Source organism: Erythrobacter sp. W36, from assembly GCF_057364935.1.
The window spans coordinates 1326721-1384391 of the sequence record NZ_CP200281.1 but is presented as its reverse complement, the minus strand read 5'-3'; the positions used below and the strand labels follow the sequence as shown (position 1 = coordinate 1384391).

The window sequence follows — 57671 nt, the reverse complement described above, 5'->3', positions numbered from 1 at the left end:
TTGTATCGGCGGTGAAAGCAGTGTTGCCGCAGCCTGAGTTGATAGACGTCGCTCAGGCATAAGTGCGTTCTGTGCTGGCAAGTCAGGGTATTGAGCGGCCGAAGGCTCAATTTGCACTGGACGGCGGTGCTTTGCGATTGACATAGTCACTACGGGCGGGCAAATTTGTCCGGACAACTTTTGAGGTTAGAAGCATGGCATCCGATCTTCCCCCACCGTACACGGCCCTAACGCGTCATCCGATGATGCCGCGCACCAATCACGACGAGGCGGCTCGCTTCAACTTTCTTACCCACTTCAACCGGTTCCTGTCGGGCGGCGTTGGGGCTGGCAATAAGCTTGCTTATGAGAACGAGGTCCTGCCTGCGTTTCGCGCGGAGCATGGCCGCGATCCTGAACACCGCTATGAAATCCGCGATGCGATGAACCAGAATGATTGGCACCGCATGTGGTCCGCGATGAAGCGCAACTCGATGGAAATGCGCCAGCACAATGGTCAGCAAGCGGTCCTTCGCCAGCTTGATGAGCTTGATGCGATGGCTGAGCAATATATCGACAGCTCCGGCCTGCTCGAACTCGATCCGGCGGTGGAGCAACCGCATTACCAGACAGCGGTCGACATTCACTGCCAGCCTGGCGGCTATCACAGCGAAGAGCGCTCGGGCGATGTCACCGTCGGCGCGAATTACGACGTCGGCCTGTTTGCGACCACTGGCGGTGCGCTGGGCGGCTTGAACGATGGCGGCGGACAGGCCGTGGTCGAATGGGCCAAGAAAGAACGCCCCGATTGGCAGCCGAAGCGGATCCTCGATATCGGCTGCACGGTCGGCCATAACGCTGTGCCGATTGCGCAGGCGTTTCCAGATGCTGAAGTGATTGCGATCGACACCGCCGCAGCTTCCCTTCGCTATGGCGCGGCGCGCGCGGCGGCGATGGGCGTTACCAATATCAAATTCGTACAGGCCTCTGGCGAGGATCTTTCGCGCTGGGCCGATGGCACTTTTGATTGGGTTCAGACCACCATGTTTCTGCATGAGCTGTCTTCTAAAGCGATGCCGAAATTGCTGGCAGAGGCAAACCGCGTGCTGACACCGGGCGGGCTGATCCTGCATATTGAGCAGCCGCAATATTCCGATGACATGCCCTTGTTTGAGCAGTTCATGCGCGACTGGGATGCGTTCAACAATAACGAGCCATTCTGGTCCGCTATGCATGGCCGGGACCTGAAAGACGTGATGGCTGGCGCAGGTTTCCCGCGCGAAAGCCAATTCGTTGCTGGTGTGCGGGCGGTCGCTGACCCCGAGATTTTCCCGCCGTCGCCCGATGATGGCGAAGAGGACTTCGGCAGGGCGGCCATATGGAACGCCTATGGCGCTTGGAAACCAGCTGAACAGGCGGCCGCAGCATGAGCGATCCGATCGACTGGGTCGCGCTGTCTGGACGCCGGGCCAAGGGCAAGCGCCCTGAGTATTTCGAAGACCCTGCGCTCGACCGCCTTTACTCGACCGTCTTTGCGCTCGCCGCTGAGGTTTCGGCCTTGCGTGAGAGGCAGGACACGGTGGAGCGGCTGCTCGATGAAAACGGCACGATAAGCCGCGGCGACATCGAAACCTATCAGCCTGATCGGGCGGCAGGTGAAGAGCGAGGCCTTGCCACACGCGCCTATGTCTCGCGGATCATGCGCGGATTTCAGCAACATGTCGAAGCGATGGAAGCGGACGATCCTCCGATCATGGATATCGTTGAGAAGCTGGCCCGCGACTAGCACGCTTTTGACAAGACGGGCGCGGGGCAGGGTGGCCCAGCGTGCGTGACAGGGAGAGGGCCAGAAATGCCTGAGACGACCGACATCGACAGGATCAAGCGCACGACCGTAATTGTGCGAGACGCCGAAAAGGCGGCTCAGTGGTACGAGAGCGTTTTAGGCATGACACGCTGGATGGACACGCCGTTCACTTTGTCTGGCGATCAACTGGCATCAGGCAAGAAGGGCGACCAGACGCGCCTCATCATCATGAAGGCAGATCATGATGAAATCGGCATGATCGGTCTGCTGCAATGGGTTGATCCGGTGAGGGATGACATTCCCGCTGAGCTGCCGACGGAAATTCCCTTCGGCACACCGATTTTTGTGGTCGCATCGAAGGACACTAAGGGCGCAGTCGAGCGCGCTCGCGCTGCTGGTTCACGGATACACGCAGAACCAGTCGAATGGACAGTGACCGGAGCCAACGGACTTAAGAAGGATATGATCGGGGCGAGTTTTTGGGACCTCGATGGCAATTTCTTCGAAGTGAACGAAGTGGTCCGCATCCACGAGGCTTGAGCTCGAGGTGCAAGTTGGCGCAAGGGATGATTGCAAGTTACGCTTCGTCCCGCGTTTGGCGATTGATACCGATCTGACCATGGAGAAACTAAACAATGGCTGTCTCTGAACAGGCTCCTGTGCGTTTCCAGCGCGGAAATTTCGTGGTGGCCGATCTAAACCGCGCGCTGACCTTTTATGAAGGTGTTCTGGGCTTTGAGGTCGAGTACCGGCTTGGGGACAATCCGGACAGCTACTCCCGCTCGGTCTTCGACGTGCCCGATAGTGCTCAGCTTGGATTTGTTACGCTCAACCTGCCAGACCAGCGCCGCGTGATGGCATTGACTGAGGTGAAGGGCATGACCCTTGAGCCCGCACCGCATCCACGGCGCAGCGCTATCGTGCTCGAAACGTACGATCCCGATGCGGTGATGGCTAAGCGCGCGCAATTTGGGGCTGACTGTCTATGACGAAGAAGTTCTCAAAACGCCCGATGGTAGGGTAGGGCGCGAGATTGGGATCGTCGATTTTGACGACAATCTGATCGTGATTTACAGTTTTCCAGGCACCTAAAATGAGCGCGGGTTTCCGGGCCAATTCCTGTGCGCCATTGCTCCGCCTGCCGCGACACAGAACTTAGAACAACCAGAGGATGACAATGCCATTTTATGCTTTCTACTGCCGCGATGGTGAGAACGGCCCAGCCTTACGCGAGAAATTCCTCGCCGAGCATTTGGCCCATGTCGAGGCGCATATCGATGACTATGCCGTGGCTGGACCGCTCAAACAGGATGAGGAAACAACCGGCTCACTGCTGGTCATCAAGGCAGATGGCGAAGAGGAGGCCCGCACCAAATTTGAAGCCGACCCCTACTTCAGCGCTGGTGTATGGCAATCGATCCGCACATCAGAATTCCGCGCAGTGGCTGGCGATTGGGTCGGCGGAGTGACTTGGAAGGGGTGAGTTAGGCCACCCCTCCGAGATTTTCGCTCTGCGGCGAAACGCAGCAAAGCCGAGCGGCGACAACTTTGAAACCTCTCAATTGTTTCACTTTTCCATTACGCACCGACGTTTAGTCGCAAACACTTCTGGCGCAATCCGACGCTACTTTTGCGACAGCCCGTTGCAGTTCACGATACTCTTTACTTTGCATCTACACTTTTGGCGCATAAAGGTGCCTTAGGGGTAGTCGCAATAATCCATGTCAGATTCGAGCAGCAATACTTCGGCGGATTCCGTCGATCCAGTACTGGCGAGCTTTGTTTTGCTCGCGCAGTTTCTGGGCATGCCTGCTGAACCGGCGCAGATCCACCATGATCGCGGGCAGGGCGATAACCCTTACAATTTCAACGACCTTATTCGGATCGCAAAGAAACTTGACCTGATTGCGCGGCGTAAAAGCTGCGATGTGGCCGAGTTGGCGAAGCAGCCATTGCCGGCTCTTGTTTCTTTAAATGATGGCAAAGCTGCCATTCTGCTCAAGATTGATGAGAACGCCGACACCGGCGATCGCTATATGATCTTGTTGCCCGATGGCGAGCGCCCAGAGATATGGGACGCTGACAAGATCGCCAGCGAATTCGACCTTTCTAGCGGCAAAGCTGACCTGCTTTTGATGACAAGTCGTGAGCGGATTGCGGGTGAGAAGCGCGCCTTTGACATCAGCTGGTTTATCCCGGCGCTGGTCAAGTATCGCAAGGCATTGCGCGATGTATTGATTGGCAGCTTCTTCTTGCAATTGGTGGGGCTTGCATCGCCGATCTTCTTCCAGCTCGTAATCGACAAAGTCCTGGTCAACCAGGCGATGACAACGCTGGAGGTGCTCGCGATTGGTCTTGCGACGGTGCTGGTGTTCGAGACCATGCTGTCGGCGCTAAGGAACTGGTTGTTTGCGCACACTTCTAACAGGGTCGATGCAGAGCTTTCTGCTTCGCTCTTCAGGCATTTGGTCGCCCTGCCGCTGAGCTATTTTGAAGCCCGCCGGGTTGGCGACAGCGTGGCGCGCGTTCGCGAGTTGGAGAACATTCGCAACTTCCTCACCAGCAATGCAGTGACGGTGGTGATCGATCTATTCTTCACCCTAGTTTTCTTTGCGGTGATGTATTTCTACTCACCAATGCTGACGCTGATCGTCGCGCTGACGATTCCGCTTTATGTGCTGATCTCAGTCTTTATCACGCCGCCATTGCGCGCCCGGCTTGATGAGAAGTTTAAGCGCGGCGCTGAAAATCAGGCGTTTTTGGTCGAGACTGTGACGGGCATTGGAACCCTGAAATCGATGGCGGTTGAGCCGCGCATGCGGGACCGCTGGGAGAAGCAATTCGCGGGCTATATCCAGACCGGTTGGGACGTTACGGTTCTATCCAATTGGGGCAGCCATCTCATCCAGCTGGTCAGCAAACTGACCACTGTGGCAATCCTGTTCTTTGGCGCTCAAGCGGTGATCGCGGGCGAGCTAACGGTCGGTTCGCTGGTGGCATTTAATATGCTGGCAGGCCGCGTTGCGCAGCCGATCCTGCGGCTCTCGCAATTGTGGCAGGACTTTCAGCAGGTGCGGATCTCGGTCGACCGTTTGGGCGATATCCTCAATGCGCCCGCTGAGCCAGAGCACAACCCCAACCGCGCGAGCCTGCCGCCGATTACCGGCCAAGTTGAATTCGACAAAGTGCGCTTCCGCTATCGTCCCGATGCTCCAGAAGCATTACGCGGAGTGAGCTTGGAAGTGAGCGCTGGCGAGATGCTGGGCATTGTTGGTCCGTCTGGTTCAGGCAAGTCCACGCTCACGAAGCTTGTGCAGCGGCTTTATGTGCCTGAACAGGGCCGCGTGTTGGTCGATGGGACCGATCTCGCATTGGTCGACCCTTCTTGGCTGAGGCGCCAGGTGGGCGTGGTTCTGCAAGAGAACATTCTGTTCAATCGCACGGTGCGCGAGAATATCGCGCTCGCCAATCCCACCATCGCCATGGAGAAAGTGATTGCGGCGGCTGAGCTGGCTGGGGCGCATGAGTTCATCCTCACTCTCCCGCACGGCTATGACACGATTATCGAAGAGCGCGGCAGCAATTTGTCCGGCGGTCAGAGGCAGAGGCTCGCCATCGCCCGCGCGCTGATCACTGATCCGCGCATCCTGATCTTGGACGAGGCAACCAGTGCGCTCGACGCGGAAAGCGAAGAGATCATTCAGAACAACCTCGCGCGCATTGCGGAAGGGCGCACTGTGATGATCATCGCTCACCGTCTCTCGGCTGTGCGCCCATGCGACCGGATTATCACCGTGGAAGCGGGCGAGATTACGGAAGCCGGCAGCCATGAAGAACTGATCGCTGCTGGAGGCCGCTATGCGCAATTGTATGCCAAGCAAACCGGCCTGAATACGGGTACGGGCGGCGCGGCATTGGCAGACCCGGCATGAGCTGGTTTAGCGATAAATTCCCGACTTTGGCCAAGCACGCGGGCGTTCTGCGTGAAAGCTGGGGTGCGCAAACAGAAGCGGACAAGGCCTTTAAGCCGAAGGAAGAACACGAGTTTCTTCCCGCAGCACTTGAGATCATGGAGAAGCCAGCAAGCCCCGGCCTCAGATGGCTGATGCTGCTCACCTGCACGCTGTTCGTGATCGCGCTTATCTGGGCGATCTTTGGCCGGATCGATGTGGTTGCGACCGCCGCTGGAAAGACGGTGCCGGGCGGCAATGTGAAGATCGTCCAGCCTATCGAGATCGGCGCGGTGCGGGCGATCCACGTTCGCAATGGCCAGTTTGTGAAGGCTGGCGATCTCCTCATTGAGCTCGACCCGACGCTCGCGAGTGCGGATGAGGCACAAAGTGAGCAATCGCTAATGTCTGCGCAGATAATCCAGGCGCGCAATGATGCCTTGCTGGCCCACCTAGCCGGGCGTCCGGCGCGTTTTGTAGCGCCAGAGGGAACGTCGCCAGACACGATCCGCACCGAGCAGGCCTTCGTTCGCAACGCCGTGGCGCAGTTTGAGGCTCAGCGCAGCGCTCTGTCTCAGCAGCGCGCAGAAAGCGAGGCTGAGCTGGCAGGTGCCAATGCTGAGATCGCGAAGCTCGAAGAGGCGCTGCCCTACATCACACAGCAGCTTGAAGCGCGCGCAGAGCTTGCAGAGAAAGGCTTCTTCTCAAAGCTGCGGCTGCTCGAATACGAGCAGCTTCGCGCCGAGCATTTGCGCAATATCGAAGTGCAACAGGCAAGCAAAATGCGCGCTGAGGCATCCATCGGCAGGCTGGAGGCGGAGATGCGCAATTTGCGCGCCAGCTTTGGTAAGACGGCCGTTACGGATCTGGCCGAGGCCAATGACCGCGCGACCATGGCGGGCGAAGAGCTGCGCAAGGCAGAGCGCCGCCGCCGCTATCAGGAGCTGCGCGCTCCCGTTGATGGGGTGATCCAACAGCTCGCGGTCAGCACAGTGGGCGGCGTTGTCCAACCCGCTCAGCCGCTGATGGTGGTGGTGCCGTGCACCTCAGGCGATGCGAGCAATGCGAACAATTGCAACAGCGGGATTACGGTCGAGGCCTTTGTCCAGAACAAGGACATTGGCTTCATCCATGAGGGGCAGCGCGTTGCAGTAAAACTCGAAGCGTTCAACTTCACCGACTTTGGCCTGCTCGAAGGCACCGTCACCAATATCAGCCGCGACGCGATCGACCAGAGCCAGCAACCTGCGGGCAGCACGCGCGATGCCAATGGCCGCCCGGTCCAGCCCGGCCTGGTCTATGCCGCGCGCATTGAGCTTGCCTGTGAACTCGACAATCCAAAGCGCCATGCACTGTGCGACCGGGTTCAGCCCGGCATGTCTGTCCAGGCGGAAATAAAGACCGGCAAACGCCGCATCATCCAGTATTTGCTCTCACCAATTAGCAAGGCTTTAGATGAAGCTGGGCGGGAGAGATAAGGCTGGTGGTGCCTCTCTCGTCTTGAACAAAGAAAAGGGCGCGCTGACAAAACAACGCGCCCCAATATCTTTTCAAACTCAAGTTTGGACTAGTTGACCGTTTCGCCTTCTGGCACTTTCGCAGGAGCTGGTTCGCCATTGCTGGCGGCTTTGCTTGCGCCCATGCCTTTCAGCGTCTCTTCATCCACCAACCGCGTGATCAGAGGATGCAGCTTCAGGCTGCCCTCTTTCACCACCTGCCGGAAATTCGCGATCACGCTGGTGGTCGCTTTCTTGTCGGCGGCGATCACATCGATCAGCCAGTTGTTCTGGCCTGAATTCCAATCCTCCGCCTTCAGCCGCAGCGGCCACACACCGCCCGCAATCTGATCGCGCAGGCGGCCCTCGGCCTCGTCTGACAGGCTGGCCCAGATCGCCACGCCCGCCACATCGTGAGATGCCGCATCTTCACCAGCGCGTTGGGCAATCGCCACACGGTCGCGGATAAGCGGCTCCAGCACGAGGTGCTGCAAATCGCTCAGCGTCTGATGGCGATAGCGCGGCAGCATCATCATGCTCATCACGACCTTGCCAAAGCTTTCGCGCACATGGCTGCGCAGGTTGGAGATCTTTTCCGCGACCTCCGGATCAAGCTGCGCTGGCGTGCTTGTGGTTTGCTCAGCGGAGCCCTGCGCTTCGCTGCTAGTTTCGGCGTTGCGACCCTTACTTTTTGCCACTGTGTCGAGATCCCCTATGTCCTGAGTGGTTCAGTGAAAGTGTGAAGGGATAGGCAAAGGAACGTGGCTGTCAACTGAGCTGCGGGTGAGATGAGTTCTATCGGCGCCGCGTGATTACTTTTATGCCATGAAGCAGCTCATCTTTGTGGGCGACCTGTTGCTGCAATGCAGCGAAATTGTAAAACCTTGATATTATCTGCACAGGTGCGACGCAGGGTCGCACAGTACGAAATCGCAGAAATACTGGTCCCTGAATGGTTTACGGAATCCAAATCCAGTTTTTGCCCTGTATTTCCCCGAAAATTTTACTTGGCCGCAGGTTGATTTCTGAATTTCCCATGGCATTGTGATATGGGGATTGATGTAGGGGGAATCGAGTGGGGTCGCAGCCGCATCTCGTAAATTGTTGGATTTTGGTATCAGTGCTTCCGCAAGGTAGCGCTGTATGAGCGCGTCCAAGCTGGGCATGGTGCTCGCGCCAGTTGGGGTTGGTTTCATATTGGCGGCGATGTCGCTGCTTGGCCCGATCGAGAATGCGAGCGGACGCAGGACAGAAACGGCGGCAGCAATCCTGAACCCGATGGTGGAACAATTTGGAACAGTCGGATCGGCGAGTATTTTTGCAGGTCTTGGCCTCGCTTTGGGGCTGGCAATTTTATTTATCGGATGGCGGCGGTGAGCCGACCAAGGAGAGGCAAATTATGAGCGATGGCGTGTGGATGTGTTATTCGCTGAAGAGGCTGGAATACAGCGCTCCGGTTACCAATGATTGGAGGGAGGAGGACCTGGCTAGTCAGCGGATGATCGATGCAGAGGATCGAAACAATTCGGGCGAAGTGCTTGGCAGAGAGGTGTTCCCGCCCGAAATTTATGGTCAAGAGCGAGCCAAGGAGTCCGATTACAGCTTCCGTGACTTCATCACTGCGAACGCTTTGCCGGTCGTTTCTGGGCGGCTCGCCGATGTTTTTCGTCGGTTCGATTTGGGAGGTGCATCGCTGTATCCTGTTCCTGTTTTCAAGAAGGATAAGGAAACGCCGGTCGAGGGTGACTGGCACTTCTTGAACTTCGGCAATGTCAAGCGCGCCTTCATTCCCGAGCAGTCTGTTGGAGTTGAGCAGATCGAGGATTTCGACTGTTGGCTTATGGGCGGGTTCGGCAAGCCTGACGATATCGTCGTTTCATCCGATGCACTCGATGGCCCTGATATTTGGGTCGAGCTGAGGTGCGTGAGCGTTTTTTTCTGAGTGATCAATTGGTGTCGGCGATCAAGGCCGAAGGCCTGACTGGCCTTGATCTCGTGAAATGTAAGGTCGTTTAGAGCGGCTTCCGGGGGGCAAAACAAAGATGGCAACGCAACCGCCAAACTTCATTCTGCTGGCTGATTTTCAGGCTGAGCATATCTTCGCGCAAGATTTATGGAACAACGCGCGCTTCGTCGCTTTGTTTGGGCTGGCTGGCATCGACAAAAACATGTTGGGCAACCTTCTGTTGCTCTACGCCAACTCCCAGCTTGTTGCGGAGATTCAAGGATTGGACGATTCCAATCCGCTCAAGCAGGTCTTGCTCGACGAGCTTTCGCGGTCGGGAGTTAATCGTCACCAGGGTGATCAGTCGGGCAAGAACCTCTTTTTGGACGAGCAGCTCCGTGCAATCGATATGGCGAAAAAAGCGGGCGCGTCCGACGCGGCTGTCCGCTCCGCGGTTTTGAATCTTTTCGATTTCACGACCAAATGGGCCAAAGGTCAGATTGTAAATCTGGATGGCAATCCGATTCCAGTGATCGGCGGCGACGCCGTCTTCCAGCAGATCAGGCAAGCTTATACGCAAGGCTTCACTGATCCTGATTCAGGTGAGCTGGTTAGAAAACCATACCGCGTAACTGTGGGTCAATTCGATAGTTCTGATGCCGCCGTCCAAAACTCAGAAGCGGTACTCGAAGCTCGGGCGCGCATTGATGCACATCAAGCGCAACTGGACGCTGACAGTGGGAAGCTCCGCACCGTCTACGACAAAGATGTCGCTTGGCGAGCTGAACTTGCGCGACAATTTGCAAATGACCTGAATGCCAAAACGCTGCCTGATGGCAGTAAACTCATCACTGATAGTGAAAAGGCCCGACTGCTCAGTCGATTGGATGCTGCCGCTGGGCTTGGCACCGTGGCGGCAAGGGAGAAAAAACTACGAGCTGAGACGAAGCATATCGTGGTGGCGGCTACTACGCTTGCATATCGCCGGTCGGCCGAGGCCACTAACACGGTCATCGACGCCGACCTTGATCAGCGGCTTGCGGTTGAGTTGTTGGCGGCTAGCGCGGTCGCTGAGGAAATCACAAACGATTCTGATACAAGTTCGGACACCGACCAGACGACCGCTGATCGCATTGATCAACTCAATCGCTGGATTGAGCTTGGTAAAACCAATCTCGATATTATTCCGAATGATTTTGCAGCGAACGATCCGACTTCCCTCGTTGGGAAAGGTGCGGCCGAACTGCTTGGTGATGCGATTACTCAGGCGCATGACGCCGCGTCGAACCTCACCGAAGGTGGTGCAACAACCCTCGGTCAAAGGCTCGCGAATGCAGGTAAAATTGGCAAGATTGGTGATCCAATCGAAATCGTCAACGCCCTTCACGACCCATTTCGCAAGGGATTGGAGACAGGCGAATGGGGTGAATTTCAAGAGACCGCAGTTATTGTTGGCGGTAGTGTCCTTGCCTTCAGTATTGCAACCGCAAAAGCAATCGCATTCGTCGCATCGAGACATCCTGTTGGCGCGGTTATTCTTGGTGCCGCTCTAGGCGCTTGGACAATATACGATTCATTCAATAACGGCGATGAATTGCTTGAAAAGCTGTCGGATGATGGCTCCGATCTGTCTAAAGCAATCACGGACGCTATTTTGGGGGAAGGCTTCTTCCCCAATGGCGATAACTCCCTGGGAGTTTATGACCTAGAGCTCGTTCAGAGATTGATCGAGAATGCAAACGCGGGCACTCTTGGTAATCCCGTTCTTTCATCTTTCCTTGGACAGTATTATGTCACCGATCAGGACCCGCTGAAACCTGCTGCAGTGGCGGGTGAAGACTTAGATGAACTCTTCAACGCCCGCGACGGAGGGATCATTGTTGGCGGTGGTGGTGACGATGAACTTTATCATTTCGGCTATGGCGTCGCAGCGGGCGGTGATGGCAACGATCTCGTTGTTGGTGTAACCGGTAAGGTGTTGACTGCGGGTAGTGAAACCCGACCCGGCCAGCCTGATTCTGAAATACTGGAAGTAGACCAGAGGCTGATACTTGATGGCGGGGCCGGAAATGACGCAGTTCTTGCTCTGCTGAAGGGTGACGGTGTTACCACGATCGGCGGCATTGGCCGTGACTGGATTTTCAATACATCTGCAGGCGGGATCCTCTACGGCGACACCTTCGATGGTCTAACCGAAGGGCCTTTGTTTGACGAGGCTGGCTTTCCGATCTCCAATGACGATGGGACGCAAAAGACCGGCCCGGTGCCCGTCGAAGACTCTCCTGAAAACTCGGATAATTTCTGGTATTGGCCGGACACGACTGTGATGGATGCACAGCACAATGATGTGCTGTCATTCTATGGATTGCCCCTAACCGGCGGCAATGCGTCGGGTGGAGCGCTTCTGGCTGGGCTGACCGGAGGAATGAGCGTTGCTGCGTTCGGTTTGGCGGCGCTAAATAACTCTGAAGATCCGAATTCGGGTCGTTACGATCCAGCTCGCGGGATGTGGTACGATAATCTTCTGCCGGGGATGGTCTACGTGACCATCAAGAATCAGGATGGCGGATACGACCTCTACGTCACAGACTTGTTTGCAAACGCATTCCTCGACTTGTTCAACGGACCTGACGCAAACGCGACCTATGAACCCATCACCGGCGGGGCTGATGTCCCCGGTTGGATGCGGATAAAGAATGTCGACATTGTTGGTGGCTTCAATGGTGCTCAGCAATTCGGTCTCGATAACAAAGGCACATTCGGAATGGTCTTTAAGCAGGCCAATCCGATCCACACTTTGCTCGCGATGCTTCCCCCGACGTTCATTACGTTGGCTGCTTCGGGCGGCGGACCGCTGGTTGACGAAGCGTTCACGCTTGTTGCCGCCACGGCCAGATTCGCAAAGCGAATTCGTTGGGCGACAGATGCGGACCCCCTGATCATCGACCTGGATGGGGATGGCATCGAAACTCTCCCCATGCAGGAGAACCAAGTCTACTTCGATGTCGACGGCGATCTCTTTGCCGAACGTACTGGGTGGCTCAAGGGTGATGATGGCTTCCTCGTTCTCGACGCCAATGGCAATGGCCGGATCGACGATGTCTCCGAAATGTTCGGCGGGGTGGGGCAATCAGGCTTTGCCGAGCTTGCGACGCTCGACAGCGACGGCGATGGCAAGATTACAATCGCCGATGCCGTCTGGAGCGAGCTTCAGGTGTGGCAAGATTATGACCGCGACGGCATAACCGATGCTGGCGAGCTCAAAACGCTGGATGAGCTTGGAATAGTGAGCATCGATGCCGTCGGACAGGCGCTCGATGCGACCACTCCGCAGGGCACGCGCCTAACCGGGTTTGGCGATGTCGTGTTTGAAGACGGTGCGCGTCGGCGTGTCTTCGACGCCATCCTTGCGTCCAACGATGTCGATACGAAATATGCAGGCGAAAGCGGCGCGGCGGACTGGCAGGCTGGGCAATCGCTCGATGCCAAGGGCTTTGGCCGGATCACCGACCTCTCGGTCGCCATGGCGAACGACATTGCGCTCGAAGAACTGGCGACAACCACCGCTGCGGCGATGACTGCGCCGAACTTGCGCGAACTCGTGGCGCAGGCGGGCGACGTGCTGGGCAAATGGGGCGCAGGCCAAGAGCTAACGCGCGAGCTGACTCCAGTGCTGGTTGGCACGGATACAGATGGCAACGCAGTGTTGGTCGATCGCGGAGTCTACGTAGAAGATGCGAGCGGCGGATATTGGACCCTTGCAAGCGGCGCGGCGGTACTTGACGCCCAAGGTGGGTCCATCGACCGTCCAACACTCGAAGATGTGATGGCGCAAACCGGCGGCTGGCGGCTTGAGCAGCAATGGTCTCCGTCTGATCGTGCATCGGAACTGGAGCACCGCGAAGCCGCGCCATATCTGACCCAGATCGTCGATGGCCGCGCGGTTATCCTGGATTATGGTATCGAGCAGGCTGATGGCAGCTGGTCGCTCGCTTCAGATCCGGCGACCACCTATACGACGCGTGCGGATATTCTCAATCTGGCTCACGCCGACGGCACTGAATGGCGCACCGAAGAACTCGGGTTTAACTCGCTCGCGGCATTGCCGGTCGAGCGCATCGGTGTTCGCTTCACGGACGGTCAGGTTGTCGACTACACAGTTGAAGTCACCGATCGCGACGGCAGCTTCTATGTGTGGGCGCGCAACCTTGATCGGGCGATCGAGCTCGAATGGAAGACTGGCGATTACCGCGAGTTCAATCTGCGCAATTACGCGATCGATTTCGACAATCTCGACGAGGTCAACTCGACCGATGATTCCACTTATCGAGTGGAGATGCTCACGCCGTCGCAATTCCACTTCGCGACGTCTCTTGGTGGGGTCGACTTCCGCCCGGAAATGCTCAGTGCGACGCTGAACAACGACACTGGCACTATCGATTATACAGTCGGTCCAGGCGGCGACGCGAACCTCTCTGATGATCCGGCGCGCTATGTCTCTGGCATTGGCGTCATGATTGAGTTGCTGGGGCCAGTCATGTCCCAGTACATCACTACAAGCCGCAGGTTCGCCGTTCGGTTGGCATTGCAGGGCGGTTTGTCGGACTACGCAACAGGGTTCGAGTATAACGTAGCGCAAGACGCATACGTGCCGACAACCGAGCGCCAACTTGCACCGCTGTTTGAGGCGATTTTCGCGGATGCACCTGCCTCGAACGATAACGATGCAGTCCTCGATTACTTGACGGACTGGAACGAAATCCTTTGGCAGATTTATCCAGATTATCGGCCAAGTGGCGAAGGCAATCTGCTGGGTGGTTCTGTTTCAATCGACCAAGCATTCATTATGCAGATGCTGCTGCCAGCATTTGAGAATGTTGGCATAGATCTCGATATTCGCGGCGTCGCGCACGCTCTGTCGATCAATGAAGAGCGGATTATCGATCATGAGGCGACCGCTACTCAAGTCGATGGCACCTCAGGTACGGATTTCTTCTATCTGTCGTCCGGCGACCAGCAGATTACCGGCGGAGAAGGTGCGGATTTCTATTTCGTCGGCAAGGATGCTGGCAACGATGTAATCTATGATCGCGACGATGGCGACGCGGACGAGTTGCGTTTTTCGGACGTCCTCTCGACGCAAGTCAATGCGATCCGCGATGGACAAGACTTGATCCTTGAGATCGAAGGTCGCCCCAATGTCATTCGACTGACCGATCAGTTCCTGGGTGAGCTCAATCCGTATTTAAGCAACGGCAAACAACTTCAGACCGGCGTGACCTCGATTGTCTTTGCCGACGGTGTAGTCTGGGACCGCTTCCGCATGTCGATGGAAGTCGTCGACCGCGAGCGAGCCGCAGGCGACTTTAACGACAGCCTGCTGGGCTCGGGCGATATTGACGTACTTTGGGGCGGCCGCGGCAACGACTACATGTCTGGCGGCGCTGGCGGTGACTTTTACATCTTTGAGGCTGGAGACGGCCAGGATGTGATTGATGATCAGGGCGGATTTTCATTCGGTCCCGTCAAGGCGGGGATCGACTTTCTACGATTCCGTGGTGACATTTCAGCAGACGATGTCAAGCTGGTTCGTGATGGCGACAGCAATAACCTCAAGATATTCGTGCTCGACCAAGCTGGTGCAGAAACAGGCGATTCCATTGAGATCGTTGGCCAGTTTGATGGCATACGCACCAATCTCGGCCTGTTCTCGGACGTAATCGGAAGCAGTGACGGGCTGGAATACGTCGCGCCAAACTTGATCGAACGCTTCATTTTTGAAGACGGAACGAGCCTTGAGTTCACGCAAATTGTTGAGCGGGTTCTTGAGAACGCCAAGACCGAATACGATGATGCGATCTACGGATTTATCAATAACAATCGGCTCGATGGCGGCGCAGGGGATGACTTCCTGACAGGTCTTGAAGGTGATGACACCTACGTTTTCGGTCGAGGGTATGGCAGTGATGTGGTTGAAGATGCCGACTTTAGCTTCAACCTGTTTGGGCCTCCCGGCGCCGATAAGCTCGAATTTATCGACGACATTCGCTGGACCGACATCGACTTCTTGCGCGAGGGTGCATCAGACACGCTAACCTTGCGAGTAGCTGGGAACGATGATCAGGTCACTCTGACGGATTTCCTCGAGCACGTTCAGTTTATCGGCTTCGTCAACATGCTCGAAACCATCGAATTTGCTGATGGTACCGAGTGGTCGGCGTACAAGTTGCTCCAACACTACGTTGATATCGCTGGTACCGATGGTGACGATACCATTTACGGCTTTGACCGCATCTCCGATACGCTTGATGGTGGGCTCGGGGATGACCGTCTGGTCGGCTTTGGCGGCAACGATCAATACCGACTTGGGCGGGGTAAAGGCAGCGACACTGTCGTCGACTCTGGCGGGTCCGATCGCGTCGTGCTCGACGGAATTTCCAGTCTCGACATCGATATTGAACGCACTGCTCTCGACTTGGTATTTGTTGTGCGAGCCACCGGTGAACGGATTACTTTCGAAAACCAGTATGTGCGCGAAGGGACCCAGGCACAGGCGGTTGAGCTTTTCGAGTTCACCGACCGCACGGTTGATTTCCGCCAGATCAATCCCGACCAAGTCGACATTGTCGGGACAAGCGCAAATGAAGCGCTGACCGGATCGAATTTCGGTGAAATCCTAGATGGCCGGGCAGGAGACGACCTTCTCGAAGGCGGTGACGGCGGTGACATCTACAAGTTTGATGTCGGCTATGGCCAAGACGTCATAGTTGACCGAAGAGTTCGCTCGAGGTGGACTGATCGCAAGGGCGTGAGCGTCGCGGTTAACGACACGATCGAATTTGGCGGCGACATTACGCGTGACAACATTGTTTTCACCAAAGACGGCGATGACCTTCTCATTTCGATCACAGGGCGCACCGACACATTGCGCGTGCGAAACCAGTTCCGTTCGCCTGAAGACGAGATCGAATTGTTCAAATTCTTCGACGGCTCGATCATCAAGATTTCAGACGTGGAAGAACTGCTACAGATCGCTGGCGGAAATCGCGGCGACAATGTCATCGAAGGCACGCAAGATGCTCCAAATACACTCGATGGCCGTCAAGGTGACGATAGGCTAATTGGCGGCAATCAGGCCGACACCTATGCTTTTACTTCTGGCTACGGTTTCGATCGGATCGAAGAGAAGGCAGACTCGGCGAACGTTGTTGATCGGGTGATCTTTGGCGCATCAGTCCGCCAAGAAGACCTTGTGATCTTGCGGCAGGACAATGACCTGCTGATTAGTCTTGGCAATGGCCTTGATGCTCTGACGATTGTTGGTGGGCTTGCGTCGACCAGTGTTGAGAGTTTCGAATTTGCCGACGGCACGATCCTATCTCTCGATGACGTAATCGATCGGATGCTCACCGGCGGAGAGGAAGACGAACAACTCACCGGTTTTGATCATCGTGACGACACCATTTACGGTGGTGCTGGGTCAGACGCGCTGGCCGGTGGTCGAGGAAACGATACCTATCGCTTTGGTTTAGGCGATGGCAGCGATTCCGTGGCCGACACGGGCGGTATTGATCGCATTGTCTTCGGTGATCAGATTACTCAGGAAGCGGTGAAATTTGAGGAAATCGACGGCGATTTGCTCATTACACTGGGGGCTGGAGAGGATCGCCTGATCATCTTCGGTGGCTATAAGGCTGCCCCTGTTGAAACATTCGAGTTCTTCGATGGAACCTCACTTTCGCTTGCAGAAGTCCGCGCCATCATCTTTGAAGAGCGCAGCGCTGACGCTCAAGAACTGGTCGATCTGCGCGATCTTCCGCTTGATCGTGAGTATCGACCGGCTGGAGGCAATGACCGGATTCTCCTAGCTCAGGGGTCGCGACTGGTCATTGGCGCAGGAGACGGCATAGACCGTGTGGAGATGCCCGGAGGCGTCACAGATGCCACCGTTGTTCTCGAGCAGCAATCGGCAAGCAGCGTTGAAGTTCGTGCCGCAGGTGTAAGCTCCAACGATCTGATTATCGCATCGCTATCTACCGGCGACCAGTTGATTGTGAAAGGGGCGCTTGGAACGGGTGCAGTACCGATAATCGAGTTCGGAGATGGAACAACCTGGAATGGCACTGAACTTGTCCAAGCCTATGTCGATGCCCAGGCGGATGTGGGCGACAACCGAATTCAAGGCAGTAATCGCGACGACTTGCTCATTGGAGGCGGCGGCGATGACCGGATCGAAGGCAGTGCCGGCAATGATCGATTCACCTTCACACGTGGTGATGGTCGCGACGTACTCAGCGACAGTTCCGGCACCGATGTATTGCAAATCTTCGGCTATCGTCCCGACGAGTTGGAAGTGGCGCGGGCTGACGCTAGCCGCAACGAACTGATCCTTACTTTTGCTGACAGTGATGATGAAATTGTCCTGTCCTATGGTTCGTCCTGGCAAGGTATCGACAGTGTAGAGTTCTCAGACGGAACAGTCGTTACGCGCCAGCAGTTGCTGGACCGTGTCGCACTTACCGCGACCGATCGCGACGATCGCCTTGTCGGAACATCCTCTGCTGATGTGATCACCGGACTTGGCGGTGATGATGTACTTATCGGCAATGGCGGTGCGGATATTTTCCGCTTTGGTCGCGGCGATGGACAAGACCGAATTGAGACCACCAGCGCCGCCGATGGCCTTGCTGAGCTGCATTTCGCAGAAACCATTGCCTTGGAAGACGTGTTGGCTAGTCTCGATCGCGACGGCAATCTGGTGCTTTCGCTCGCAGGCAGTGCCGACAGCGTTACTTTGGTGACGCCGCCATCTGGCAGCAATCCGATTGTCAATCTTGTCAGATTTTCGGACGGACGCAGTGTTTCGTTCGGCGAGTTGATCGCTACAATTCCGCTTGGCGACGGCGACGATATCATCGATGCTCGTGGTTCAACGCCAGCCGCACTTTCAGGCTTTGCCGGCAATGATCAACTCTCGGGTAGTGACTTTGGTGATACGCTTGCGGGCAATACCGGCGATGATGTGCTCCGCGGCCGTAGCGGCGGTGACGTCTATGTCATTGAACTTGGCGATGGCCAGGATACGATCGACGATGTTGAGACGATTGATCCTTCAGTAGTGGACATTTTGCGCTTTGGCTTGGGAATTGCCGCTACTGACCTAGTATTTCTGGAAGTTGGGCCGAGCGATATTGTTATCGGCATCCAAGGAACAGATGACCGCATTCGCTTGAAAGATATGCTGCGCGGCGGCAACGCGACGACCGATTACGGCATCGAGCGGGTCGAATTCGCTGACGGTAGCTTCTGGGATCTCGGCGAGCTTTTGAGCCGCGCCTTTGCTGGTTCAGCCGGCGATGACACGATCAATCTCGGTTCCACTCTCGATGTGACGGCTGCGATTGCTAACGGAACCGGCGATGATGTGCAGGCGGGCGGCATTGGCGATACGACCTACGATTTCGCACGCGGAGATGGGCGCGACACAATCATCGAAGGCAATTGGAGCGGATCGTACGACGAGATTCGATTGGCACCTGATATCTCCGTTGATGACCTGGTTGTGCAGATCGACGGCAACGACCTCATCCTTCGGGTTAGGGGCGACGAAGCGCGACTAAGGCTTGTCGATCAGCGCGCGTCTGGTGCCGCGCGTATTGACGCGGTCGTATTTGGCGATGGAACCGAATGGGACGCCGCTCAGCTGACGGCCGCCGCTCTATCAGCCTCGGATGCCGAAGCGCTTCTGAGTCCGTCCACGCCGATCAATCCTGCCTACTCAGGCGTTGCCGAGTTTAGCGCGATTTTCAACATCGCGGATGATCCGCTTGCTGAACCTGATCCAACTGGAGAAGGCCGCGTCGCTGAGCTCGCTCCCGACGGATCGGGAATTTTCCTAGTCGGCGATGTGGCTGATATCGGCAGTGGCCTGCATGCACGCCGTATCTCTGGCGTTGACGCCACAAATACATTTCGCGTTTTTGTTCCGCTTACTGATCTTGGATCAGGTGTTGATACGATCGTAGATTTCGCTGCAGGCCAAGGCGGAGACCGTCTTGACATCTTGCCAGCTGAAGGACTTACGGGTGATGTCTTCGCCCAGGCGGACGGCGCCGATACGGTTGTTTATTGGGTGCCTGAGGGGGCAACCAGTCTGGATCAAGGACGCGCACTTGTTAGGATTGAGGGCGTCGCGCCGACTGCACTCACTGGCAGTAATTTCTCCGGCAATCCGTTTGAGGTTGTCACAAATCTCGATATCCGTGGCAACGGTGCAAGTCAGACGTTCCAGGGTGGTCTTGGCAACGATTCCATCAATGCGGGTGTCAGTATTGACCGCCATATAGGCAGCGATGTTCTGATCGGCGGCGGCGGCGATGACTGGCTGCGCGGCGGCGGCGGCAACGACATCTATAGATTCAGCGCTGGGTTTGGGCGCGACACGATCAATGAAGGTCTGAATTGGCGACGGATGGGCTTTGATGCCATCGAGTTCGACGACACAATTCAGGCTAGTGAAATCGAGCTATCTCGATCTGCCAACGGCAATGATCTGATTCTGTCTGTTACAGGAACTGACGACCGCATTCTCATTTCAAACGGGATCGGAAATGGGGGGCGCAACAGCAACACCGGGCGCGTGGAGGAAGTGCGTTTTGCCGACGGCACCAAATGGACTTGGGCGCAGATGGTTGATTGGACCACGCCTGGAACAGCTGGTGACGATACAATCTATGGGATTTATGCATACACTGTCCCGCTCCAGGGCTTGGACGGCAATGACAGCATCTACTTTGGTCGTAATGTCGAATATGACACCACAAGCGATGTCATTACTGGCGGCGGCGGTAACGATTTTATGCGCGGTGGGCGCGGCAACGATGTCTACAAATTCAGCGCTGGTTTCGGTCAAGATCGAATAAACGAAGGCACGGTCTGGCGAGGTATGGGCGTTGACCGAATTGAATTCGACTCAACTATTTTGGCCGAAGATGTCGAGATTAGTCGCGATCTGAAAGACAACAACACCCTGATACTGGACGTGAAAGGCTCCGGCGATCGCATTCGGATCGAAGGCGGCGTTGGCATTCATCGCGACCACGATGACTACAGGATTGAGTCGGTCGTTTTTGCTGATGGGACAGTTTGGACCTACGCGGAAATGGTCTCGATTGCACTCGCTCCAACGCTCGGAGATGATGTTATCTATGGCGCCTTCGCGCGCAACAATTATCTGCAAGGTGGCGCTGGCAACGATACCCTCTATTTCGGCACCAGCCTCCAATATCATGTCAATAACGATATTCTCGAAGGCGGTGCGGGCAATGACTGGATGCGAGGTGGGCGTGGTAATGACACCTATCGTTTCAGTGCAGGATTTGGTCGCGATACGATCAGCGAGGGCTCGAACTTTCGAGGAATGGGCACAGACGCCCTCGAATTCGACGCGACCATTACCCGTGACCAGCTGGAATTCTACACCAGCGGCGCTCACCTGATTATCCGCGTCGCCGGAACTGAAGACCAGATTACGATTACTAATGGCGTCAGCAACGCCGACTATAGAATCGAAAGCGCTCGGTTCGCTGACGGCACGACAATGACCCATGCCGAGATGATCGCTGCGGCGGTTCCCGATCCCGGCAACCCGGCTGACGACTCTTTCGCCGGTACAATTGCTGACGAGACTTTCGACGGTGGGACGGGCCGTGACACCATCGTTGCAGGTGAGGGCAATGACACGCTACTCGGTGGAACGGGCGATGACACGCTTGAAGGCGGGCTCGGCGATGACATTTTCGAAGGTGGCGAGGATATTGATAAGCTCACCGATGAAGGTGGCAATGATACTTACCGCTTTTCGCTTGGCGATGGCCAAGACACAATAGACGATGCGTCCGGTATTGACCGGATCGAGTTGGGTGCTGGGATCACCACCGATGATGTGGCCATGCGCTTGGGTTCCGACGGGACCACTCTCGAAATCTGGATTGGCGGAGAGGGCGACCGGATCGAAGTGCGTAATGGGCACTTTGAAGGCGCAGGCCTGATCGAGACGATATCATTCGCAGATGGAACCGAGTGGACCGCAGTTGACCAACTCGCACGTTACAATGCGGCTAGCGATCGTTGGGGCAACTTGCTGGGAACCCAAGCGGTTGAGACGCTTGATGGTGGACGCGGCGACGACACAATTCGGGCAGTTGGCGATGGCGACACTCTCATAGGTGGTGAGGGCAATGACCACCTCATTGGGACTGATGGAGCGGAAACGCTTGATGGCGGTCTTGGTGATGACCGTCTTGAGGGCGGTCTCGGTGATGATACCTATCTTTGGACGCCCGGTGACGGTCAAGATTTGCTGGTCGATATAGGTGGTCTGGATGCGATTGAGATTGGAGAAGGCGTTACTCCTGACATGCTGCGTGTCGTGCGCAGCGGCAACAGCCTTCGTCTCCAATCGCTTGATTCAAACCATCGTTTGACAATCGAAAATGCGCTTTCCGATAGCGCCAGAATGGTTGAGACCGTTCGTTTCGCAGACGGTTCAACATGGGATGCAGAAGAGCTCATTCGTCGCAGCTGGTTGTTCGGCGATCTCGCGAATACGGTGACCGGAACAGACCAAGCGGAAACCATAGATGCGGCAGGCGGTAATGACGCGATCAATGCGGGCGCCGGCGACGATGTAATTAGTGGTGGAACCGGACAAGACATCCTGAGCGGCGGAACGGGTGGTGACACCTATCTCTATGAGGCCAGTGACGGCTACGATACGATCAATGAGCAAGGCGATGATGCGCCTGATGCTATCCGTGTCAGTGGGTATACTCCTTCCGATCTCATGGTCTTCGTGACCGGTGAAGCTCTTGATGATCTTTTGCTGCGGTTTGGTGCCGATGGCGACAAGATTCTGATCCAAGGCGGTTTCTCAAGCGATCCGGCACGCTCGATTGAGCAAGTGGTCTTCGCAGACGCTGGAATCACATTGAGTTTGAATGACCTACGCGATCTGGCTGTTCCGGATGGCAGCGGTGACGGGCTTCGGATAAATGGCACCGCTGGTGATGAGACGCTTGTCGGGAGCGATGGCGACGATGTTCTGAGTGGCGGCGACGGTGTCGATTCCGTTTCCGGCGGCGCTGGTCGCGATATCTTCCTCGATCTCGGAGCAGATGGGTCTGTAGACACTTTCACTGGCGGCGAAGGTAGCGATGTTTACATCGGTATTCCGACCGGCCAACTACCCTCCAACTACGTCGCTGACACGATAACCGATTTCACTGCCGGTGAAGGCGGCGATGTGATCCGCGTTGGTTTTACCACGACGAATCCGTTTCTCGCTGGTGAATTGCGGATTGATCAAGATGGGATGGATTCCATAGTTGTTCGCGTTGCGGACGATGGTTCGACAACGGTCGTGCTGCGTCTTGCGAACGTTGATGCCACTACGCTGAACAGCGCAAACTTCGACGGCCTTCCATTGTCCGAAGAGCCGGATACCGCGATTGTCGACAATGATCTTGGCAATGAGATCGTTGGCACGCCAAATGCAAATGTTATCTTCGGCAACGGCGGTGACGACAGCATTGACGGGTACGCAGGAAACGATCGACTCGCCGGAGGCGGCGGCAATGACACTATCCGCGGAGGGTTTGGCCAAGATCGTCTTGCTTAGGCCAGGAAGGCAATGATCTGCTGATCGGCGGAGAAGGGTCTGACCTTCTCGACGGCGGCGCTGGCGACGACGAGCTTGTCGGTTTTGACAACGATAGCGCGCCCGGTGACCGTGATCTGTTTGTTGGCGGTCTGGGCGATGACACTCTGCGTGGCGGAAGCGGTGACGATATCTACCGCTTCGAGCTAGGTCATGGCCGTGATCGGATTGTCGATCTGGGCGGTTCGGACAGGCTGGAATTCGGAGTTGGCATTGCACAAGGCGACGTCAGTGTCGTTCAGGTGGATGGTCGACACCTAGAGCTGCGCATCGGCGATGCCGCCGGGACCGACGGACGCATCTTGCTTGAAGATGTGCTAAGTCGTCCTCTACAACGCATTGAGTTTGTTGTTTTTGCAGACGGGACAGAGCTCCAGTGGTTAGAAATTCTAGAGTTGTCACTCGCGGCTACCGATGCAGACCAGATGCTGAGCGCGCCAGCTGAAAACTTGCTCTTCAATGGCAGTTTCGAGGAACCGTTTACGCGAATTGACTCATTTCATTCCGCCTCAATTCCAGGTTGGAGAGACCTTAACGGCGGAAGAATTCAGATCATTGGTGGGCTGGCTGAAGGGATATCGGCGAGTGATGGTTCTAACTGGATCGACCTTGAATCGGCAGGCAATACCTGGATGGGGCAGACGATTTCTGGTCTCCATGCCGGGGAAGGGCTGCGTTTAGAATTCGATCATGCCAATCGTACGTCCATCGCCTCTGGATCTTTCGAGGTGTATTGGAACGGTAGTCTTGTTCTCACGGTCGCAGAGACCGGACTTGACTATCGAACGAAGTCACTCGACTTGGTCGCGATTGACGGTAAGAATGAACTGTCTTTCAGAGGTCTCGGGTCACTAAATAGTGACGGGGCCGCGCTTGATAACGTCCGCTTGTTCCGAACGGCCTCGATCCGATCAGGCACCCTCGATGGCGGCGCTGGGAATGATCAGCTGACCGGCAGCGAGTTTGCCGATACTCTTATTGGCGGAACAGGGAACGACCTCCTTGCTGGCGGCGACGGGGATGACTCCTATCGCTTTGATATTGGCGATGGCCAGGATGTCATAGCTGATGCGTCTGGTGCCAATCGCCTTGTGTTTGGCGTAGGTATTGATCCTTCAATGATCGAGGCTGTGCCGGGTGAGAGCAATCTCGTTCTGCGGATTTCGGGAACCGATGATCGCATCGATCTGGGTGCGCCTGCTGAGGTCGGTATGGGAATCGGTATTGTCGAGTTTGCCGATGGAACGGTTTGGAGTGAAGCGACACTCATTGCGCTCGCCGCAGTCGCTGAAGAATCCACTGGACGCATTGTTGGCGATGTGACTGCAAACGTTTTGACGGGCGGATCGGACGACGAGCTTATCCAAGGCTTGGCTGGTGCCGACATTCTCGATGGCGGGGCGGGCAATGATCGCCTTGAAGGTGGTGCGGATGGTGATCTCTATCGCTTCGCCCGCGATGGCGGGCACGACCGGATCGCTGACGCATCGGGCAATGATGTGCTCGAGTTTGCTGCCGACGTTACGCCAGATGATGTTACGGTTGAGCAGAGCAGCGATGGGAGCGTGTTCGTGCTTCGTATCAAAGGTACAGAAGCTCGAATCGCGATTGAAGAAGCATTGGGCTCTGGCACTATTGAGGAAGTGCGCTTTGACGATGGCACTGTGTGGGGGACACAAGATCTGATCGCCCGCGCGGGAACCTTCTCTGGCGATGTGATTACAGGCAATGCCGAGGCCAACATAATTGAAGGTGGTCTGGGTAATGACACCTTGGCTGGGAAGGGTGGCAACGACACGTACCTCTTCACCTTGGGTGACGGCAGCGATACGATCAATGACGGCGCTTCTTCAACTGGCGACCGGCTTGAAATCGACGGCTACACGCTTGAGGACCTGCGGTTTACGCGGCGTGGTGAAAATGACCTCGTCATTCGCTTCAACGGAACGACTGATCAAATCGCTATCGTTGGCGGGCTGCTGTCGAACGCTGGTGTTGAGACAATTGGATTGTCCGACGGCACAGAATTGGTGCTGGCGGATATTCAGGCCGCGCTGGTCGCTGGTGAAGCGACCGATGGTAATGATGTGCTTATCGGTACGGATGGTGATGACACCATTGATGGCGGCCTGGGCAACGATCTCGGAGATGGCGGGCTCGGTGCCGATAGCTACAATTATTCGGCTGGTGATGGAGATGATCGGTTCGAGCCGCTTGCTGGAGGCAGCGATGTTCTGGTCCTCACCGACTATGATGTTTCCGACTTGCAGTCGGTTGCGCGCGGCGGGCCCGACAATCTCGATCTGATTCTAACATTTTCTAATCCCGGAGATCGCGTTTCGCTGGTTGGTGCATTGTCATCTGCGAACAGCGGTAGCCGCACTGTCACGGTGCAGTTCGCTGACGGCACGACTTGGAACCGCGATGAGATGCGAACTGCCACGCTCGATGCGAGCGATGGCTTAGGCGATGACAATGTGTTTGGCTTCGATGGAGCCGACAGTTTTGCGGCTCGTGCTGGCGATGATTTGCTTGTCGGTCTTGGCGGCGCAGATGCTTATGCATTTGAAACCGGGGCTGGGCACGATCGGATTGACGAGCGTTCCAATAGTGGCGGTGACAGTGTCACTTTCCTTGATATCAAATCGACAGATGTTTCCGTCGAGCGTCTCGCACGCGGTAGCGATACGGTCGTCTTCCGCGTTGCAGGAAACGCGGACGATAGCCTGACTGTCACGCGCGCTCTATCGGATGGTGGCACAGGGATCGAGCTGTACACCTTCGCTGACGGCATTAGCTGGACAGCGGATACGATCCGCGACCGACTGGCCAACCGCGCGCCGAACGCGTCCGCTGACGGGACCTTCTCTGTCATCACCGGTAATGAGCTGATCATCAGCGCTGCTACACTGCTTGCTAACGACTTCGATGCGGACGGAGATACGCTGCGTATCGTGGCAGTCGATGGCGGCGAGAATGGTGTCGCGATGATCGACACAAACGGTGATGTACGTTTCACTGCTATTGGCGGCTACTACGGCCCAGTTACCCTGTCCTACACGCTCGCTGATGGGCGCAATGGGTTTGACGAAAGCACAATCGAAGTGCGCGTGCGTCCAATCGCAACCGCTTTCGACGACGATGGCTTTACCGTGGAAGAAGACAGCAGCATTGTTGTCCGAGTTGAGCGTCTATTGTCCAACGACCTCGATGGCGACCGCATGGTCGTCGGTGATGTATTTGATGCAGTCAATGGCAGCGTCGCGCTGTCGAGCGATGGCAATATCAGCTTTACTCCGGATGCTAACTTCAATGGCCGTGCTGAATTCAGCTATGTCGCGAATACGCCGGAAGGTGGCCGCGCCGAGGCCAAGGTCTTCATCGACGTCACGCCAGTCAACGACGCGCCAGTCGCGCGCAACGACGGCGTGCCAGCGGTGGCCGAGGGAACGGCCTTCTCGATTGATCCACGTATTCTGACTTCGAATGATAGCGATATCGATGGCGATACGCTGACCATCGAGTCAGTCAGCTCCAATGCTAACGTCCAAGTCGAGATAGGCGAGGACGGACTGATTGCCGTCACTCCGACCGACTATTACTGGGGCGCTGCTTACTTTGATTACACGGTCAGCGACGGTGCTGGTGGTACGTCAAGCGGGCGGGTCAGCTTTACCATAACGCCAGTCAATGACGCACCTGACCTTACAGACGACCGCTTTGAGACGAACCAGGACGGCAGCCCTATCCTAGAAGACAACCCGATTGTCATCTCAGCCGATCAGCTGCTGGCAAATGATATCGAGCGTGATGGCGACCCGATGACGGTTACCGCCGTTGGGCAGGACTTCGGCGGCCGTGCACGCTTGCTTGATAATGGAACGGTACTTTTCGAGCCATCGACAAATTTCAATGGCGAAGCGTGGTTCGACTATCAGGTCTCCGACGGGCAAGGCGGTGTCTCTTGGGCACGCGCAACGGTCGTCTATCAACCGGTGAATGACAGGCCGGTTGCCCGGGACGACAGCTACAAGAGCGATCAGTTGCCGATTTTGCGCGGTACAGAAGATACGGTGATGGTCATTCCGATCGTCGAATTGCTAAAGAACGATTTTGATATCGAAGGCTTCGCAGTCACCTTTGAAGAAGCAACCGATGCTGTGAACGGCGACCTCGTCGTCGAGAACGGCAATATTATCTTCACACCCGACGCGGACTTCTGGGGCGAGGCCACCTTCGGCTACAGCGTCACCGATCCAGAGGGGCTGGTAGATGGCGGCCGTGTTACCTTGTGGTTCGAGAATGTCGGTGATGCACCTCCGGTCGTCGCGCCTGATACGATCTATGTCTCAGAAGACGTGCCGACGGTCATTGAGATCGACTCCCTCCTCGCAAACGACACCGATATCGATCGCGACCCTCTGACTTTCCTTGGTTGGCACCTTAACAATTTTGACGCTCCGTTAAACGGGACGCTTGAGTACGACGCGGATGGCAATCTGCTGTTCACGCCCAACAATGATGCAACTGCCTCTGGCGGTTTCCGCTATCGCATTACCGACGGAACGGATGGAGAAGCTGAGGGCAAGGTCAATATCGTCATCGTGCCGTCGAACGATGACCCGACCGTGTCCGATGACTTCGGGTTTGTGACCCCGCAAGATGCGCCACTAGTCATTCGCGTTAGCGACCTGCTCGCCAATGACTTTGATATCGAACAGATTGATACGGATGGCGATGGCGTGCCTGACGTTGACCTCGATAACCCGTCTCGTGCTCGACCGAGCTTTGTCGGCGTGGACGCGGTGCTTGCCTATGATCCATTGCAGCTGGGCGAACGCGTCCAGGTCGGCGAAGTCGAGATTGTAGAATGGGCAGGCGAGCAGTTTGTTGTAGTCCGCTTCGACGAGGGCTTCAGCGGGCAGATCGCAATCGAATACCGTATTGCTGATGCAGATGGCGCCGAAGACACTGGCTTTGCGTTCGCCAATGTCGCTGATTTCTATGCAGGTGTACTGAATGGCACTCCAGACCCGGACTACATCGAAGGCACTCCGGGAGCCGACCTGATCAAGGGTCTGTCGCAAAACGATAGAATTCTTGGTGCGGGCGGCAATGATACGATATCGGCCGAATCTGGCGATGATTGGGTCGAAGCCGGCGAAGGCGATGATACTATTGACGGCGGCGATGGGGCCGACCGGCTCGACGGCGGTGCTGGTTATGACACTGTAACCTTCGAAGGTTCTGACATTGGCATTCGCGCAGACCTTGAATCGCGCGTTGGTCAAGGTGGGTTTGCTCAGGGCGATGTCTATATCGGCATCGAAGCCCTGATCGGCACGATCTGGAACGACCAACTCGGTGGTGATGCAGCAGACAATCGTCTCGAAGGTCGCGAGGGTCGTGATATCCTAGAAGGCCGTGGCGGTGCAGACACCCTGAGTGGTGGTGAAGGTGACGATACCATTTCAGGCGGCCAAGGTGCTGACGCAATCGACGGCGGCGAAGGCAATGATACCGCAGTCTACGAATTCTCCACTGCAGGTGTAGCGATCTCGCTGATGGCGGGAACTGCACTTGGCGGAGAGGCAGAGGGTGATGTGCTGGTCAGCATTGAGAACCTGATCGGTTCGGATTTCGCTGACGCGCTTGAGGGCGACATTGGTAACAACCTGCTATCCGGCAAGCGCGGCGACGACACTTTGATCGGTGGCGCTGGCGACGATGTTTTGATCGGAGGTCGCGGCGCGGATGCGCTTCTGGGCGGCGAAGGTATTGATATTGCAGACTATACGCTTTCGGTTGAAGGCGTAACCATCGATATGGCTGATGGCAGTGCAGGCGGTGGCGATGCGCTGGGCGACACATTCAGTGGCATCGAAATCGTCCAAGGTTCCTATCACGATGACACGATCCGCGGCGATGATGGGGACAACCGCATTCGCGGTAGTCGAGGCGCTGATGTGATCGATGGCCGCGGAGGCTTCGACATCGCGGACTACAGCGTTGCTGATGAAGCGGTCGAAATCGACCTTGCTCAGGGCATCGGACTAGCTGGCGAAGCGCTTGGTGACACTTTGCTCAACATCAGAAATGCTGGTCGGTTCGGTGTACGATGATACGTTCACTGGCAGCGCGGCAGACGAGACGTTCGAAGGCGGCTTCGGCAAGGATGTGATTGCCGGAGGCTTCGGTTCGGATAGCTATGTGTTTGGCATCGAAGGCGATGAAGACACTATCAACGAGCTCGGCGATGCAGCCGATATCGACAGGATTGTATTGAATTCGACTGTCGCTCCGAAGGATGTCTCCATCCTGCGCGATGGCGATGACCTCTTCATCGAGTTTGAGCGTGATGATGGCTTCCTGATCGACACAATCCGAGTGACCGATCACTTCCTCGGACGCGAAACTGGTATTGAAGAAATTGTCTTCGACAATGGCACTATCTGGGATCGTGATACGATCGACACGCTCCAGCGTGTGGGACGCTTCAACGCAGCGGACGATACGATTCGTTTCGCGCAAGAAGACGAGCCTATCCTCATCGATCCGGCGCAACTTATCGCGAACGACGCAGATGATGTGTCGACACTTTCCTTCGTCGGGATCGACCGTGCCATCGATGGCACAGCCAGAGTGACCGATGATGGCATGATCGAGTTCCTAGGTGCGCCAAACCACAATGGCGATGCCTTCTTCTACTATGTGGTTCGTGACGAGTTCGGGCGCGAAAGTGATGCACGGGTCGAAGTGAACCTCGCACCGGTCAATGATGCTCCGACTGCCGTGGATGACGATCTGCAATATGCGACCGAAGATCAAATCTTCCGTGTTCGCATCGACACTCTCCTCGCCAATGATTTCGATATCGACGGACCAGCAGATGTCGAGAATCTGCGTATTGTCGGCATCCGGCCGCTAGAGAATTTCCAAGGCAGCGATATCGATCGCTTCAAGCATATTGACTATCGATTTGCTGCCTCGAACATGAGTGGTTCGATTAAGGGCGATTATCTCGAGTTCAAGCTGCGGGGTGACTATTTCGGCACCGCCGGATTCCAATATGTATTGGCTGATGGTGATGGCGCCACGTCGGTGGCAACGGTTGAAGTCTATGTCTCGCCGGTCAATGATGGACCGCGCGCGGATGACACCGTTCACAAGGTTCGCTTGAGCTCCGTTCAGCGTATCTCTCAAGCCGATTTGCTCGCCAATAGCTACGATATCGAAGGTGACGCGATCAGCTTTGTCGGGCTGTTCCCAGGTGCGGACGACAATCCTGCGTCAAATGGGACAGTCACTATAGACGATGCGACGGGTGACTTCCTGTTCACGGCAGATGCCTTGGGCTCGGCATACCTTGAATATCAGGTAATTGATGAGCGCGGCGCGGCTTCAACACTACTATATAAGCTATTCGTGAAGCCGGATAATGACGCGCCCGTGGCTCGCAACGATTATGGTTTCCGGACGTTGGAAGATCAGATCCTGATTATCGATCCGGCCCAGTTGTTAGCCAACGACAGCGATGAGAACGGCGATATCTTGACGCTTGAAAGTCTGTCTCGCTTCGCAACCAATGGCAAAGTTCGCATCAATGAGGATGGGCTGATAGAGTTTGCGCCGAAGGCCGACTTTAACGGTTCGGCTGGTTTCGAATACACCATTAGCGATGGTCGCGGCGGCTTCGACACTGCTTGGGTCGGTCTGACCATCCTTCCGCGCAATGAGTCTGCAATCCTGCGGAACGATCTCGTGTCAGGTCTCGAAGACGGACCGCAATTCGTCATTCCAGCAGAAGCATTCGGCAACGATATCGAGCCAGATGGCGACGTCCTGTTCTTCGAACGGGCTAGTGTGGTCGGAGTGGTCGAACACAAATGGCTCTCGGCCGACTTCGAAGTCAGTGCACGGATGGCCGACGGCACTGTTCTGGCCGACACACTCGTGTTCGACGCAGCGACCATGACGTTCTCTGGCACCCTTCCTTCCGACGCGGATGGCTCCGTCATTGTCGATGTCTGGGTCGAAGATTCGGCGAACGGACGTATCTTCAATAAGCGCTTTGCTCTTGAACAGGCTGACCTTGATGGGGGCGTTGAAGTCAGCAACAACGTGCTGTCTGGCTTCCGTGTCCGTGAAGATCACTCAACAAACCTTGAGTTCGACGCGCTGCGTGTGGATGACGATACAGTTGTCACAGCGACGCTCACCGATGGATCCGTTCTGCCAGATTGGCTTGTTTTCGATGCGGGGACGCTCAGCTTCAGCGGCACGGTTCCACAAGATGTGACGGCGCCATTCGATGTTGCTGTCAGCTTCGTTCGTACCGATGCGGACAGTGGAGAAGAAATCACATTCGGTGACACGCTCTCTATCGATCCCACTGCGCTGGCGAGTGGCTCGATAGCATATGACAGCGATATCGCGCTTTTCGATCTTGCAGGAGCGAGCATCGCTGCTCAGCTGAATGGTGGTCGCCCGCTGCCAGATTGGCTTGAATTTGATGCCGATACGCGTTCGCTCGCTTTGACTGGTTTCGAACCCGATGTGGATGCAGAGCCTGTCCGCCTGCAGGTGGTCTTCACTCCACCAAAACGTACTTTGGCCAGTGGCACTGTGGCATCGAGCGATAGAGGCTTCACACTGGAGTTCGTTATCGACCCTGCCACTGGCATCGATCCTGCAATCAATGCCATTCTTGCAGGCGATCCATTCTTCGCTTCCCAAGGTTTGTTTGCACTCGATTTGGGTGAAGCGGCAGAGCTCGCAGTATCTCGTGAGAGCGGCGCTCCGCTCAATGATTGGCTCAGTTTCGACGCTGACACCCTCTCCTTTGCAGGCACACCGCCGCCAGAATTCGTCGGTGCGCTACCTGTGCGGATTGATGTCACTGGCAACGGAATTGACCTGCCGACCATGTCGGTAATTACCGAGGTTGTTGTCGATGATACGGTTTCCGTTAGCGGTCTCAATGGGCTTGGGCTGAGCGTTCAAGATGAACGTATCGACCTCGTCACGCCAATCGATTTCAACGGTACCGTTGTTTTCTCTTACGACGCAGGCGACGAGAAAGGTGCGGTTTCGGACGAGCCTGCGCTTATCTTCTTCAATGTCCGCCCGACGCGAGAGCGGCCTGATGCGGGCAGTGATGCCCTTGCGGTAGATGAAGGTGCTTCGATCCGTTTCGAAGTCGCCTCGCTCCTTGCGAACGATTTCGACCGCGATGGCGATGAAATCCGGGTGACAGCGCTTGGCGCGGCGCCATCAGGCGTTGTTGTTCTTGAACTAGCAACGGTTTCGATTGATCCGCCGGCAGGTCTTGAGGCCGTCAGTGGTGCGGTCTTCTCAGCGACGCTTGCGGATGGCTCGGAACTTCCGACATGGCTTGCGATCAATGCTACAACCGGTGTGGTTTCCGGTGCAGTGCCGCTCGATGTCCTTGCGACACTCAACATCACTGTTTCGCGCGATGTCGCTGGCGTAGTCGATAAAGCCGGTATCACGCACGACTTCGACGGCAATGCAGGTGCGTTCGCAACCTATACTCCGGAAGCAGCCTTTAGCGGCCAAGATGGCTTCACATACACAATCACTGATGATCGTGAAGGCGAGCGTGATGGCCGCGTTGTTGTAACGGTGAATCCACTTGAAGATCCGCCAGTTGCAGTTGCAGATAGCGTCGCGGCAGTAGAAGATACGCCTTTGCTGATCGATCCAGCGAGTTTGCTGGCCAATGATTTCGACGTTGATGACGATCCGATACGCTTCCTTGGTGTCAGCAATGCGTCGCGCGGTACAGTTGAGTTCGACGGCACGAACATTGTCTTTACTCCGGAAGATAACTTTTCGGGTAACGCAAGTTTCGAATACACCATAACCGATGACCGGCATGGTGTCTCAACTGGCAAGGTGACAGTCAATGTCGCATCGACCAATCAGGCACCAACACTGGGCGCAGACATCTTTGCTACTGAAGAAGATGTTCCATTTACCTTCACCATTGATGACCTGCTGGCCAACGACAGCGACCCGGATGGTGATACACTTCGCTTCCAATCGCTCCAGCGCTCTGTCGAGGGTGGTCGCATCCAAGAGCTTCCAGGCGGCCGTTTCGAGTTCGTGCCGGATGAAAACGTCAATGGACCGATCACCTTCCGCTACTCGGTAACCGATGGGCGTAAGACCTCAGTTCAGACGGCAACGTTCGATATCGCTGCGGTCAACGATGCGCCGATAGCCAATGATGACTTTGGATTTGTGGGTGATGTTGATCAGCCAGTCGTCATCGACTTCGCGACACTCCTTGCCAATGATCGCGATGTCGAAGGCGACAGCTTTGAGATTGTCGAGGTGTTCGATGGCGATCAGGGCTTTGTAGTTCAGGACGGACAGACGGCCGTATTCAACCCCGATGGCGGCTATTTTGGCGATGCTGGATTCCACTACCGCGTGACTGATGAGCATGGCCAATCAAGCATTGGTTATGTCAATTTGACCATCTTCCCAGACTTCCCATTGCCGGTTGCGTCGTCGGATAGCGGCCTCGAAATGCTCGAAGATGGCTATATCGACATCGATCCCGCTGTGCTTATGGCGAATGATACGGCACCGGATGGGAGCACGCTCGAATTTGTCACGCTGGAAGGAGCGGAGCTCCTCGAAAACGGACAGTATCGCTACACAGCCGATCCGAACTTCTTTGGCGAAGTAACGCTGCGCTATGCGATTCAGAACGAACGGGGCTTCCCAGTTTGGACCACTGTCTCGATTAACGTTTTACCGGTTGAAGACGCGCCTATCGCGCAGGATGACACATTTGAGACAATTGAAGATCTTCCGCTTGTCATCTTCGCTGACGCGCTGCTCGCAAATGACAGTGACGCCGATCCGCAAGCCTTGTTTATCTCTGGCTATGGCGAAACCAATGGTCTGACCATCGAAGAACTTGGCAATGGACAGATCACGATCACTCCTGATGAGAACTTTAATGGCACGGCCTGGTTCGATTATGAGCTAAGCGATAGCTCTGGGTTTACAGACACTGCGCGCGTGCATGTCTGGGTTGAGCCAGAGAACGACCCGCCGGTTATTGATTTGGTGCCGATCATGCGCGGCCTCGAAGACGAGGCGTTTAATGCGGCATTGCCTGCTGGCTTCGCAACCGATCCCGATGGAGATATTCTGACCATCGAAGTGCGAGGTAAAGATGGTTCGGCTCTTCCGACATGGCTCACATATGATGCCGCCAACCGCACTCTTAGCGGGCAACCGCCGCAAGATTACAACGGCGCGGTTGCTCTGGAAGTTGCTGCCTTTGATGGTCAGGTTGAAACCGTACGCGAATTGCTGGTTTCGATTGAGGCCGTAAACGACGCACCTGAGGTTGGTAGCGGTATCGATGACCTCGCAAGTGCCGAGGACAGCGCGTTTAGCATGGCACTGCGCAGTGACGCGTTTAATGATGTGGACGGCGATACACTTGAGCTGACGCTGACGATGTCCGATGGCACTTCGGCGCCTGATTGGGTGCGCTTCGAGAATGGTTTGTTGGAAGGCACTCCACCGCAGGACTTCAATGGCGTTCTAGAGCTACTTGTCACTGCTAGCGACGGGGCCTTGTCGGTAAGCGAAGGCTTCACGCTCAACATCACCCCAGTGAACGACGCACCCGTCGTGAATGTCGAACTGAGTGATGCGATTTACGACGAAGATACTGCCATTGCTGTCGAACTGCCTCAGGATGCGTTCGCCGATATTGACGGCGATGCGTTGAGCTTATCGGCGACGCTTGTTGGCGGTGCTGCATTGCCAGCCTGGCTGGAGTTTGACGGCTCACGCTTTACCGGAACACCCCCGCAGGACTTCAACGGCGACCTTGAGCTGCTAGTAACCGCCAGCGATGGAGAGCTGGAAGCGAGCGCGGGATTCACTCTGACAATTGCGTCCGTAAACGATGCGCCTGCAATTCTAGTGCCGCTAAGCGATCTTACGAGCGCAGAAGATGAAGCATTCAGTCTTGCTTTGCCGACTGATGGGATTGGTGATGTAGATGGAGATTTGCTCACTTTTGCCGTGAAGCTCGCTGATGGCAGCGACCTTCCGGCTTGGATCAGCTTTAACGGCACTCATCTTGAGGGGACGCCTCCGGCTGACTTCAATGGTACGCTCGAACTTCAGCTCATAGCGGATGACGGCGAGCTTAGCGTTGCTGATACATTTGCGCTGACTATCTTGCCTGTAAATGATGCACCTATCTTGCTCTCAGCGCTAGATCCGCTGACTAGTGCGGAGGATCAGGCATTCGCTTTCACCTTGCCGCTTGATCGCATCACCGACGTTGATGGCGATGCGCTTGGCTACTCATTGAGCTTGGCTGACGGGTCAGCCCTGCCAGCTTGGGTGGAATTCGATGCTGCGACTGGTGAAGTCAACGGAACACCGCCGCAAGACTTTAACGGCGCACTCGATTTGATGTTGACTGCTAGTGATGGCGAGTTTGCCGTCGATGCTCCACTTCGTCTCACTATCGATGCCGTCAATGACGCGCCGCTCCTCTTGGCCTCTCTGCCTGACGTGGCGGGCATCGAAGACGAACCGCTCACCTTTTCGATTGATCCGAACACGTTCGGCGATGTCGATGGCGACGCACTTTCGGTCACTGCTACACAGGTAAACGGAACCGCCTTGCCAGATTGGTTGCAGTTCGAGAACGGCAGCTTCACGGCCAATCCGCCTCAGGATTACAACGGTGTTCTATCGGTGACTGTTTCCGCCAGCGATGGCGAATTCTCAGTCAGCGACACGTTCTCGATTACTTTTGGCGCAGTCAATGACGGGCCAGTCCTGCTATCCGATTTTGATGATATAGCGATTGACGAAGACGCCGCCTTCGATGTCACCTTGGACATTGCGAAATTTGTCGATGTCGACGGGGATCCGCTTGCCATAACACTGTTGCAGGCTGACGGTTCTGCTTTGCCTGACTGGTTGCAATTCGATGGGGCCCGCATTTACGGAGCACCGCCCAGCGATTTCAATGGCAGTTTTGCGCTGACCATCTCTGCGAGCGATGGCGAATTCATTGCAGGCGACACGTTCAGCTTTACCATTTTGCCAGTCAACGATGCTCCAGCGTTAGTCGACTGGTTTGCCAGCGACGTTCACTCGGCCGAGGACGCAGCGATTGACGTGCCGCTGCCCGACGGCGCATTTGTTGATGTTGATGTTGATGTTGATGGTGATGTTCTTACGCTGTCAGCTGCACTGGAGTCGGGTGATCCATTGCCAAGCTGGCTCGGCTTTGATGGAACTCGCTTCACCGGCACTCCGCCGCAAGACTTCAACGGCCAATTCGATATCATTGTTGAGGCGACTGACGGGTTGGAGACTGCAACAGCTGGGTTCTCTCTGATCATCGACCCGGTCAACGATGCACCTGTTGTCCTTACGCCTTTGGCGGATGTGGAAAGTGCCGAAGATACCGCCATCAGCGTCGACGTGCCACTTGCCAACTTTGCCGACATCGATGGCGATGCTCTCACGCTAACTGCGAGCCTGATCGGTGGTGCGGCACTGCCGACATGGCTTGCCTTTGACGGCACCACGCTAAGCGGCACACCACCGCAGGATTTCAATGGTGAACTGGATATCGAGATCATGGCCGATGATGGCCTGCTTGGGGTTAGTGACACGTTCCGTCTTACCGTTACTCCGGTGAATGACGCGCCGATTGTGCTAACACCATTGTCCGATCTGCTTACCGCAGAAGATCGCGCGATCGACTTGCCATTGCCTACCGACGGCTTTGGCGATGTTGATGGCGATGCATTGACCTTCACGCTAACGATGGCCGATGGCAGTGCGCTGCCTGCTTGGCTCAGCTTCGATGGCGAGCGATTGAACGGCACGCCGCCGCAAGACTTCAATGGCATTCTCTCACTCCAAATGACCGCAAGCGACGGCGAACAGTCGGTCTCCGACCCGTTTGCTTTGACGATCCTGGCCGTCAATGACGCACCAGTAGTTGTTACTCCGCTTGCCGATGTCGGAGGCGTTGAGGACGAAGGCTTTGCCTTTGCGATTGACCCGACAAGTTTTGCCGATGTCGATGGTGACACGCTCACTCTGTCAGCTCGACTGGCGGATGGAACGGGGCTGCCTGTATGGATGCAATTCGACGGCACCACACTGTCGGGCACGCCGCCGCAGGATTTCAACGGCACCCTAGAACTGGAGGTGTTCGCGAATGACGGATTGCTCGCTGCGAGCAGCACATTCACTTTCACAATCGATCCGGTCAATGACCGTCCAGTGCTTCTCGTACCGATGTCTGATCAGACGATCACCGAAGATGCTGAATTCTCATTCGTCCTCCCGAGCGGCACCTTCGGCGATGTGGACGGTGATGCGCTCACTTACACTGCCGCACTGAATGGCGGAGCCCCGCTTCCCGCGTGGCTCAATTTCGATGGCTCGACCTTCACTGGAACACCACCAGCGGATTTTAATGGCACGTTGCAGGTCACAGTTACCGCTGGTGATGGCGAATATGCTGCTGAAGGCGGATTTGCGCTGACGATCACTCCAGTGAACGATGCGCCAGTGCTGATCGCGCCGCTGTCTGCGCAGAGATTTGATGAAGATACGCCATTTTCTTTCTCGCTCGAGACCGCAAACTTCGCCGATGTTGACGGCGATACACTGACCTTCACTGCTGAGCTTGAAAGCGGCGGCACTTTGCCAAATTGGCTGGCCTTTGACGGCAGCAACTTCACTGGCACTCCGCCGCAAGACTTTAACGGTGATCTGCGAGTATCTGTAACCGCAACTGACGGCGAGTTTAGTGTTTCGGACACATTCAATCTGACAATCACGCCAGTCAATGACGCTCCGCTAACGGTTGGCGAACTCGTGGACATCACGATCTTTGGCCGCGAGGCGTTCGACTGGGTTGTACCTGCTGATATCTTTACCGACATTGATGGTGATACGCTGGTTCTGAGTGCAACAACAGCTGATGGCGGCGATCTGCCATCTTGGGTCTCGTTTGATGGCGATCGCTTTACTGGGATCGCACCCGACGACTTTGATGGAATTGAGAGCTTTACAGTCACAGCAAGTGATGGTGAGTTTTCCTCGAGCGCCAGCTTTGATGTGACAATCATTGATCCGAATGATCCACCTGTGGCTGGTGATGACGGAATTTTTGTTGGTATTCAGGCGCAAGACTTGGTCATCCTGCGGAGTGATTTGCTCGCAAATGACTTCGATCCAGATGGTGATCCATTGAGTATCGTTTCGTTTGAGACAAACGGTGCAGGTTCGGTGAGTTTCGACGCAGATGGTAACATCGTCTATTCGGTCGATAGCACCTTTGTTGGGACAGACAGCTTTAGCTATACAATCAGCGATGGCAGCGAGACAGCCACAGGGACCGTCAATGTCCGTATCGACAGCCAGTTTACCGGTTGGTCTCAGGGCAGCGCTGGCAATGACAGGCTGTTTGGCAATAATAAGGCCATCAATCAGCTGTTTGGCGGCGATGGGGATGATCATGTCAAAGGCGGCAAGCTGAACGATCGCCTGGCTGGGGGTAATGGCAATGATAGGCTTCAAGGCCTTAATGGCGACGACGAGCTCTGGGGCGGCGCTGGAGATGACGACATCAAAGGCAATGGCGGCTTTGATACGGCGTTCTACTTCGGCCTTCGGGATAGCTATGTGATCCAGACGGTCGATGGGACGGTACAAGTGGTAGATGCCGCACCAACGATCGACGGTGATGATGGCACCGATACGATCTCCAGTATTGAGCTGCTCTCGTTCAAGAACGGCGAGACCGCTTCGGTTGTGTCTCCGATCATTCTCGATTTGACTGGGGATGGCATCGAAACCTTAAGTGCCGGGGACAGCGATGCTCTGTTTGATTTGGACGGTGATGGTCTGGCCGATGACACCAGTTGGATCGGATCGGGAGATGCCTTCCTTTATTTGGATCGCGACGGTAACGGCACAATGTCTGGTGTCGAGGAAATCAGTTTCGTCGATGATGTACCAGATGCGGCTACCGACCTTGCTGGATTGGTTGCGTTCGACAGCAATGGCGATGGCGTGCTCAATGCCCAAGATGAGCGCTTCGCAGAATTCGGCGTTTGGCAGGATGCCGATGGTGATGGTGCGGTAGACGACGGTGAGACTGCCAGCCTAGCGCAAGTTGGCATTGCGTCGGTCGACCTCACCGGCACTGCGGTGAACGGCACCGTTGAGTTTGGCGAGGTGGCGATTGCCAATACGGGAAGCTTTACGTTGGTGAACGGCGTGCGCCGGGAATTTGCCGATGCGGCACTGACCTACTTCTCAGCCGCCACCAACGTGACTGAGATGAGCGTCACGAACTATGACTTCGACCGCAAAGCCAAGAAGTATCGGATCCATATCGGAGACGGCATTGTGTCGGTCGACCGCAAACGCCGCCGCTCGGATAGCGCGGCCGGGGCAGGGCAGCTGGGCGCGAACACGCTGCTGACCTTCAGCAACAAGACCTACGGCCGATTTGCACCTGTTGTGCTTGATTTGGACGGTGACGGCGTCGAACTGGTCAAACGCAGCAAATCGAACGCAGCCTTCGACTATGATGGCAACGGCGGTGCGGATGACACAGGTTGGATTTCGGGCGACGATGCCTTCTTGGTCATCGACCGTAACAATGACGGGTTGATCACAGAGGCGTCCGAACTTTCGCTTGCAGCAGAGAACGATGACGCGCGCACCGGGCTTCAGGGCCTCGCGGCCATGGATAGCAACCGTGACGGTGTCATCGACGTTGACGATTCAAGGTTTGGCGAACTGCGCGTTTGGCAAGATCGCAACGCTAATGGCCGCACTGATGCTGGCGAGTTGATGACACTGGAAGAGGCCGGAATAGTCTCGGTATCGCTTGCCGTCACCGGTCTTCAGGACCGCGTCAAAGTGACCAAGAATGCAGTGACCGCGACCTCGAGCTTTACCCGCTCAAATGGCACGACCAGCACGGTTGCCGACGTGTCGCTGGCCTATCAGCCCGGTGCTGGCGTCCGCGCCGCAGCAACAACGGATCTGAGCGCGCAGACTACGTTTGCGAGCATCCAAAGCCAGTTCTACGCGGACCTGTTCGGAGCTCAAGCGCAGCTGCCGACCAACGACGAGATCTTCGATCTGCTCCGTTCTGGTGGCGATGACGCTCTTTCGCGCTTGTTCGGTGCACCTGAGCGTTCTCAAGCTCCGGTGGGAAGTGTCTCAGTGGCTGCCAATCAGGCGGCGCCTACTGGCTTGCAATTCACCAGCGAGGTGTCCGCAGGCCAGTCGTTGCAGGTCGCGCCATATGAACGTGCCCTGTTGCAGGAGCTGAATGAGGCAGAGCACAGCACTGAGCTTGAAGAGGCGCGGGCTGACTTTGCTCGCCGCTTAATGATGATCAATCAGGATATGGCTGTGTTTGGCGCTCCATCAGCGATGGACGGCGTGCGGCTTGATCAACGATCGATGTACATCCCTGATCTGTTCGTGGCTTAGCCGATACTTCAGCGAGAAGAGCCATAAGCCAGCTCTTCTCGCGCGAAGATTTGTGTGTCCGAGTTTGTTTGACGTATGGGGCAGCCAACTCGCGGTAGTGTTCTAGTTGCGCGGTTCAGAGAAGACTGTTTGCTGGCCAGAGCCGAGGTCATAAGCCATCTGGGAAAATGGTGGACGCACTAGGGTTCGAACCTAGGACCCGCTGATTAAGAGTCAGCTGCTCTACCAACTGAGCTATGCGTCCATCGGGCGGCTTCGGTTATTATCGATGCTGCCAATTTGCCGAGGTTCGAGGCCCGCAAGTGGGCGCGGTCGAATCGGCGAAGGCGCTGCGTATAGCGCGGTTATCCGCGATTGGAAGGTATTTTGGGCCCCTCGGCCAATTGCGATAGCTTGCGCTTTGCTTTTTCCGTGAGCTCAATTCGCGATTCAAACTCATCGTGGAGCGCTGAGATGATCGTGATCATGCCATCGTCCTGAAGCCGAGAAATTAGGTTAAGGGCGGCGCTTTGGGTGAGTCCTGCGACGCGGTGGACTTGGCGCAGACTGGTGGATTGTCCGGCGCATTCGCGGCTGTAGACGCCGCCCAATAGGGCCGCGACGGCAGCGACCTCTAACGCGCTATCCGCGTTAGCGAGACTAATATCTGATGCGGCTTCGCCTGGGCGGCGCCGAAACGGGAGCGCGCGGGCGAAGCGATCGCGCATGCGCATCCGCATAGCGAACTCCTTATGTCAAAAAGTCACGATGCCCCCGATTTGCCAGCGTCGCACGCAGGCCAATCAGGGGGCTTTGGGTGCAAGCAAGCGCGGAGGGAGAGTTCGGCATGGTGCGACCCGAGGGCCGAAGCGCGGTTACTTACAGTTTTGCTATAGGGTTAATGATCACAAGGCATAAGTCGCCTGATTGGGGGACATGTGATATGGCTACGTAAGAGATGCAAAAGTATTTTGGCCAGATTGAGCGGCTGGACGACCTATGGGATGTCTATCGCTACATTTCCGGGGTGTGTGATGAGCAGGGGGCTATCCGGACCAGCTATCACTTTTCGCCGATCTTTTCTGCGCCCAATTCAATCCGCACCGATGTCTACGCGAACGGATACAGCGACGAGTGGCTGAAGCTCTATGACAAAGAGGATTTCCGCCAATCTGACCCTATTCCAGCGCGCACGATGAAGCACGGTGCATTGCTAAAGTGGAGCGATGCGATGACGATAGAGCCAAATACGCTTAGCCAACGAAGCGTATTTTGCGGCAATGCGCGCGCATGACCTTATCCATGGTTTTGGCTTGCCTCTCTATGGGCCGCGCGGGCGCAATTCCTACGCATCGTTCGACTTTGGCAAACCGGTGGAGGAAGTCGATAGCGTTGCTCTGGGAATAGTGCGCGGTGCCTCGCAAGCGGCGCATCAGCGGATATGTGTGCTGCTCGATGCCACGCGGACTACGCCGGAACTTTCCGGGCGAGAGCGCGAGGTTCTGGAATGGATAGCGCGTGGAAAATCTACGAGCTCAATCGCCACGATCCTGGCGTTGTCGCCGGAAACGGTGAAGACGTATGCAAAGCGGATTTATGAAAAGCTGGGCACGTCCGACCGCGTCGGGGCGACGGTTAAGGCGCTTAAACTTGGCCTGATCAAAATCTAGCGAAGGCTCAGTTTTCAAGTCCGCCGCGCGGAGCGTTTCTGTTCCAACGATTGACCATCATCAAAGCGCCGATGCAAATCATGTTTGTCATCATGGATGATCCGCCATGGCTCATGAAGGGCAGGGGGATGCCCACCACTGGCGCCATGCCCATCACCATCATCAGATTGATGGCGATGTAGAAGAAGATGGTCGCAACCATTCCGGCGGCCACCAGGCTAGAGAACCGGTCTCGCGAAGTTAGCGCAACGCGTGTGCCCCAGCGCAGGATGATCGCAAAGACACCAATCACAAAGATGCCTCCGATAAGGCCCCATTCCTCTGCCATTGTCGCAAAGACAAAGTCAGTGTGCGGCTCTGGCAGATATTGCAGATGGCTTTGTGACCCGTTGTTGAAGCCTTTGCCAACAATGCCGCCAGAACCGATGGCGATCTTGGATTGAGCGATGTGATAGCCCGCGCCCAGAGGGTCGCTTTCGGGATCGAACAGGGTCATGACCCGGCGCTGCTGATAGTCTTGCAAGCCGAAGAAGAACGCGAGCGGGGCTGCGATTGCGGCGAGGACGCCACCGCCAATGAACCACCGCATGGGCAGGCCGGCAAGCAGCATGACGACTGCACCGCCAAAGGCAATGGCAAGCGACGTTCCAAGGTCTGGTTGGAGCAGAACAAAAGCCATCGGCACGGCGATCAAAGCGCCGGGGATCAGGATCGCTCGCCAATCCGTAATCAGGCCCACAGGCAAGGATGCATAGAAGCGAGCGAGCACTAGGACGATGACAGGCTTCATCAGCTCCGAAGGCTGAAGCACCATAAAGCCGAAGTCGATCCAGCGCTGGCTGCCGCCCCCGACTTGGCCAATCACTTCAACCGCGATCAGCAGCAGCAGGACCCCGATATAAGCGGGATAAGTCATGAACTTCACGAATTCGCGCGGCAAAGAGGCAATGATTGACGCCATCACGAGGAAGACCGAGAAGCGGATCAGGTGCGAGCTTGCAAAGGGCTGCATCGAACCGCCGGCTGCGGAATACAGCACGGCCGCGCCGAACAAGACGAGCATCAGCAAAGGAATGAGCATGGCCCATGGTTGGCGCGCGATGGGCTCTGGAACGATGCTCCCGGCGCGGCTCATGGTGTGCCTGCTGGCGTTGAGGGCGGGGCATTGGGAGCAGTCGGACTGAGGGTCTGGTTTGGAGTGGGCGTTGGCGCGCCGCGCGGCGTGGCTTCCTCGCGCGGTGCCACGAAATCTTCAGCAATCTCTTCGGATTGTTGAGCAGCGACGCGGGCCTCCGCCTCGACTTGGTCAAAGATGTCTTCATCCCGGCGCGGGGCCGCCACCACGGCTTCGCCGCGTTCTGCGGCATAGCGGGCGTATTTGTTATCGAGCCGCTGTTGCGCGGTCCCGCCCCATTGCTTTTCCAGAGCGTTGAGCTTTTCTAAGCCCTTCGCCGGATCGAACATGAAGGTCATGACATCGCGCGCGATCGGGTATGCTGCACCCGAGCCGCCGCCGTGCTCAATCACAACCGCTCCGGCATAGCGCGGATTGTCGAACGGCGCGAAGAAGGTGAACAGGCCGTGGTCGCGGTATTTCCACGGCCCGGACCGGCCATCAGATACGCTCAGCGACACGACCTGAGCCGTGCCCGTTTTGCCCGCCATTTTGATGTCTTCAAACGGCAAGCGACCGCGACCCGCTGTGCCTGGCCCGTTCACAACATCGCTCATCGCCTGGCGCACATAGCGGACATGCTCATCGGGGAAGTCGACTTGGTCAAAGCCTTTCGGTGCTGCGTCCATCGTAAGGCGGGGCATGACGTGGCGGCCAGTTGCGAGCCGGGCTGAGCTGACCGCGAGTTGCAGCGGGCTGGCGAGGTAATAGCCCTGACCGATGGAGGCGTTGACGGTGTCGAACGGCTCCCAATCGCGGTCAAATTTGTTCCGTTTCCAATCGGCATTCGGGACGGTGCCATAGAATTGGCTGGTGACGGGGAGGGGGAATTCCTCGCCCATGCCGGTGAGTTTGGCCATCTCGGCCACTTTGTCGAAGCCGATGAGCTGGGCGAAATGATAGAAATAGCTGTCGCAGCTTTGATAAATCGCCTTGGCCATATCGACCCGGCCATGGTTGCTCCAGCAATTGAAGAAGCGATTGCCGATCCGCCGCCCACCAGCGCAAGTGATCGCCTCATCGGGAGCAATGCCTGCCTTCAGGAAAGCCATGCAGTGCATTGGCTTTACAGTGGACCCGGGGGTAGAGCCCTTTCAAGACCTTGTTGCGCAGCGGAATGCGCGCGTCCTCGCGCAGCATCGCATATTCAACGCTGCCAATGCCGTCCGAAAAGCTGTTCGGGTCAAAGCTGGGCATGCTGGCCATGCAGAGCAGATCGCCGGTCGCGCAATCCATCACGACGACGGAGCCAGATTCCAGGCCAATCCGGCGCGCGGCATAATCCTGTAGCGGGCCATCAATTGTCAGGCGGACAGGATCGCCTTGAATATCCTCACGTGTGTCCAGGTCTCGGATAATTCGGCCAGAGGCGGTCACTTCGACCCGGCGAGCGCCGGGCTCTCCGCGCAATTCCTGCTCGAACTGTTTTTCCAGCCCGTCTTTGCCGATTTTATAGCCTGGTGTGATCAGAAGCGGATTGCGCTCTTCCTCGTCATATTCCTCGGCATTGGCGGGGCCAACATAGCCGATCAGATGCCCGACGCTTGGCCCAGTCGGGTAAAACCGAGAGAAGCCGCGCTGGGGCACCACGCCCTGCATATCTGGCAGGCGGACGCTGAGTGCGGCGAATTGTTCGTAATCGAGGCCGCTGGCGACTTCGACTGGTTGAAACCCGCTGACCGCTGCGACTTTCTGCTTCACGTCGGCAATCCGGGCCGGGGACAGCGAGAGCAGCGCGCCAATCTCATCAATCGTGGCATCGGCATCGACCAATCGGTCAGGGATCAAATCGACGCGAAAGTCTGCCCGGTTGGAGGCGAGCGGAGCGCCATTCCTATCAAGGATCCACCCACGGCGCGGTGGGATCAGGGTGAGATTGACGCGGTTGCTTTCCGACTCGAGCCGGTATTTCTCATTTTCAGCAATCGCGAGATAGCCCATGCGCGCAGCCAGCAGGACGCCGATCCCGCCCTGGATCGAGCCCACCACCATACTGCGCCGGTCGAACGTGTTCTTAAGGGTGGAGGCGCTGACAATCGGTTGGTTGCGGCGACGCTTCGCCATCAGCCAATCCTCCGCGAACGCGAGAGCCGGTATCTATCGAGCCAAGCAATCATGCGGGATATTATCGGATAGAGCAGGACAGACAGCAAGACTTGCGGCACCGCAGCAATAAGTTGGTGGATCGTAGGGGCAGCGCTGGACACTGCCATCGCTGCGAATATGTACAGAACGATCGCTAAACCCGCGCTGAACCAATCCTGCCAAAACCCGCGCCATGGGAAGCGGGTTTCGATCATTTCGAGCGCAATCATGGTGAGCGACCATAGCAATACTGCGCTGCCAAACGGCTGCCCACTGAAAAGATCATCGAATGCGCCCAGCGGTACGCCGACCCAGAGCGGCAGCAGTCCGGGGCGCATAATCCGCCATGCGATCAGAACGAGGAAACCGAGCGGAGGGGCCAGCGGCATCACGTCGGCGAGCAGAATGAATGGCACCAGCGAGCCAAACAGGATCGAGGCGTAAGGGACAATGCTGGCACGCAGCGGTGACTGTGTGCGGTTGATCCGGCTGCCATATCTGTCTGATCTTGCCGCCGGGCTGTAGCGTTCCATTACTCCGCGAGCTCCAGCTCTATTGGAGTGTCAGCGCTTTCCACGGCTTCAGGCTGCCACAGTGGCTCGACTGATACAAAATCGGTGGCAGAGGGATCCGCGATCAACCGCGCAATGCCGCCATCATTGGTTTTCTCGCTTAGGATCGCAACGGCGACGCCGGGGCGGTAATATCCGCCTGCACCGCTGGTCAGGAAGATATCGCCGACCTCCAATGGATTGATGCCCAGATTGATCAAGCGGATCCGCAGCAGTCCGTCTCCGCGCCCTTCGGCAAAGGCGACGGTTTCATCGGTGGCGCGCCGCACCGGCAAGACGCTCTCACTGTCGGTGAGCAGCAATATGCGCGAGCTGCTGCGTGATACTTCCAGCACGCGCCCGACGACACCTCTTGCGCTGCGCACTGACATGCCGATCTCGACACCATCATCGCGGCCCGCGCCCAGATAGGCAAAGCGTCGGCTGCTAGTGGAGCTTGATCCGACCAGCCGGGCAACTGCGACGGGTTCGGTTTCCGTCACTGACAGACCGAGCAATCCCTTAAGGCGGATATTCTCTTGTTCGACCGCTTCGGCTTCGGCCAAGCGGATGCGGGCGATCTCAACTTCTTCGCGTAGGGCCGCGTTTTGCTGCCCCGCTTTGTAATATGCGGTAATCCTGTCCCAGAAACTGTCGCTGCCGCCGCGCACTACGGCCGCGCCTTCGCCGAGCCGGGGCTGCGACATCGGTCGCTGCACCGCGCAGATCGGCAAATGCGCTGGGTTGCCAATAGGAGATAACGAGCAGGCCCGCGCCAATCAGCGCGCCAATCCCCGCGAGGAGATAGCCGGTGAAGACCGAATATTGTGCCCTGCGCGAATGGCCCGAGCGCCGGGATGAATTCGGCGCCATGCCTGTTTCTCCCCTTCTGCCTGATTAGGCGGTCATCAGCACGCCGCGATAGATTGGATCTTCCATCGCCCGGCCTGTGCCAACGGCGACGCAAGTGAGCGGGTCTTCTGCAATAGAAACAGGCAGGCCCGTTTCCTCGCGAAGATGCTCGTCCAATCGGCGGATAAGCGCACCGCCGCCGGTGAGCACGATGCCTTGATCGACGATGTCTGCGGCGAGCTCTGGCGCCGTGTTTTCCAGCGCAATCCGCACGCCTTCGACGATTGCACCGATTGGCTCGGACAATGCTTCTGCAACGTGCGCTTGGTTGATGGTGATTTCTTTCGGCACGCCGTTCACCAGGTCGCGGCCCTTGATAACGATGCTTTCGCCAATACCGTCTTCTGGGGTAACGGCGATGCCGTAGTCTTTCTTGATCCGTTCTGCCGTTGCATCACCGATCAGCAGGTTGTGATGTCGGCGAACGTAAGAGACGATGGCTTCGTCCATCTTGTCGCCGCCGGTCCGCACCGAGGTGGTGTAGGCCAGGCCGCGCAGTGAAAGCACAGCAACCTCTGTGGTGCCGCCGCCAATATCGACCACCATGCTGCCAACGGGCTCCGTCACTGGCATGTCCGCGCCAATTGCCGCTGCCATGGGCTCCAGGATCAAATGCACCTCAGATGCGCCAGCGTTGGAGGCTGCATCGCGGATTGCGCGGCGCTCCACCGAGGTCGAGCCGGAAGGCACACAGATCACAATCTCAGGATAGCGGAACAGATTGCGCTTTCCGTGCACTTTACGAATGAAGTGCTTGATCATTTCCTCAGCGATTTCGATGTCCGCGATCACACCGTCGCGCAGAGGACGGATCGCCTCAATGCTGTCAGGCGTCTTGCCCATCATCATCTTCGCATCATCGCCCACGGCCTTGACGCGCTTGATCCCGTTGATCGTCTCAATGGCAACCACTGATGGTTCGTTGAGGACGATGCCCTGGTCCTGAACATAGACCAGTGTGTTCGCGGTGCCCAAGTCAATCGCCATGTTTTGGGAGCCGAATTTGAACAGGTTGGAAAGAAAGCTCATTTTTATCGTTTTTCCGTGGATTTGGAGGCAAATCCCGCAGACCCCCTGCGACCATTTGCACCCAATAATGACAACACCTGATCCGCCTAGCGAATCCGCCGCAAAAACGCCAAAATATTTGTCGACAGCGGGGCACATTTTCCCCGGAGCTCTCGAAATTGCGGCGTGTGGCCGCTAAGATGCGACAAATGCCCCAAAATAAGCCCCGTATCCGTCGCCTTCCCAGCGATCTTGTTAACCGCATCGCTGCTGGTGAAGTGGTAGAACGGCCTGCGGCTGCGTTAAAAGAGCTGGTTGAGAACGCAATTGATGCCGGTTCGTCGCGAATCGCTATCAAGTTAACTGATGGCGGACTGACCCGGTTCGAGGTCACCGATGATGGCTGCGGCATGGATTCAGAAGGCATGGAATTGGCGCTTGAACGCCATGCCACCTCAAAACTGCCGGATGACGCGATTGAACAGGTCGCAACGCTTGGCTTTCGCGGGGAGGCGCTGCCATCGATTGCCAGTGTCGCCAAGCTGACGATCGAAAGCCGCCCGCATGATGCGGACGCAGGCTGGCGGCGAGTGGTTGATCACGGCGAGCTGATTGAAGATGCGCCCGCTGCTTTGCCGCCGGGTACGCGGGTCCGCGTGGAGCAGCTGTTTGCCAAGGTTCCGGCGCGGCGCAAGTTCCTGCGCACCGCGCGCAGCGAGTATGTCGCCTGCCTAGATGTGGTGCGCCGCCTCGCCATGGCGCGGCCTGACATCGCCTTTACCCTAGAGCAAAGCGCCAATGGCAAAGACCGCCGCGTGCTGGCGACCCAGACTGATGAGCCGCTGGCAGACCGTGTCGCGCAGATTGTCGCGCGCGAGCTTAAGGACAATGCGGTTGCTATTGATCTCACACGCGAAACGCCGGGCGGCACGATGCGCCTGACCGGGCTTGCGGGATTGCCGACTTACAATCGCGGCGTCGCTGATCACCAATATCTGTTTGTGAATGGCCGCCCGGTAAAGGACCGCCTGCTGGTTGGCGCGGTGCGCGGCGCCTATTCTGATATGCTGGCGCGTGATCGGCACGCTGTGCTAGCGCTGTTCCTGGATCTGCCGCCTGAGGAAGTGGATGTGAACGTCCACCCAGCGAAGACCGAGGTACGCTTCCGCGATGCAGCAGCAGTGCGCGGCTTCATCGTCTCCGGCCTACGCCAGGCTTTGGCAACCGGCGACCGGCGCAGCGCACAAGGGCCAGACCGCGCGGCGATGGAGCGCTGGCAGGCGGAACCGATTGCGCCAGAGCCGAAACCGGCGCTTCGATCAATTTTTGAAGGCCGCGATTGGACGTCTTCCAGTTCCGGGTCGCAGCACCGCGTGTCAGAACCGCGCCTCCCCGATTGGCAGGCGCAGGTTCTTGAAGGCGGCACAGAAGCGCTTCCGACTGGCCGCGCGCATGAGGCCGCGCCTATCGACGAAGAAGAGCGCGAATATCCGCTCGGCATCGCGCGCGGGCAAGTCGCCAACACTTACATTGTGGCAGAGAGCAAAGATGGGCTGGTGCTGGTCGATCAACACGCCGCGCATGAGCGGCTGGTTCTGGAGCGCCTGAGGGCCGCCGGGGCAGGGGAGGCCACCGCCCGCGCTCAGGCATTGCTGGTGCCAGATGTGGTCGAGCTTGACGAGGTGGACTGTGACCGGTTGGAGGCTGCTGCAGAAGGCTTCGCGCGCTTTGGCCTAGCGATTGAGCGCTTTGGCCCATCGGCCATGCTGGTGCGCTCAATCCCGCATGCGCTGGGCGGCGCTAATTCAGACAAGCTGCTGCGCGATCTGGCTGATGACATTGCCAAGCATGGTGTCGACAAGGATGCGGGCGCGCTGCTGCTTTCCGAACGGCTCGAATATGTGCTGGCGACCATGGCCTGCCACGGATCAGTGCGGGCAGGGCGTGTGCTATCCGTGCCGGAAATGAATGCCCTGCTGCGCGAGATGGAGGCAACCCCGCGTTCCGGCCAATGCAACCACGGCCGCCCGACATGGGTGAAACTGGATATGGAAGACGTCGAAAAGCTGTTCGGACGGCATTGAGGGGGCAAGAGAGCAGGGAACGGATGAATGAACCTTAGGGATTATGTTTTGGGTCGCCAGGTTGTCTTGCAATCTCCGCTTTCAAAGTCTGAGGTTGAAAAGAGGATTAACGCTGCTGCTGGATCTTCATTCTCTCCATTTAACCTGGGCGTTACTGGCGGTGTCTATGTTGGAAGAGTGAGGCTTGCCTGGAGCATACCTTTATTTACCAATGGGTTTCGACCTGTTTTTAGAGGCCGTGTAGCTGACGTTGGAAAAAAATCTGAGCTGAAAGCTATCTACGGAGCCACGACTTTCCTGCGAATTTTTTACGCATTTTGGTATTTGTTTTTGACAGTGTTCACTGTGGGTGGGATTTTTACCTTCTTGAACAGTGAATCCACGCCAAACGAATTTTTCGCCATTTTTCCAATTATCGTGCCAGCATTCTTTGCCGTTCCCGTCATATTCCATTTCGTATTCAATATGAATGCGGAAGCGCATTTTGAAGCGATTCTGGAGTTTCTTAAACGCGAAGCCGAGCTAAACTAGTGCGGTGATTGAACGCTGATCTCGATCTAATTGGTATCCTAGCCAAGAACGCAGAGGTTTGCTTCAAGAGGAAATACTCGACGCAACCCGTTAGCTTTCGCGTCTTAGCAGAACTTGGTATCCTCGGCCGCTGCCGCTTTTTACCTCAGATATAGCCTCAGGCTGCGATTGTGTCGCCTCGCGGTCAAGAGCGTTTGAGTTTAAACGTTAAACTTAAACAGCATGATGTCGCCGTCTTGCACGTCGTAGTCTTTGCCTTCTTGGCGCATTTTGCCCGCTTCTTTCGCGCCTGCTTCGCCGTTTAGGGCACCGTAGCCGTCGTAAGCGATAGCTTCATCGCGGATGAAATTTTTACCTTTATCCATTGGCTGCCATTCGGAGTTCAACATATTCCTCATCTTCCGATACATCTTTCTCCTGCCGTTCGGTCTGGAATTTGCTCAATCCATTTAGCATGGCTTCGGCTTGATCGGCCAGGTTTCTGGTCGCCGCAGTTGCTTGTTCAGCCATTGCAGCGTTTTGTTGAGTTGCATTGCCTAGGTTGGAGAACTCGCTCTTCACTTGGGTAATGCTGTTAGACTGATTGTCCGCTGCGTGAGCGATTTCCAAAATAAGCCCATCAATTTGCGAGAATTGCTCAATAATTTTCTGCAGAGCTTCACCGGTTTCGTTGACCAACTGAACACCAGATTCAACCTCTCCTATCGAGGCGTGAATACGGCTCTTCACATTCAACGCTGCATCGGCAGAACTGCCTGCCAAAGCGCGCACTTCAGATGCAACAACTGCAAAGCCTTTGCCCGCCTCACCAGCGCGCGCTGCTTCCACGCCAGCATTCAAGGCCAGTAGATTTGTTTGGAAAGCGATTCCATCAATCACCGAGATAATTTCCGAAATCTCTTTTGACGCGTCTTGTATGGCGCCCATTGCGGTGATGGCTGATTTGACCAATTCGCCTGTCTCTTCCGTTACTGCACGCGCTTCTGCCGTGGTTTTTGTCGCGCTGTTTGCGCGTTGTGCGGTCTCTATAACCTGATCGGCAACCTGTGACATTTGATTGAGCGCTTTCTCAATACTTGATGCCTGATGCTCAGTGCGCACCGAGAGATCGCTTGATGCGGCGCTGATTTCACTTGCGCTCGTGCTCGTACTTTCGGCCGCGATCGTAATATGTTCAAACGTTTCACGCAGTGCATTGCTCGCTTGGTTGAAGTCATCTTTGAGCTTCTCAAATGGTCCACCCAGGTCAGTTTCGATCCGGCTGCCCAGCTCACCGTTTGCAAGCCGAGCAAGCCCGTCACCAATGCTATCGACAATAGCTTGTGCCTGCGCTTGTTTTGCCTGTTCCGCTTTCAGCAATTGCTCCCGGAGACTGTTCATTGAGCGACTGAGCTGCCCAACTTCATCTTTATCGCTTGACGATGGGATCGAGACATCGTGATCACCACTCGCCAATTTTTTGACCACCGCTGTTAGGGTAGGGATCTGGCGCACACTACGCGTAACCCACCACACAACACCAGCACCAAGGGTCATCGCTGCTAGACAAATGACGATCAGCAACCAGCCAAAATTGTGCGTTTCCTCCGTCGTTTCGCTGGCAATATCTTTGTTTCTAGCTTCTTGAAAATCGATGAATTCGTTAATCTGTGCCAACCAAGTGACGAATTGCGGCCGGGCTTCATACAACAACACGCGGAATGCACCTGCGTCATCGCCGCCTTCATGGCGATCAATAACCTCCTGAACCAGAGGGTTGGTCTTTGCCTCTGTTGCCTTAATGTCTGTCAGAATCCGCAATTCTTCTTCTGTTGGGTTTTTGTCAGGGGCCAGCATTGCATCAAGCGGTGCTGCGGATTCAGAGTACATCTGTTCCAGATCGCGGATTTCTTGAATTGCGCTTTGCAGCTCAGTGCTATTTTCAACCAAGACTACATCACGCAAGGCAATCGCTCTGTCATGTACACTGCCACGGAAATTGATTGCATACCGCTGCTTCACGGAATTGACTGAGTTTATTTCCTCAAGATTAGAATCAATAATCGCAACGCGCGAGGCAGCGAATGTGGCGATCAAAGCCATCAAAACTAGCATGGCGGCAAAACCGATAATCAACTGTGTTTTGATGGAGAGTGATTTGAGCATTGTTTGGCCTTTGAATCTCGACAGATGCCGCGAAATTAGAAGCCTAACGCCAACAATACCCCAATCCGGAACTAGGTAGCTTTTCGGATATCACTGAGTGCGGTCACCACTATCAAGCAAGCGCCTATTTGTACTCGATATATGGGATCGATTAGTCGACACGCGGTAGGTTTGATAGGGCCTGAACCCGCGATCCCGAACTAGGATCAGACTGCTCGATATCCTCGGAATGCAACATGTCCGACATAAAGCCAGATCAAATGTCAAACGTTGAACTTAAACAGCATGATGTCGCCGTCTTGCACGTCGTAGTCTTTGCCTTCTTGGCGCATTTTACCCGCTTCTTTCGCGCCTGCTTCGCCGTTCAGGGCGATGTAGTCGTCGTAAGCGATGGTTTCCGCGCGGATGAAGCCCTTCTCAAAATCCGTATGAATTTCGCCAGCGGCCTGCGGGGCTTTCGCGCCCGATGGGAAGGTCCAGGCGCGCGATTCTTTTGGCCCTGCGGTAAAGAAGGTTTGCAGGCCCAGCAGCGTGTAGCCAGCGCGGATGACGCGGGCGAGGCCGCTTTCTTCCAGGCCCAGTTCGGTCAGATATTCGCTGCGGTCTTCCAGCGGCATGGCGACGAGTTCCGCCTCGATTGCGGCGGAAACGACGACCGCTTGCGCGCCTTCAGCTTCGGCTTTGGCGAAAACAGCGGCGGACAGGTCATTGCCGCTGGACGCTTCGTCTTCGGCGACATTGCAAACATACAGCACAGGCTTTGCGGTGAGCAATTGTGCTTGCTCAAACAACGCGGCTTCCTCGTCATCCTTCGGTTCGGTCAGACGCGCTGGCTTGCCATCTTTCAGCAGATCGAGCGCTTGGCCCAGAACGCTGGCGAGTGCCTTTGCGTCCTTGTCTCCACTGGTCGCACGGCGTTTTGCGTTCTCAACCCGCTTTTCCAAGCTCTCAAGATCGGCCAGCATCAGCTCGGTCTCAACCACTTCGGCGTCGGCAATTGGATCGACCTTGTTGGCGACGTGCTGAATGTCGTCGTCCTCAAAGCAGCGCAGCACGTGCACAATCGCATCAACCTCGCGAATATTGCCGAGGAATTGGTTGCCGAGACCTTCGCCTTGGCTCGCACCCTTCACAAGGCCCGCAATGTCGACAAAGGCGAGCTGGGTGGGGATGACCTTGGCGCTCTTCGCGATGGCCGCAATCTTGTCCAAGCGGTCATCCGGCACAGCAACCTGGCCGACATTGGGCTCAATCGTGCAGAACGGATAGTTCGCCGCCTGCGCGGCCTGCGTCTCAGTAAGAGCGTTGAAGAGGGTCGACTTGCCGACATTCGGCAGGCCCACGATCCCGCATTGGAAACCCATTGTAATTCTCGCTTAGGTCAAGGAATTTGCGCTCCCTTAGCGGGCAGGCGCATCTATTGCCAGCCCAGCGAACGCGGCGGTCAAACGTTGTGAACCGCCTTGATCCATGGGCCAAAGGGTGATCCGCCAAGCCAGCCGACCTGAACCTCTGCCGCGACATTGTTGATCGCGATTTGTGGTTTGGCACCTGGATGCACTTCTTTGCGCAATGGGCGGGTGCCGACGGGCATGGCGATGATCTCTGCAATCGCGTTCGGTACATCCATAGGGTCGGTCGTTCCGCCGCCGGTGCGCTTGCCCAGAGGCTCAATCAGCGCAGGATAGCCAGAGGTGTGCTTTTCATCGGCGCGCTCGAGCAGAGCGGTGCTGTTCTTGTTGGAATTTGACCAGATCATCGTCGGATAGCCGCCCGGCTGAATGATGTTGACCTCAACACCGTGGGGAACGAGCTCATAGGCGAGCGCTTCGCTCATGGCTTCAAGCGCAAATTTGGTTGGCGAATATTGGCCAAAGCTTGGAGCGATGACGCGGCCAAGCTGAGACGTGATATTGACGATCAGGCCAGATTTCTTTGCACGCATCGCGGGCAGGGCGGCGCGCGCCATGCGGTGCGGGCCGAAGACATTGGTGTCGAAAATCACCTGGGTTGCTTCCATGTCCTGAATTTCGATTGGTCCACCAAAAGACATCCCAGCATTGTTGATCAGCACGTCGAGCGCGCCGCCAGCGATGCGCTCTGCTTCGGCGACGCCAGCTGCGACCTGCGCATCGTCGGTCACGTCGATTTCGATCACGTGCAGGTCAAGTTCTTCGGTCTTAGCGAGTTGGCTCAGCTCATCAGCCTCGGTGCGAGGAAGGTTGCGCATGGTGGCGAACACTTTGGCGCCTTGGCGAGCGAAATCCTCTGCCATCAACCGGCCAAACCCGGTCGAGCAGCCCGTGATCAGAATGCTTTTGCCAGACATGTCGGGTTTTGCGGTGAGGGAGTCCTCTTGAGCGAGGCTGGCTGTGGCAGTGAGAGCGGTGGTTGCAGCGGCGCCTGCGAGCAGGGAGCGGCGAGTAACTTGGGTCATGATGTGGTCTCCAATTCAATGAACCAACGCATGGGCGCGGCAGAGTTCCTGAGTGAATTTGCTTTGTACGTTATAGCGGCGCTGAGCGATCTAACCAGCGGCGGGTTCTTGGTCGGCCAATCCTGCGTCTTCTGGTTGCTCAAAAAGTTTCAGGCGGTGCATTTCTTTTTGCAGGAACCAGATCGCGTAAACGTCATAAAGAGCGTGACCGATCATCACGGCGAGCAGGCTGCCGCTCCAAATGTAGACAACGCCGAACAGCGCCCCAATCGCGAAAATGATGATTGCGATCAGAGGCTTTGCGAAATGGATAAGCGCGAAGATCAGGCTGGAGAAGATGACGGCGAGGGGCAGCGCCACGTAATCGCCCATCAGGGTTTGCAGCCCGCCGCGAAATAGCGCTTCTTCACCCACGCCAGCGCAGATCGAAAAGAAGATGATCACCGGCATCGAAAGCCGCTTTTCGAGGAACGCGAAGTTCTTTGCCTGAAGCCGTGTGAGTTTCTCCGCAAGTTGTGGCAGGCCTTGGAAGATGGCCGCAGCCACGGCGATCATCGCTAGGCCTAGGCCAATTCCCAAGGCAATTTGCCTGAGATCAACCGTCACAAATCCGGTAAGAGGGCGATCAGATATCCACCACAGCAATACGCCCAAACCGACAAACAAGGAGGCCTGAGCACCGAGTGATTTGCAGATGTCGGAAACCGACATTTTGCGCATCTCTTCGTACGGGTTGCTCATTGCTGACGCATCGCAATCTCGCTCATAAAGCGCGGCTCATCACCATTCGCGAGCCATTCCGCCTCGCCTCCGACCGCGCCTAGCATGGTGACCAGGTCGTCTTGCTCAGCCTTGGCGTAGTTCCCAAGCACATAGCCAGATACGCGGTCCTTGTGGCCCGGATGACCAATGCCAAGGCGAACGCGGCGGAAATCTGCGCCGAGATGCTTGTCGATGGAGCGCAGGCCATTGTGGCCAGCGGTCCCGCCGCCTTGCTTCACCTTCACTTTAAAGGGTGCAAGGTCGAGCTCGTCATGAAAGACAGTAAGGGCATCGAGCTCCAGCTTGTAGAACCGCATGGCCTCGCCAACGCTCCGGCCGCTCTCATTCATAAAGGTTGCGGGCTTCAGCAGCAAAATGCGGTGCGAGCCGATCCGCCCCTCTTGAACCCAACCCTGAAACTTCTTTTGGACCGGGCCAAAGCTGTGCATTTCAGCCAACACATCGCACGCCATGAAGCCGACATTGTGCCGGTGCATAGTGTATTTCGGTCCGGGATTTCCAAGGCCAACCCAAAGCTGCATTGTTTTCCTTTAGCAGGCTTCGCCTGCCCCTCAAGCGGCGAGGAGTATTAGTTTTCCGCACATCATCCGATGCGCGATTTCCTCGATTTTTTTGCCCTCAAGCGCCGGGCGGCGGACATCCGTCCGCCTTGGCTTTCCTCGCATAAGCTCGGGCGGCCGGTCGGCCTGGCGAGGCCTTCGGCATCGAACCATTCCAAGCCATCTGTTTAGGAACAAGCGTCTTGACGCTTTTTTCGCCGGCTTGGTCGCGGAGCTCGGTCACGCAAGCGACCGCAAGGGCGCACGCCCGCCCGCAGCGACGCGACCTTCAGGTCGCATGAGCGAGGAAATCGCACATCGGATGATGTGCAGAAACCAAAAACGCAAAACGGCGGACTGGTTTCCCAGCCCGCCGCCTTGGTGATTGCGTCCGTGAAGGACTGGCGCGATTTACTCGCCGCTATCCTCGCCACCTTCAGCTGCTTCTTCGCCGCCTTCGGTTGCTTCAGTCTCTTCGCCCTCAGCTTCTTCGCCTTCGGCGCTCTCTGATTTCTTGAGAGCCGATGGAGCGACGAGCGTTGCGATGGTGTAGTCGCGATCGGTGATCGCGCTCTCGCTACCAGCTGGCAGCTTCACTTCGCTGATGTGGATCGAATCGCCGACTTCCTTGCCGGTCACATCGATTTCGATCTCGCTTGGGATCTTGTCAGATTCGCAAACCAGATCGAGCTCGTGACGGACCACGTTAAGAACGCCGCCCTTCTTGAGGCCAGGCGATTCTTCTTCGTTGGTGAAGATAACCGGAATGGCGACTTCGATCTTCGCATCCTTGGAAAGGCGCAGGAAGTCGACATGCGTCGGACGGTCTGTGACCGGGTGCAGGGCAACGTCCTTCGGCAGGGTGCGGACACTCTTACCATTAACATCGATGTTCACGATCGAGTTCATGAATTGGCCGGTCATCATCTGACGGACCAGTTCTTTTTCTTCGATGTGGATCGTGGTTGGTTCTTCTTTGCCGCCGTAAATAACGGCGGGGATGCGGCCTTCGCGGCGTAGTGCACGGGAGGCTCCCTTGCCTGCCCGTTCGCGTGCCTCGGCCGGCAGTGTCAGAGCGTCGCTCATAATCGTCTACCTTTCAAATGCGGATTAAAGTTTCAAAATCTTCGCGCGCCACGCCTCCAGGGATGACCATGACGTCGGAAGAGGGCGCGCCTTAGGGCGTGCGTGCGGGCTTGGCAAGCGTTTTGGCGGGGCGTGACGCCTCTGACCAAGGTGGTGAGAGCTAGTGCAGGGGCGTTACTGTGTAGCCGCTGGCCGATAGCATAGCTGGCAAGCCGTCTGGACCGACGAGATGAG

At 56.4% G+C, this 57671-nt stretch carries 32 protein-coding genes, 1 tRNA gene and 3 pseudogenes (2 of these 36 only partly in view); 19 read left to right on the top strand and 17 right to left on the bottom strand.

What is annotated here, in order from left to right; translation table 11 throughout:
* From AC0V6U_RS06720 to AC0V6U_RS06680, 9 genes are all read left to right on the top strand, one after another.
* On the top strand, positions 1 to 62 hold the 3' portion of the coding sequence (locus tag AC0V6U_RS06720) for an aminotransferase class I/II-fold pyridoxal phosphate-dependent enzyme (RefSeq protein WP_472645398.1). The gene continues 262 nt to the left of window position 1, outside the view; only the last 62 of its 324 coding nucleotides appear in the window; its start codon lies off the left edge, out of view; its stop codon occupies positions 60 to 62.
* 180 nt (positions 63 to 242) lie between these two features.
* The gene (locus AC0V6U_RS06715; protein WP_486169408.1) at positions 243 to 1409 is read left to right on the top strand and encodes a class I SAM-dependent methyltransferase; all 1167 of its coding nucleotides are present in this window, start codon (positions 243 to 245) and stop codon (positions 1407 to 1409) included.
* Complete coding sequence (locus tag AC0V6U_RS06710; protein ID WP_472645396.1) at positions 1406 to 1765, top strand: hypothetical protein; 360 nt, start codon at positions 1406 to 1408, stop codon at positions 1763 to 1765. Before AC0V6U_RS06715 ends, AC0V6U_RS06710 begins: the two co-directional genes overlap by 4 nt.
* A 66-nt stretch (positions 1766 to 1831) precedes the next feature.
* The gene (locus AC0V6U_RS06705) at positions 1832 to 2326 is read left to right on the top strand and encodes a VOC family protein (protein WP_472645395.1); all 495 of its coding nucleotides are present in this window, start codon (positions 1832 to 1834) and stop codon (positions 2324 to 2326) included.
* 95 nt (positions 2327 to 2421) lie between these two features.
* A complete protein-coding gene (locus AC0V6U_RS06700; protein WP_472645394.1) occupies positions 2422 to 2775 on the top strand; it encodes a VOC family protein in 354 nt (117 codons plus the stop codon).
* Positions 2756 to 2878 (top strand): hypothetical protein, encoded by a 123-nt coding sequence (locus tag AC0V6U_RS06695; protein ID WP_472645393.1) that lies wholly within the window; start codon positions 2756 to 2758, stop codon positions 2876 to 2878. The genes AC0V6U_RS06700 and AC0V6U_RS06695 overlap by 20 nt, the downstream gene beginning before the upstream one ends.
* An 85-nt stretch (positions 2879 to 2963) precedes the next feature.
* Entirely contained in the window at positions 2964 to 3269 is a 306-nt protein-coding gene (locus AC0V6U_RS06690; RefSeq protein WP_472645392.1) for a YciI family protein, read from the top strand.
* Positions 3270 to 3507: 238 nt separating this feature from the next.
* Positions 3508 to 5718 carry a type I secretion system permease/ATPase gene (locus AC0V6U_RS06685; protein ID WP_472645391.1) on the top strand — a complete coding sequence of 737 codons (2211 nt, stop codon included), beginning with the start codon at positions 3508 to 3510 and terminating at the stop codon, positions 5716 to 5718.
* Positions 5715 to 7214 carry an HlyD family type I secretion periplasmic adaptor subunit gene (locus AC0V6U_RS06680; protein WP_472645390.1) on the top strand — a complete coding sequence of 500 codons (1500 nt, stop codon included), beginning with the start codon at positions 5715 to 5717 and terminating at the stop codon, positions 7212 to 7214. The genes AC0V6U_RS06685 and AC0V6U_RS06680 overlap by 4 nt, the downstream gene beginning before the upstream one ends.
* An 89-nt stretch (positions 7215 to 7303) precedes the next feature.
* Here AC0V6U_RS06680 and AC0V6U_RS06675 read toward each other — a convergent pair whose 3' ends face one another.
* Entirely contained in the window at positions 7304 to 7930 is a 627-nt protein-coding gene (locus tag AC0V6U_RS06675; protein ID WP_472645389.1) for a toxin-activating lysine-acyltransferase, read from the bottom strand.
* Positions 7931 to 8375: 445 nt separating this feature from the next.
* On the opposite strand from AC0V6U_RS06675, the gene AC0V6U_RS06670 reads away from it, so the two are divergent.
* Together AC0V6U_RS06670 and AC0V6U_RS06665 are read left to right on the top strand one after the other, a co-directional pair.
* A complete protein-coding gene (locus AC0V6U_RS06670; protein WP_472645388.1) occupies positions 8376 to 8609 on the top strand; it encodes a hypothetical protein in 234 nt (77 codons plus the stop codon).
* Positions 8610 to 8631: 22 nt separating this feature from the next.
* The gene (locus AC0V6U_RS06665) at positions 8632 to 9174 is read left to right on the top strand and encodes a hypothetical protein (RefSeq protein ID WP_472645387.1); all 543 of its coding nucleotides are present in this window, start codon (positions 8632 to 8634) and stop codon (positions 9172 to 9174) included.
* A 169-nt stretch (positions 9175 to 9343) separates the two neighbouring features.
* Here the strand turns inward: AC0V6U_RS06665 and AC0V6U_RS06660 are convergent, their stop codons facing one another.
* On the bottom strand, positions 9344 to 9745 hold the full coding sequence (locus AC0V6U_RS06660; RefSeq protein ID WP_472645386.1) for a hypothetical protein: 402 nt from the start codon (positions 9743 to 9745) through the stop codon (positions 9344 to 9346).
* Between the two features lie 390 nt (positions 9746 to 10135).
* Here AC0V6U_RS06660 and AC0V6U_RS06655 point away from each other — a divergent pair, with 390 nt between their 5' ends.
* From AC0V6U_RS06655 to AC0V6U_RS06640, 4 genes and pseudogenes are all read left to right on the top strand, one after another.
* Positions 10136 to 22855 (top strand): calcium-binding protein, encoded by a 12720-nt coding sequence (locus AC0V6U_RS06655; protein ID WP_472645385.1) that lies wholly within the window; start codon positions 10136 to 10138, stop codon positions 22853 to 22855.
* 11 nt (positions 22856 to 22866) lie between these two features.
* Positions 22867 to 23037, top strand: a pseudogene (locus AC0V6U_RS06650) (calcium-binding protein); the annotation flags it as partial.
* A gap of 489 nt (positions 23038 to 23526) precedes the next feature.
* Positions 23527 to 29016, top strand: coding sequence for a cadherin-like domain-containing protein (locus AC0V6U_RS06645; RefSeq protein WP_472645384.1), 5490 nt, complete (start codon positions 23527 to 23529; stop codon positions 29014 to 29016).
* Entirely contained in the window at positions 28967 to 40453 is an 11487-nt protein-coding gene (locus AC0V6U_RS06640; RefSeq protein WP_472645383.1) for a tandem-95 repeat protein, read from the top strand. Before AC0V6U_RS06645 ends, AC0V6U_RS06640 begins: the two co-directional genes overlap by 50 nt.
* A gap of 168 nt (positions 40454 to 40621) precedes the next feature.
* Here the strand turns inward: AC0V6U_RS06640 and AC0V6U_RS06635 are convergent.
* Positions 40622 to 40697, bottom strand: a tRNA-Lys gene (locus AC0V6U_RS06635).
* Between the two features lie 100 nt (positions 40698 to 40797).
* Complete coding sequence (locus AC0V6U_RS06630; RefSeq protein ID WP_486169407.1) at positions 40798 to 41172, bottom strand: hypothetical protein; 375 nt, start codon at positions 41170 to 41172, stop codon at positions 40798 to 40800.
* 218 nt (positions 41173 to 41390) lie between these two features.
* On the opposite strand from AC0V6U_RS06630, the gene AC0V6U_RS06625 reads away from it, so the two are divergent.
* Entirely contained in the window at positions 41391 to 41726 is a 336-nt protein-coding gene (locus AC0V6U_RS06625; protein WP_472645381.1) for an autoinducer binding domain-containing protein, read from the top strand.
* Positions 41713 to 42102, top strand: a complete 390-nt coding sequence (locus AC0V6U_RS06620) for a response regulator transcription factor (RefSeq protein ID WP_472645380.1) — start codon at positions 41713 to 41715, stop codon at positions 42100 to 42102. The genes AC0V6U_RS06625 and AC0V6U_RS06620 overlap by 14 nt, the downstream gene beginning before the upstream one ends.
* Positions 42103 to 42109: 7 nt before the next feature.
* Here the strand turns inward: AC0V6U_RS06620 and rodA are convergent, their stop codons facing one another.
* From rodA to AC0V6U_RS06595, 5 genes and pseudogenes are all read right to left on the bottom strand, one after another.
* Positions 42110 to 43237 carry a rod shape-determining protein RodA gene (rodA, locus tag AC0V6U_RS06615; protein WP_472645379.1) on the bottom strand — a complete coding sequence of 376 codons (1128 nt, stop codon included), beginning with the start codon at positions 43235 to 43237 and terminating at the stop codon, positions 42110 to 42112.
* A pseudogene (mrdA, locus tag AC0V6U_RS06610) lies at positions 43234 to 45340 on the bottom strand (penicillin-binding protein 2). The gene rodA and the pseudogene mrdA overlap by 4 nt, the downstream one beginning before the upstream one ends.
* Positions 45340 to 45894, bottom strand: a complete 555-nt coding sequence (mreD, locus tag AC0V6U_RS06605) for a rod shape-determining protein MreD (protein ID WP_472645378.1) — start codon at positions 45892 to 45894, stop codon at positions 45340 to 45342. The pseudogene mrdA and the gene mreD overlap by 1 nt, the downstream one beginning before the upstream one ends.
* On the bottom strand, positions 45894 to 46619 hold the full coding sequence (locus AC0V6U_RS06600) for a rod shape-determining protein MreC (protein ID WP_472645377.1): 726 nt from the start codon (positions 46617 to 46619) through the stop codon (positions 45894 to 45896). The genes mreD and AC0V6U_RS06600 overlap by 1 nt, the downstream gene beginning before the upstream one ends.
* Positions 46620 to 46809: 190 nt before the next feature.
* A complete protein-coding gene (locus AC0V6U_RS06595; protein WP_472645376.1) occupies positions 46810 to 47853 on the bottom strand; it encodes a rod shape-determining protein in 1044 nt (347 codons plus the stop codon).
* A gap of 188 nt (positions 47854 to 48041) precedes the next feature.
* On the opposite strand from AC0V6U_RS06595, the gene mutL reads away from it, so the two are divergent.
* Positions 48042 to 49916, top strand: coding sequence for a DNA mismatch repair endonuclease MutL (gene mutL / locus AC0V6U_RS06590; RefSeq protein WP_472645375.1), 1875 nt, complete (start codon positions 48042 to 48044; stop codon positions 49914 to 49916).
* Between the two features lie 27 nt (positions 49917 to 49943).
* Positions 49944 to 50447, top strand: a complete 504-nt coding sequence (locus AC0V6U_RS06585; protein WP_472645374.1) for a hypothetical protein — start codon at positions 49944 to 49946, stop codon at positions 50445 to 50447.
* Positions 50448 to 50647: 200 nt separating this feature from the next.
* Here AC0V6U_RS06585 and AC0V6U_RS06580 read toward each other — a convergent pair.
* The 8 genes and pseudogenes from AC0V6U_RS06580 to AC0V6U_RS06545 all read right to left on the bottom strand — a co-directional run.
* Positions 50648 to 50809: pseudogene (locus AC0V6U_RS06580) on the bottom strand (DUF933 domain-containing protein); the annotation flags it as partial.
* On the bottom strand, positions 50805 to 52592 hold the full coding sequence (locus AC0V6U_RS06575; RefSeq protein WP_472645373.1) for a methyl-accepting chemotaxis protein: 1788 nt from the start codon (positions 52590 to 52592) through the stop codon (positions 50805 to 50807). The pseudogene AC0V6U_RS06580 and the gene AC0V6U_RS06575, both read right to left, overlap by 5 nt.
* 263 nt (positions 52593 to 52855) lie before the next feature.
* Positions 52856 to 53956, bottom strand: a complete 1101-nt coding sequence (gene ychF, locus AC0V6U_RS06570; RefSeq protein ID WP_472645372.1) for a redox-regulated ATPase YchF — start codon at positions 53954 to 53956, stop codon at positions 52856 to 52858.
* Positions 53957 to 54036: 80 nt separating this feature from the next.
* A complete protein-coding gene (locus AC0V6U_RS06565; protein WP_472645371.1) occupies positions 54037 to 55029 on the bottom strand; it encodes an SDR family oxidoreductase in 993 nt (330 codons plus the stop codon).
* A gap of 90 nt (positions 55030 to 55119) precedes the next feature.
* Complete coding sequence (locus AC0V6U_RS06560; protein ID WP_472645370.1) at positions 55120 to 55770, bottom strand: CPBP family intramembrane glutamic endopeptidase; 651 nt, start codon at positions 55768 to 55770, stop codon at positions 55120 to 55122.
* Complete coding sequence (gene pth / locus AC0V6U_RS06555) at positions 55767 to 56333, bottom strand: aminoacyl-tRNA hydrolase (RefSeq protein ID WP_472645369.1); 567 nt, start codon at positions 56331 to 56333, stop codon at positions 55767 to 55769. The genes AC0V6U_RS06560 and pth overlap by 4 nt, the downstream gene beginning before the upstream one ends.
* A gap of 429 nt (positions 56334 to 56762) precedes the next feature.
* Positions 56763 to 57437 carry a 50S ribosomal protein L25/general stress protein Ctc gene (locus AC0V6U_RS06550; RefSeq protein WP_472645368.1) on the bottom strand — a complete coding sequence of 225 codons (675 nt, stop codon included), beginning with the start codon at positions 57435 to 57437 and terminating at the stop codon, positions 56763 to 56765.
* A gap of 160 nt (positions 57438 to 57597) precedes the next feature.
* A protein-coding gene (locus AC0V6U_RS06545) for a TraB/GumN family protein (RefSeq protein WP_486169406.1) crosses the window boundary here: on the bottom strand, positions 57598 to 57671 show its end. Its footprint extends 883 nt past the window's final position; the window shows 74 of its 957 coding nt (coding positions 884-957); the start codon falls outside the window, past its right edge; it ends in the stop codon at positions 57598 to 57600.

Bases quoted from the DNA above. Each gene is read 5' to 3' on its own strand.
- AC0V6U_RS06715 (WP_486169408.1), top strand. From the start codon at position 243: ATGATGCCGCGCACCAATCACGACGAGGCGGCTCGCTTCAACTTTCTT.
- AC0V6U_RS06710 (WP_472645396.1), top strand. From the start codon at position 1,406: ATGAGCGATCCGATCGACTGGGTCGCGCTGTCTGGACGCCGGGCCAAG.
- AC0V6U_RS06705 (WP_472645395.1), top strand. From the start codon at position 1,832: ATGCCTGAGACGACCGACATCGACAGGATCAAGCGCACGACCGTAATT.
- AC0V6U_RS06700 (WP_472645394.1), top strand. From the start codon at position 2,422: ATGGCTGTCTCTGAACAGGCTCCTGTGCGTTTCCAGCGCGGAAATTTC.
- AC0V6U_RS06690 (WP_472645392.1), top strand. From the start codon at position 2,964: ATGCCATTTTATGCTTTCTACTGCCGCGATGGTGAGAACGGCCCAGCC.
- AC0V6U_RS06685 (WP_472645391.1), top strand. From the start codon at position 3,508: ATGTCAGATTCGAGCAGCAATACTTCGGCGGATTCCGTCGATCCAGTA.
- AC0V6U_RS06680 (WP_472645390.1), top strand. From the start codon at position 5,715: ATGAGCTGGTTTAGCGATAAATTCCCGACTTTGGCCAAGCACGCGGGC.
- AC0V6U_RS06670 (WP_472645388.1), top strand. From the start codon at position 8,376: ATGAGCGCGTCCAAGCTGGGCATGGTGCTCGCGCCAGTTGGGGTTGGT.
- AC0V6U_RS06665 (WP_472645387.1), top strand. From the start codon at position 8,632: ATGAGCGATGGCGTGTGGATGTGTTATTCGCTGAAGAGGCTGGAATAC.
- AC0V6U_RS06645 (WP_472645384.1), top strand. From the start codon at position 23,527: ATGGGGCAGACGATTTCTGGTCTCCATGCCGGGGAAGGGCTGCGTTTA.
- AC0V6U_RS06630 (WP_486169407.1), bottom strand. From the start codon at position 41,172: ATGCGGATGCGCATGCGCGATCGCTTCGCCCGCGCGCTCCCGTTTCGG.
- AC0V6U_RS06625 (WP_472645381.1), top strand. From the start codon at position 41,391: ATGCAAAAGTATTTTGGCCAGATTGAGCGGCTGGACGACCTATGGGAT.
- AC0V6U_RS06620 (WP_472645380.1), top strand. From the start codon at position 41,713: ATGCGCGCGCATGACCTTATCCATGGTTTTGGCTTGCCTCTCTATGGG.
- rodA (WP_472645379.1), bottom strand. From the start codon at position 43,237: ATGAGCCGCGCCGGGAGCATCGTTCCAGAGCCCATCGCGCGCCAACCA.
- mreD (WP_472645378.1), bottom strand. From the start codon at position 45,894: ATGGAACGCTACAGCCCGGCGGCAAGATCAGACAGATATGGCAGCCGG.
- AC0V6U_RS06600 (WP_472645377.1), bottom strand. From the start codon at position 46,619: ATGTCGCAGCCCCGGCTCGGCGAAGGCGCGGCCGTAGTGCGCGGCGGC.
- AC0V6U_RS06595 (WP_472645376.1), bottom strand. From the start codon at position 47,853: ATGAGCTTTCTTTCCAACCTGTTCAAATTCGGCTCCCAAAACATGGCG.
- mutL (WP_472645375.1), top strand. From the start codon at position 48,042: ATGCCCCAAAATAAGCCCCGTATCCGTCGCCTTCCCAGCGATCTTGTT.
- AC0V6U_RS06585 (WP_472645374.1), top strand. From the start codon at position 49,944: ATGAACCTTAGGGATTATGTTTTGGGTCGCCAGGTTGTCTTGCAATCT.
- AC0V6U_RS06575 (WP_472645373.1), bottom strand. From the start codon at position 52,592: ATGCTCAAATCACTCTCCATCAAAACACAGTTGATTATCGGTTTTGCC.
- ychF (WP_472645372.1), bottom strand. From the start codon at position 53,956: ATGGGTTTCCAATGCGGGATCGTGGGCCTGCCGAATGTCGGCAAGTCG.
- AC0V6U_RS06565 (WP_472645371.1), bottom strand. From the start codon at position 55,029: ATGACCCAAGTTACTCGCCGCTCCCTGCTCGCAGGCGCCGCTGCAACC.
- AC0V6U_RS06560 (WP_472645370.1), bottom strand. From the start codon at position 55,770: ATGAGCAACCCGTACGAAGAGATGCGCAAAATGTCGGTTTCCGACATC.
- pth (WP_472645369.1), bottom strand. From the start codon at position 56,333: ATGCAGCTTTGGGTTGGCCTTGGAAATCCCGGACCGAAATACACTATG.
- AC0V6U_RS06550 (WP_472645368.1), bottom strand. From the start codon at position 57,437: ATGAGCGACGCTCTGACACTGCCGGCCGAGGCACGCGAACGGGCAGGC.